The organism is Marivita sp. (genome assembly GCF_051859345.1).
Taxonomy (GTDB): domain Bacteria; phylum Pseudomonadota; class Alphaproteobacteria; order Rhodobacterales; family Rhodobacteraceae; genus Marivita.
Genome location: NZ_JBHYFV010000031.1, coordinates 1 through 47,979, shown reverse-complemented (window position 1 = coordinate 47,979; position 47,979 = coordinate 1). Strand labels below are relative to the sequence as shown.

Here is a 47,979-nt window from a genome sequence, read left to right as displayed (position 1 = left end):
ACACCGGCACTTCCATCGGGAAGCCACCAGCCTCCCAAATCCCGGCCTTCACCTTTTCGGCCAGTTCCCGCAGGTGGCCGTTGCACGGCGTCATGTCCGACCAGGTGTTCAGAATGCCGATAATGGGCCGCCCGTCGAACAGGTCATCCGGGTAGCCCTGGTTCTTCATCCAGCCCCGATGGTAAATGACATCCTTCGTGCTGCCCCCGTACCATTCAGCCGATCTCAGCTTGCGGGGCCATTCGGCAGGTTTGAAAATCATGCCTTTAGCCTTTCACACCGGCCGATATCATGACGGCCTCGGTCACGCGTTTCTGGAAGATGAGATACCCGATGATCACCGGGGCAGCGGCAAGCAGCGCCAGTGCCATCATTCGGGCATAGGCCACTCCGAAAGCGTCGTTGACCTGTGTGATGCCAACGGGAATCGTCATCATGTTTTCGCTTGTGACAATCAGGAACGGCCAGAAGAAATTGTTCCACGTGGTGATGAAGGTGATGATCGCCAGCGCCGCCGTGATCCCCCAGTTGAGGGGTAGGTAAAGCTTGAAGAGAAGTGTGAATTCCCCGCCGCCATCCAGCAGCACGGCCTCGCGCATTTCCTTGGGTATGGCGTCGAAGAACTGCTTGTAGACGATCACCACGACCGGCACGATCAACTGTGGCAGGATGATGCCCCACCATGTGTTGACCAGTCCCAGGTCGCTCATCAGGATGAATTGCGCGACGTAGAGCGCGGGAACGGGGACCATGAAGCTGGCCACGACCAGCAGATAGAGCGCCTTGCGCCCCGGAAAGCGCAGTTGTGACAGGGCATAGGCACACATCATTCCGGTCAAGAGCACGATCGCGGTGGTGATCACCGAGGTTGCGACGGAATTGAGGTACCAGATCGGAAGTTTGGAGGTCGACAGGACTTCGACATAAGCCGAGAAATTCAGCTCATCCATGAAAATACCCGCGTCCGAGACGATGCGGTTTTCACTGCGCAAGGAGGTGGTCAACGCCCAATAGAGCGGGAAGATCCAGATCATCGCAGCAATCAGGACGATACCGGAGAAAGCGAAGTTGCGTGCGCGCTTGGCGGTCATTTGCGTCCTCCGATGCGCAGCAGTTGAAATTGCAGGACCGATACGATGACGATGACCAGGAACAACACCATCGCGATGGCCGAAGCATACCCGCCGTTGTTCAACTGGAACGCCTCGCGGTACATCTGCATGAGCACGACATAGGACGAATTGAACGGCCCCCCGTTGGACAGCAGGTAGACTTGATCGAACAGCTTGAGTTGCAGGATGAGTTGCAGGGTCAGGACAAGCGCGGTCACCGGCCAAAGCAAGGGCCAGGTCACGCGCCAGAACCGTTGCCAGGGTGTTGCACCGTCAAGCGACGCGGCCTCGTAGAGATCCTCTGGAATATTGCGCAGACCCGCGATCAGCAAGAGCACGTTGAACCCGTTGGTCCACCAGATCGTGACAACCGCAATCATGGGCATGACCCAATAGGGGTTTCTGAAGACCGGCACCGGCTTTCCGGTCACCGCAGCGATCAGGGGTTGAAGAATACCGAACTGAAAATCCAGCATCCACGCCCAGATCAGCGTGACCACCGAGACCGGCAGGACATAAGGAAGAAAGAACAGCGTCAGCACCAGAGCCTGCATGCGACCTTTGAGTTTGCTCACCGCCAGCGCGATGAGCAGTGCGATCACCGTTGTCGGTACAACGGTCAGCAGCACGAAGTAGAGGTTGTTCCAGAGCGATGTAAAAAACAGCTTGTCGTTGAGGAGCTTGGCATAGTTGGCAAGGCCGATCCATTGCCCCTCGCCGATCAGCGGTGCGTCCGTGAAACTGAGCGCGATGACCTTGTAGGTCGGGTAAAGGAAAAAAATCGCGAAGACAAAAATAAAGGGAGCGATCAGAAGGCCTGCGGCCCGCAGCTCGCGGTGGCGGCGTTTCAATTTCGACATGATTGCCCCCTTACTCACGGGATTGGGTCGGGGGCACTCGTGGTGCCCCCGGTTTGATTGATCAGTTCAGAAGGCCTTGCAACTGATCCTTCATTTGCGCGGTGGCGTCCTCGGCGCTGAGGAAACCGTGCACTGCGGGCGCGATCAGATTATCGACCGCGTCATAGATCGGCGAGGCGACACCCGCGATCTTTGACCTCGGATCGAAGGCCGCGTTGTCAGCCAGTGATGCATAGGTCGCGTTGGGCTCAAGCGCGGCGTACTCTGCGCTCTCGACTGTCGGCTTGTAGGCCGGGATGTGACCCGCGCCTGCCCACGCCAGCGAATGCTCTTGCATCCAGCCGATGACGGTCAGGACCGCATTCCGCATCTCGTCGGTCATTTCGGGGTCGTTCGGGATGGCGAAGGCGTGGGAATCCGCCCATGTTGCAGGCTGGTCCATCATCTGCGGGACTTCGTTGGCGAACCATTCAAAGCCCAGCGTTCCCGCCTCGGTTTGATCCTTGAAAGTGGGGACTTCCCAAACACCATTGATATGCAACACGGCCTTATTTCCCGAGAAAAGTGCGACCCCTGCCTCGTAAGACGCCTGTTCCGGGATCAGCCCTTCCGATCGCCAGTCGGCGAGGGTCTGAATGGCAGTCACGGCTTTGTCGAAGTTGTCGCCGGCCAGCACTTCGCCATCGGTCAGGATTTCGCCGCCCTGCTGGCTGAGCAGGGTGTAGAACATGCGCCAGGTGCCACCGCCACCCGAGGTCTGATAGCTCAGCGGATCCGAGAAGCCATTTTCCTTGGCCCAGATCAGCATTTCGGTCATGGCTTCGATGGAGTTCAGGTTGGTCAGGTTGCCATCCTCGTCCAGCCACTCCGTTCCTTCCAATGCGGTGCGGTTGTAGTGCGCCACAATGGAATGGATGTCGAAGGGGATCGCCATAAGTTGACCGTCATTGGTGGATGCGGCAGTGATCGATGCTTCGAAGAAATCGCTGGTGGAAATACCTGCTGTTTCCAGATCCTCCGCCGAGATCGGTGAAAGGACGTCTTCTTCCAACGCCAATGGCAGGCGTGAGAGGTGATAGGTCATGATGTCCGGACCTTGACCGACCGCGACCGCAGTCCGCACCTTGGTGTAGAAAGGCAGACCCCATTCCAGCGTCGTGCCGCTGATTTCGATGTCAGGATGTTCGGCATTGAACTCGTCGATCAGCGCCTTCATGCGGACGCCATCACCGCCGGCAAGAAAATCCCACCATTCGACTTCGACCTGAGCCCAGGCCGGGCTGGACAAGCCCACGACAAGTGCCGTGGTTGCCGCGAGTTTGGAAATAACACGTTTCATTTTCAGTTTCTCCTCCATGTTGTCAGTCAGTTCACCGGATACGTTCGCCTTCAGTGTCGAAGACGAAGACGCGCCCCGGTTCGGGCGTGACGGTCTGTACTGTGCCATGCATGCCGTGCCGTACGCCGGCCTGTTGGAAAATCACCGCATCGCCGCCTTCCAACGTGCCGTGCTGATATGAGACACCACCCAGTTCCTCGGCCACATCGACGGTGACCCGCAGGCCCTCGGACTGAGTCACGATCAGATGCTCGGGCCGCACGCCCAGCTCTACCGATGTTCCCTTCGAGGGTGGCTGCGAGAGAGGGACGTTCAAAGTCAGGTCGGGCTGCCCAGTCAGTCGGACGACGACGCCATCTTCGCTTCGGTCGTCGACCGTTGCGCCGAAAAAGTTCATCGACGGTGATCCGATGAACCCGGCAACAAAGCGGTTTGACGGATCGTCATAAAGGTCCAGCGGCGCCCCCGATTGCTGGACGTGCCCGCCCTGTAGTACAAAAATCGTGTCTGCCAGCGTCATGGCTTCGACTTGATCGTGGGTGACATAGATCATCGTCGCGCCGAGCTTTTGATGCAGGCGCGCCAGTTCCAGACGCATCTGGACCCGCAGTTCTGCATCGAGGTTCGACAACGGTTCATCAAACAGAAAGACATCCGGCGCGCGCACGATAGCGCGACCAATGGCAACGCGCTGGCGCTGCCCTCCTGACAATTGCGCCGGCTTCTTTTCCAGATGATCCGCCAATTGCAGAATGCCGGCAGCCTCGCGGACTTTGCCGTCGATCTCGGCTTTGGGACGTTTGGCCAGTCGAAGGCTGAAGGCCATGTTTTCGTAGACTGACAAATGGGGGTAGAGCGCATAGGATTGGAACACCATCGCCACGCCACGATCCGCCGGGTCTTCGTTTGTCACGTCGCGATCACCGATGAAGATCCCGCCGTCGCTTGTCTCTTCCAGTCCCGCGATCATGCGCAGAAGCGTTGACTTGCCACAGCCCGATGGGCCCACAAATACGGCGAATTGGCCCCGGTCGACATCCATGTCGACACCGCGAATTACATCAACGACGCCAAAACTTTTCTTGACCCCCTTTAAGTGGACGCCGGTGGCTGTCATGGCTGTTTCTCCTCCGTAACCCCTTCTGAGCTTACCTGACCGAAAGCCGGATCAGGTTGTATGAGAAAGCGGGCAGTTCGCCTCTGATGCCGCCATCGCCGACGGCAAGTTTTTCGCCCTTGCGCGGTTTGATACTGTCGGGCGCAGCGCTGGTGTTGGCAACGCGTGCCTCGGCGCTGTTGCCGCCCATGACCTTGTGTTCGACCAGTTCAAGCCCATCGAACCCTTGCAGCGCCATGTCCAGTTCCATCGATTCTTCCAGGCTGCGGTTGATGGCAAAGATCGTGATTGACGTGCCATCCGGCGACAGGACCGCCGCCACATCCAGGTAGTTCACGTCATGCGCCGCGTCGGCGTCATAGCGCGGCCCGTTAACCGCGACATTCAGCGCGGTGCCGCGACCGTACAGGCTGGCGAACTGGTACGGATAGTAGATCGATGTGGCCCAAGCGGAGCCGCCCTTTTCGGCGCGGATCGGGGCGATGACATTCACCAGCTGTGCGATGCAGGCGATCTTGACGCGGTCAGACCGGCGAATGAACTCGTTCAGAAGACCGCCGACAAGAAGCGCATCTTCAAGATTGTAGTCTTCTTCTAACAGCTCTGGCGCTTCGGGCCAATCCCAGGATTTCCAGTTCTTGGCGTCCTGCTCGCGTTTGTGATACCAGACATTCCATTCGTCAAAGCAGATATAGACATCGTTCTTGGCGCGCTTCTTGGCCTTCACATAGTCGATGACGCCACCAATGGCCTGAATGTAGCGGCCGGTTTCGTCGATTTTGGCGAAGTAGTTCAGCGAGTTGTGGCTGCTGTTCCCAAAATACTTGTGTAGTGAGATGTAATCGACAGTCTCGTAACACTCTTCCAGCACCTGGCGTTCCCAGTCGGGATAGGTCGGCATCCCGTCGTTGGATGACCCGCAGACAACGGTTTCAATTCCGCTGCCAAAGGCCTTGACCGCCTTCGAGGTTTCGTCCGCAAGCCGCCCGTATTCCTTGGCCTCCTTGTGGCCGATCTGCCAGGGACCGTCCATTTCATTGCCAAGGCACCACATTTTTACGTCATATGGGTTCTCGACACCGTGGCTGCGGCGCAAATCGCTCCAGTAAGTGCCAGACTGGTGATTGCAGTATTCGACGAAATTGCGTGCCTCTTCAATTCCGCGCGTGCCAAGATTGACGGCCAGCATCATCTCGATATCGGCATCCTTGGCCCACTGGGCGAATTCGTTGATCCCGACCTGGTTCGTTTCCTTGGACCGCCACGCCAGGTCCAGCCGCACGGGCCGGTCCTCCTTGGGGCCGATGCCGTCTTCCCACTTGTAGGCCGATACGAAATTGCCGCCCGGATAGCGAATGGCCGGGATGTTCAGCGCCCGGACAAGATCCAGGACGTCGTTTCGGAAACCGTGCGCGTTGGCCGTCGGATGATCGGGCTCGTAAATGCCGCTGTAGATCGCCCGCCCCATATGCTCGATAAACGCAGAGTAGAGTCGGTCATCGATCTGCGCGAGTGCGAAATCCCGGTGAATCGTGGCACGAGCCTTCATATCCCCTCCCAGTGGCAGATATCCTTGTTACGGACACCATAGGGATAGTCTGTCTTGACAAACAATTTACATTTCAACTTATCGCGTTGACAGTATTGGTAACGCTTCAGGTGCTGACTTGATCCCGGACATGGTCCAGAAGCCGCTGCGCGGCTGCCGACAGCAATCGGTCGCACGGACAAAGAATGTAATAGGGTTCAATTGCTATCGGTCGGGCGGTGTTCAGCAACACAAGGTCCGCGTTGTAGGGGGGCGACAGCAAGAGGTCGGCCACTTCTTCAGTCACAACCGCAATCACGTCGGAATGGCGCAACATGGACATGATCGCCACCACTGACGCCGTTTTGATCAGACGGGCGGGAATGTCTGCGCCTTCCTCGTGGAAGGCGATTTCAAGTGCATGGCGAATCGGCGCACCACGATCCTGCATGGTCCATAGATAGTCCCGCAATTCACGTAGGCGCACCACCCCGCAACCGGCAACGGGATGTCCGCGCCGCACCATAAAGGCGACTGACTCGCTGCCAGCGGGATATATGTCCAAGCCTCGCGAATTGTCATTGGGTCCCAAGCGGCTCAGGGTGAAATCATACTCCCCCGCTTCAAGGCCACGCATGAGCTGCGCCGAGGACGCAACATCCAGCGAGACATCTACCAAAGGCGCATGGCGGTGAAGTTCCAGGATCGCGGGGATCAGAACGCCCAATGCCCCTCCAGTCACCGCGCCAACACGGACGCTGCCACCAGTGCCATCCAGATGGGCGGCGAAGTCCTTGGACATTTGATCGATGTCGTGGACCAGTTTTCTGGCCTGATTGGAGAGCACATCGCCAGCGGGCGTGGTGAGCATGCCTTTCGGTGTCCGCTCGAACAGAACCGCGCCAAGCTGCGTCTCGATCTCCGCCAGCATGCGCGATGCAGCTGGCGTTGTCATCGCGCAGGCATCCGCTGCGAGGCTTAACTTGCCCAAACGCGCCACAGCAGCGATCAGGCGGAATTGGTTCGGGCGAAGAGAGCGTAGAAATGTATTCATGAGCCCACCAGATGCTTGCAGACGTAGCGTTGGTCAATGCCACATGGTGGTACCATTGCTGATCTCAGGTTTCGAACGTGATCTGCCAGGCTCTGTATTCGCAGGGTTGGGGCGGCCAGCGCCCAGTTACCGTAATATCCGACGGGAAGCCCGCTCTCCCCAATTCTGGTACCACGCGCGGGGATTGGGCAAAACCTGGGGGTCGTCGTCTATGATGGTGGTCTACCGCAAGAGGGACTGCCATGGATGTGCGTAACATAGTCGAGATGACATTTGAGAAGGGAACCACGAAGACGCGTCGTCTTGGACGCTTTGATGTCAAGGCGCTGCGCATTCGCCCTTGCGCATGCAACGCCAGATCCAACATCGTCCAAATCGGTCAGATCGCGCCGCGCAGACAACAGGAAATCAAAGGTTTGACCATCCCGATCCACAGCGCGATAGAGGTAGGTCCAGCGGCCCTTCACCTTGACATAGGTCTCGTCCATCCGCCGGGATTTGGCGGTTGACCGCCTCCGGGCCTGTGCCCAGGCGGCAATTAGCGGGTAGAAATTCACCACGCATCGGTTCAACGCGGCGTGTCGATTATGATGCCGCGCTCCTCCAGGTTTTCCTCGAGGTCGCGATAGGAGACCGCGTAGCGCACAGAGAAGAACAAAGCGTGCAGGATCACCGATTTCGGATAGGGCACGCCCTTGAATTCGATCACGTTGCAAGTTTCTCACCAACCACATGACAACGCTGGCAGATCGCAGGCACGCAGGGAAATGGAAATTATTCGACAGTACCGTCGTGGGTCAGGTGGACAAACCAAACCTCAGCCGAAGGCGCTGATATCTGATTAAGCGAGTCGGGTTTCGCTGAGATTTTGAAGTTGGGGCATTGTTTGCAAGGCTGTGCAATTTCAACACCTTTACCTATCAAGTGAAAACGACATAAGGCTCCATACCAATGGCGGTATCCACTGCACAGAAGTGCAAAAAACCTTGACTCAATGCTTGATGCCGTAAAGGTTTGCTGCATGGACCGCGTTGCAGAGGAACCCCATCGACGTGTGCCGAACGATTTGCGATGTCGCAAGGAGGGCGAACATGTGGACAGGATATGACAGGAAGGTGCAGGTATTCCGCACCCCGTTTCTGAGCGACAGAATGGAATGAAATCCGAAACGGCCCGAACAATTCGGTCTACCGTACCGGAACTGTCCCTGGCGCAGCGAGTGCGTTATCGCGTCCGCGTCGCCTCGCGCGAACCGACGACACTGATCGGTATCATTGCCGCAATCTTGTTTCTCTATCTTATCGCCGTCCCGATCCTGTCGATCATGACGGATGCCGTGACCGTCCAGTTTGGCGACGAACGGCGGACAGACGCCGCCACCGGTAACGGCACGCTCTACTATCTGAGGCGAACCCTTCTGTCGCCAGTTGCGTTCGACCTGTTTTGGGAGCCGCTACGCAATACGCTTTACGTGGCATTCAGTGCCATCGCCGTGTCGCTTTTCGTTGGCAGCATCCTGGGTTGGTTGATCAGCCGGACTGACATGTTCGCCCGCCGCTGGTTCGCCACGGCGTTGATCGTGCCCTACATGCTGCCGGGCTGGACCTTTGCGTTGGCCTGGACCACGCTGTTCAAGAACCGGACCGTGGGTGGTCAACCCGGATGGTTCGAGGCGATGGGCCTGTCGCCGCCCGATTGGCTCGCCTATGGACAATTCCCGATTACCGTCATTCTGGCACTGCATTACACGCCTTTCGTAATCCTTTTATTCGGGTCCGCACTGAAACGCTTTGACAGCCAATTAGAGGACTCGGCGCGCATTCTGGGCGCCAGCCATCGCGACGTGGCAATGCAGATCGTGCTGCCTTTGATGCGTCCGGCGTTGATGTCGGCGGTGGTGTTGATCTTCGCCAAATGCCTCGGAGAATTCGGTGTGGCCTATGTGCTTGGGTTGCCGGTGAACTTCGACGTTCTGGCGACCTCGCTTTATCAGTCGATCGGATCGCGGCAAACTGGTGTGGCGGGCGTTCTGGCTGGGGCGATCATGCTGATCGGGGTGATGACGATCTTGATCGACGCCTACCTGGTGCGCGAGGCGCGCCGCTTTGTCACCGTGGGCAGCAAGGGCATGATGAACGTTGTGGATCGTGGGGCTGGCCTCGATCGGCTCTGGGGTCCTGGGCATCCTGGTGGGCTATGTCGTGGTGCGGACTCCGGTCAGGGCGCTGTCGGTCTTTCTGCGACAGGTGACGTTCTTGCCATATCTAGTGCCCGGCATCGCCTTTGGAGCGGCCTATCTGTCGCTGTTCGCGGTGCCCCGCGGACCGATCCCGGCGCTATACGGCACATATGCCATCCTGATACTCGCACTGATGGCCGACCAGATGCCCTATGCCTCGCGTGCCGGGATCTCGGCCATGATGCAGCTGGGCAAGGATCCGGAAGAAGCGGCGCAGATCATCGGTGCAGGGTGGTTCCAGCGGATGCGGCGCGTGGTGATCCCGATCCAGAAAGGGTCGCTTGTCACCGGGATCATGCTGCCCTTCATATCGGGCATCAAGGGGTTGAGTCTGTTCGTGATTCTTGCCGTGCCCAGTACCGATGTGCTGACGACTTTTTCGCTGCGGCTGGTCGATTACAACTATACGCAAGCGGCGAACGCCGTGGTCTTGATCATCGCGGCCATCGCCTATTTCGGAACACTGCTGGCCCAAAAGTTGGCCGGAGTAAATCTTGCAGAAGGGCTGGGAAGCTGATGCCAGAGATAATCCTGCGCCAGGCACACAAGAACTATGGTGGCGGATCACCCGATGCGGTGAAAGGGCTTGACCTGCATATCGGTGACGGCGAGTTCATGTGCTTGTTGGGACCATCAGGCTGCGGCAAGACCACGACCCTGCGCATGATCGCTGGGCTGGAAAACCTGTCGGGCGGCGAGATCCAGGTCGCCGAAGAGATCGTGGACTGCGTCGCCAAGGGTATCTTCATCGGCCCGGAAAAGCGCAAGATGGGACTGGTTTTCCAGAGTTATGCGCTATGGCCGCATCTGACCATCGAACGTAATACCGATTTCGGGCTGCGGCTGCGCAAACTGCCAAGAGCCGAACGGGAACAACGTGTGACAGAGGTCATGCAGGCGTTGGGGATCGAACAATACCGCGACCGTTATCCCTCGCAGTTGTCGGGCGGGCAGCAACAGCGGGTCGCGCTCGCGCGGATGTTGGCAGTCAATCCCGGCATTCTGTTGCTAGATGAGCCGCTGTCGAACCTTGACGCCCGGCTGAGGCTGGACATGCGCGCCGAACTCAAGAGAATCCATGCCAATTTCGGCACCACGATCCTGTTCGTCACCCATGACCAGTGGGAGGCGATGACACTGGCCACGACCATTGCCGTGATGAACGAGGGGAGGTTGCAGCAGATCGGCACACCCGACGATATCTACGGCAGACCGGCCAACCGTTTCGTCGCTGAATTCGTCGGCAGCCCACCGATCAACCTTTTCGACCTGGCGGATGGTCACGGAAATCCGGTCGAACGGCAGATCACCAATTATCTTGCGGCGTGTCTGGACGTTACCCCGGTGCCGGGGTCTGTCGGGTTGAGGCCAGAGGCCCTTCAGGTGGCACCGGACGAAGCCTCGATTCCAGCCGAGAATTTCCGCCACGCGGCGATTGTGACTGGCATTCTGCCCACTGGCGGGAGCTGGATTATTGAGACGGAATGCGGCGATCAAACCGTTTTCCTGACAACCACCGAAAGCCCCATCTTGTCCGGCGGAGATAGGATTTTCCTGCATGCGGCACCCACAGCCTTTCATCTCTTCGATGCTCAAGGCGAGCGATTGGCCAAAGCGGATGCACAACTGGCTGCGATGGCAGCAAACGCAACCTAAGACCGACTGAAACTGAAACGACAACAGGAGGAGACACTAGATGAAACGCATCACGACAAAGGCTTTTCTTTTGGCCACGGCAATAGCGACCTTCGCGTCAGGCGCCGCTCTGGCCGAGGAATTCAATCTCGATGCTCTGATCGAGGCCGCGCGCGCCGAACCGGCGATCAATGTCTATGACAGCACCGGCAAGATCGTTGAAATGGCCGAGAAATTCACCGCCAAATACGGGGTCGAGGCCATCGGCACAAAGATCAAGGCACCCGCCGCGCTGGAAATGATCATCCGGGAGGCGCAAGCCGGCAATGTTCAGGCCGACGTTTCAATTATCTCGGACGTGCCGGCAGCGATGGCGCAACTGATCCCGCAGGGCTTTGCCGAAAGCTGGGTTTCTCCGGCCTTGGCCGAACATATCCCTTCAGAGGCGCAGAACCCGTTGCTGGTGGTCAGCAGCGCGAATATCATCGCCTACAACACCACGCTCTACGATACCTGCCCGTTGACCAACATCTGGCAGTTGACAGAGGAAGAGTGGAGCGGTCGTTTTGCCATGCAGGATCCGCTGGGCAAACCGTCCTATACGGACTGGTTCAACCAGATGCGAACCTATGCCGATGACAAGGTTCGTGCGGCCTATGAGGCGCAATACGGCAAGCCTCTGGAAACGGAATACGACAGCGCGACCGAGGCCTTTGTCGCTGCGCTTGCCGCTAATGGCCCGCTGCTGACCGACAGTGATTCCGCCGCCGCAGAGGCCGTGGCCGCGCCTGGACAGACGGAACCGTTTCTGGGTCTGGTCGCCTCTGCCAAGTTTCGCGACAACGCGGGTGCCGGGTTTTCGCTGGGCTTGTGCAAAGGGGTCGATCCGATAATCGGCTTCATGAACTCTGGCGCTGGCCTGATGATGACCGGGAGCGACAGCCCCAACGCATCGAAGCTGTTTCTGCACTATGTCATGACAGCCGAAGGCATCGCGCCCCAATCGGCGGATGGCAAGATGTCCAGCAATCGCTCCGTTGCGCTACCGGACGATGAACCGTCGGGCATCGGCGAATATGTCGATCAGGTCTTGGCCTACAACCCAGCCAAGGGCGAGGATGACTGGGATACGCGTCAGGACTGGCAGGATTTCTGGCGCGTGAACTACGCACGCTGATACCGTGCAAACCGGCGGGCGGCCCAAGGTCTTCCCGCCGGTTACTTCTTTCCAGTTTTGAACACGAAGGGCGCAGGCTCATGCAACTTAGCACGACCGAACTTGATCGGCGCGAGGCGTTCTGCCGCGAACTGGCGTACGACGCGGCGCGGCTGGCCCTGGATGGTTTTCACCGGCAAATGGGACAGCCCGTCGGAATGAAGGGACCGCAGGACTATCTTACCGAAACCGATGGCGAGGTTGAACGCCACATCAGGGATCGTATTGCCGCGACCTTCCCGCACGATGCATTTCTCGGAGAGGAAACCGGCGCGGATGCCGCTGCAGGCGCCAAAGGCGCTGTTGTCTGGGTTGTCGATCCGATTGATGGCACCGCCAACTTTGCACGGGCCATCCCCCATTTCTGCGTGTCGATCAGCCTTGTCGCCAATGACGAGATACAGATTGGTGCCATTGTCAATCCGGCAACGGATGACCTTTTTTTTGCAAGAATGGGGCGTGGGGCCACCTTGAACGGTCACACCGTCCGTGTTGCCGCAACTGATGACATTCGTGCAGCTTCGTTTGAACTGGGCTGGTCGCCACGCATCCCCGCAGCACGGTATATCGGCGCGCTGTCGGCCCTGCTGGAGGCAGGCAGCAACGTGCGGCGCGGCGCATCTGGGGCGCTGGCTCTGGCCTATGTCGCCTGTGGGCGCAGCGACGGCTATGCAGAATTGCACATGAACTCATGGGATTGCCTTGCCGGGCTGCTTCTTGTGCAGGAGGCGGGCGGAATCGTTGGGCCATTTCTGTCCCGTGGCGGGTTGTTCGACGGTGCGCCGGTTCTGGCGGCTGTCCCCGCGCTGGCTGGAGTGCTATCGCAGTCTACCGGAATCCCGATCCTCTCGGGGCTCGGCCGCATTTCCAGCCCGGTCACGGTCAACATCTGAGGACGTCCATGCAAGATCGACCAACCAAGCACTACGAACGCCCCGCTATCAGCCTGATCTACGAAAACCTGCCCGTCCATGGGGTCGATCTGTATCTCGGGGGCCGTCAGGGTGCCGCCAATCTGGACCTCCTGCGCCGTCACGGCATCACGACGGTGCTGAACACTGCCGTCAATCTGGATTTCAACTATGCCGATCCGGTGCCGAAATCGGCGGGTGGCATCGGCTATGGCCCCGGTCCGGTGCGCTATTACAAACTGGGGATAGTCGATGGCCCCGGCAATCCGCAGACCATGATGCTGGCCGGGTACTATCAACTTCTGGGAGCATTGGACCAGATTTTGCCCGATCGAGCCAGCTATCCGATGCGGGAACGTGGCAATGTCCTGATCAATTGTCGCGCGGGCCGGTCGCGGTCCGTGGCGCTTGCCGCGCTGTTCTTGCACCTGCAGCTACCAAGCGAATTTCCGACGCTGGCCGATGCCATTGATCACACCCGCCGCAAACGCGCGTTGCAACCCGACGAATGGCACGAGACCCCCAAGCCGATGCTGATTGATGCAGCGGAGCGGGCAGCGCAATGGGTACGCATGGTAGAGGCCGATCTTGCAGCGCGTCCCGCACCAACCGTCGAGGACGTCGGCTGATGACCCGTATCGCCGTCATCGCCGACCCGCATTTTCATGACACGAGACTGAAGCCCGGCGGCACGGATTTGAACGGGGCGTTCCGCAGCTATGACGACACGGCATCCTCGACCCGCGTGTTTAACGAAAGCGCGCCTGCCTTTCGCGCCGCCCTCGATCGCGTCGTTGCCGAGGGGATCGAACTTGTCATCATAGTTGGCGATCTGACCGACGACGGACAGGTGCCGAACATCCTCGGGGCCATGTCGTTGCTCGACGAATATCGCGCGGCCCACGGCTTGCAGTATTACGCGACACTGGGCAATCACGACCTCTTTGCGCTGGCCGGTCGTCCGCAGACCAAGGAATTCCTACGTCCCGATGGAACCCGCGTCACCGTGACCAGCGACCCGGAAACGGCGCGACGGACCGGCGCGCTGTTGTCGTCGGAAATGGCAACAACGGGCACTTTGTCCGCACTGAACCTGATGGCACCGCTGGGCTTCGTGCCGCGCCCCGGTGAATTGTACTGGGAAACGCCGTTCGGTCCTGGCGCGGATTTCTCGGATCGGACCTATGTCGCCCGCAGCGCCGATGGCAGCGCGACTTGCCGGATGATCGACGCCTCATATCTGGCCGAGCCCGTGGAAGGTCTTTGGCTGATGTCCATCGACGCCAATATCTGCACGCCGAAGAATGGCGCGATCGATTTCGACGCGGTTGAGTCCTACTTCGATCCAACAGATGGCGGCTGGGGCGCTTTGCTGGATCAACGCGCCTATCTTTTGGACTGGATGACGGATGTGGCGGCGCGGGCGAAGGCGCAGGGAAAGCACTTGCTGGCCTTCTCGCATTATCCGGCGCTTGATCCCCTTGCTGGGTGTTCGGCCATTGAAACGACTATCTTCGGGGCAACCGGGCTGGCCCGCCGTGCGCCCGGTCCAGAGGTGGCGGAGGCCTTTGCCGCGACCGGAGTGCCAATCCACCTCTCCGGGCATCTACATGTCAACGACACCGCGATCCACCGGGACAGCGCGGGCGGCTTCGTCAACATTGCGGTGCCTTCCCCCATTGGATTCCCGCCCGCTTTCAAGATCCTTGAAACGGGTCCGAACAGTCTGACGGTGCGTACCCTGTCGCTGAACGATGTGCCGGACCACGACATTGCCTATGCGTTCTATCTCGCAGAGGCCGCGCACCTGGGCACTGACAGTCCCACCGCGGCGCAAAGCCCCGATCACGGGACCTTCATCGACCGGCATCTGGCCGATCTGGTGGTGCAGCGCTACACCGCGCGCGAATGGCCCGAGGATATGGCAGGGTTCGCGGCGGATCGAACCGTTTCCGATCTTGCCGACCTGCTGGGTCTGCGGGGCATCGGACTTGCCGATCTGCCCCTGACAACCCTGCGCGCCGATTGGTACCGGTTGCGCAAGGGGGCCGATGCGGCCTTTCGCTATATCCCGCGCGACCGGATGGCGACATACGACAGATTGCTATCCGCACTGCCGGAGGCCGCGCCGGAGACGTCGCTTGGACAAACATGGTTGATCTTTCTACAAATCATGCAGGCCTATCGGCGCCGCCCGCCCGCCGGTGATTTCACCGTTTCGCTGGACGATCTGACAGTAGAATATCTGGATGATTGACAGTCAGGGGCGGACCGTGTTGCGCCAGATCGGTTGCAGCGCCATCCGGGTCATGCGGATCGCCGGTGCTTCGGTCGCGAGCATGGTGGCGATTCGCTCTGCCATCTCTTCGATCGGTTGGCGAAAGGTCGTCAGCCGGTAGGAATTCCAGCTTGCCTCAGGGATGTCATCCAGTCCGATGATGCACAGATCCGCAGGGATGGACAGGTTGAATTCCTGCCGCGCGACATCCATGAAACCGGTGGCCAAAAGGTCGGTGACGCAAAATACCCCGTCGGGCCGAACGGACGCAGCCAACAGCGCGCGCGCACTGGCCGCCCCCGTGGCATAGCCAGTCGGTCCCTCGCGGCTGATGTGGATCTCCATTCCATCGGCACGGGCTTGGGCCTCGAACGCAGTTTCTCGCGCGGTCAAGCTGGGTGTGCCTGCTGTCGAACTGACAACGACGAGGCGGCGGCATCCGGCGCGTTTCAGCATCCGGTACGCCTCTTGTGCCGCTGCCTCGTTGTCGACCATAATGCTTTCCGGACCGTCCGTCATATCATCACGGTTGATCAGGATGACGCGCTGGCCGTTGTCGATACAGGTTTGGATCAGCGTGGCGGGCGGGCTGCCCGAAACCACCAATGTGGCATCTGCGCGGTAATTCAGGCTTTGCTTGAGTGCGTTTTCGACATTTTGCGGATCGCCCGCTGTGTTTAGAACCATCACCACCTTGCCGATCTCCTGCATCCGACGGATGCAAGCCTCGACAAAGGCGGAATGATAGGGTGCCCCCAGTTCAGCAACAAGGATGCACACGATACCCGACCGTTGGTGCATTAGGCCGCGCGCCAGATGGTTGACGTGATAACCCAGTTCCTCCGCTGCCCGCAGCACTTTGGTGCGGGTCGTGGCAGAGACGCTGGCACCTTCGGTGAAGGTGCGCGAAACGGCAGACCGCGACACGCCTGCGCGTTCTGCGACCTTCTGTGCGCTGACCGAATGGCGCGCGGGACGGGGATCGCGGCTGGACAATGAAGGTATCCCAATCGTTTCGGCTTCCCCGGGTTTGCACCAAAAAAACGATCAAGACCACTGGCAACCGACCATGCCATCCTTGTTTTCATGGCAGCTATTCCGACCCCGATGATCTTAAGGATGCGATCTACGACTACCTGCTGCAACACAACGCCAGGCCGAAGCCCCTTTTCTTGAGCAAGAGCGCCGACAACATCATCACCCGAGAGCGCCGCGCACTTGATGCCCAAGCGCGTATTCTGAGCGCCGTGCAAGACATTGTGGCACAACATCCTGGTGGGGAGACCTCGCCATTGTCACGCATGGTGCTGTGGGAACCCTGCTGTATTGCCACCTGCAAGGCGTGGCCATCGATCGGGTCCACGATCAGCCGGGACAGGGCCATTTCTGGACTGCCAACCTGGCATCTCTCCTCCCCGATCACGGCTGGAGACCGATCACCTGACCCGTCGCGTCATTTGTCTTGTACGTTGACTGCGTGAGGCCTCAGCCGCGCCAAGCCCTGTCGGCGACTTCAACAAGCGTGGCAACACCCGGCGGGGCACTGGAATGGAAGGGAACTTACTGACGCCAAGGGCCGCGTTGAAAGGGTCCGCAGGCAAAGACGCTTTCTTCAATGGTTATGACGCGGTGGTTTCATGGCTATACGGTGAAACCCCTTGGCTGATCGCAGGACGGCACCCTCGCTCAATTGCGTCGCCTCCTGCCGATAGATCTTTTGCCAAGGTGTCTGTGCAGGAGGCGCGGGGGGACGCGTTTCGAGCCGCCTCCGGTCGATCTCGTCCTCGTCGACCAACATGTCGCAGCGCCCGGAATTCAGGTCGATCAGGATCATGTCGCCGCTTCTGAGCCAGGCGAGGCCGCCGCCTTCCGCGCTTTCCGGAGAGGCGTGCACAATCGAAGGGCTGTCGGCCGTGCCCGATTGGCGCCCGTCGCCGATGGTCGGCAGGCTTGTGATGCCCGCCCGGATCAGCCGGTCGGGCGGTTGCATGTTCACCACTTCCGCAGATCCGGGCCAGCCGAGCGGGCCGGCCCCGCGGATCACCAGGATCGAGCGTTCGTCAATGTCGAGCGCCGGGTCGTTGATCCGGGCGTGGTAATCTTCGGACCCGTCGAAGACCACGGCGCGGCCTTCGAAGCAGTTCGCGTTGTCCGGGTTGGAAAGGAAGCGGCGGCGGAAGTCATCAGAGATCACGCTGGTCTTCATGATGGCGAAATCGAAGAGGTTGCCGGTGAGCACGCGAAAGCCTGCGCGTTCCATCAGGGGTGCTGCAAAGGGGCGGATGACCTCGCGGTCCTTCGCTTCGCAGCCTTCGAGGTTCTCGGCGATGGTCCGGCCCGTGACGGTCCTGCAACCGGTCTCGAGTACCCCGGCCTCGGCCAGTTCCCACATGATCGCGGGCACACCGCCGGCGCGGTGGAAGCGTTCCGACAGGAAGCGCCCGGCGGGCTGGATATCGGCGAGGAGGGGGATGTCGTAGCCGTGGATCTGCCAGTCATCCTTTGACAGCTCGACGCCCGCGGCCTCGGCAATGGCGGCGAGATGCGGCTGCGCGTTGGTCGATCCGCCGATGGCGGAATTCACCCGCACGGCATTGAGCATCGCCTCGCGGGTCAGGATGGTCGAGGGGCGCAGGTCCTCCGCGACCAGCTCGACCGCGCGCTTGCCGGTGCGATAGGCCATCTGCCCGCGCTCGCGGTAGGCGGCGGGAATCGAGGCGCAGCCGGTGAGCGAGAGGCCCATGGCCTCGGCCAGGGCATTCATGGTCGAGGCGGTGCCCATTGTGTTGCAATGTCCGATCGAAGGCGCGGACTCGAGCGCCATCTCTAGGAATTCCGCCCGATCGATCTCACCCGCAGCGTAGCGGCGGCGGGATTGCCAGATGACAGTGCCAGAGCCCGCCAGGCGGCCCTCGTGCACGGAATCGAGCATCGCGCCGCCGGAAAGCACGATGGCCGGGATGTCGACGGTCGCCGCGGCCATGATGGCTGCGGGGGTGGTCTTGTCGCAGCCGGTAGTCAGCACCACCCCGTCGAGGGGATAGCCGTGCAGCAGTTCCACCAGCCCGAGATAGGCGAGGTTGCGGTCAAGCGCCGCCGTGGGACGGCGGCAGTTCTCGAAGATCGGATGTGTGGGGAATTCGATGGGAATACCGCCGGCGTCGCGGATGCCGTCGCGTACCCGCTTGGCCAGGTCGATATGGTGGCGGTTGCAGGGCGAGAGATCGCTGCCCGACTGCGCGATGCCGATGATCGGGCGGCCCTCGGTCAGTTCCTCGGGGGTCATCCCGTAGTTCATGAAACGCTCGAGGTAGAGCGCGGTCAAGTCGGCATGGTTGGGATTGTCGAACCAGTCCTGGCTCCGGAGACGACGTTTCGTCATTGTAGGATCCCCCTTGCCGCAAGATTGCCCATCAGCGCGCGTGTTCCGAAGCTCCAGGGCGCGACCGCGTCGCAGGGGCGCACCCTATTGACCAGGCGGCCGAGCTGCGCCGAGGACACGGTGACCACATCGCCCGTCTTGTGGGTAAAGCCCATGCCCGCGCCGTCGCGGTCTTTGGTGGGCGCGAACATCGTACCGAGGTAGAGCATCGCGCCGTCCGGGTATTGGTGTGTCGCGTTCAGGAGCTGCGCCGCGAGTTCCGTGGGTTGGCGCGAGATCTGGGCCATGTCGGAATGGTCGGAAAGGGCGAAGCCGTCGTGGCCCGTGATTTCCAGGCCGACGCACAGGGTGCTCAGGTCTTCGATTGCGAAACCATCGTCCATGAGGCGGATGAAGGGGCCGATGGCGGCGGCGGCGTTGTTGTCCTTGGCCTTGCCGAGGAGCAGGGCGGAGCGGCCTTCGAAATCGCGCAGGTTCACGTCGTTGCCTAGGGTGGCGCCGCGGATCTCGCCGCGCGAGTTGATCGCGAGCACCACCTCAGGTTCCGGGTTGTTCCAACGCGAGCCGGGATGCACGCCGATCTCGGCGCCGCAGCCCACGGCCGACATCGGCTGGGCCTTGGTGAATATCTCGGCATCCGGTCCAATCCCCACCTCGAGGTATTGCGACCAGAGCCCCGCTTCCTGCAGATGCGTCTTCACCTCCGCTGCCTTTTCCGAACCCGGTACCAGCCCCCGCAGGTTGCCACCAAGAATTTCGGCCAGCTCGTTTCGGATCGCCTCCGCACGGGCCGGGTCGCCCTTTGCGCGTTCCTCGATCACCCGTTCGATCATCGATCCCGCAAATGTCACGCCCGCAGCCTTGATGGCCTGCAGGTCGCAGGGCGCAAGCAAGTGCCCGGCGCTTCCCCTGCCGTCGCCCTGGTCCAGGAAATTGTCGAGCGGACCCAGAGAGCGGCCTCCGTCATGCAGCGCCCCGAAAAGGTCGTCAATTTCCAAGAGGTCCGCCATGGTCGGGGCGATATGGGTGAGGTTCTGCACCTCACCGTCCCTGACCAGGACTGGGCAGGGGCCGCTTTCCGTCTTCGACCAGACCCGGCCCAAGAGCAGGGCCCCGTGGCCTTCCGGCAGGATGTCTTTCGCGCTCAAAGCCAGTGGCTTGTTCTGTGTCATTCTGAAACCCTTGTCCCGCGTCCGTAAATCAGGAGCATGCCGGCGATGACCGTGCCGTATATGATCTGCCGCAACGCCTCGGTCATCTGCATGATCGACAGCGCCGAATTCAGCAGGCCGACGCCGGTTCCGACCGCAAGGGTCGCGATCATGCCGAAGGCGATCTGGGTCGGGGTCCCGTCCAGCAGCCAGGAGGCCACGCAGGTCGTCAGGGTCATGATCGCCCCCACCGAAAGGGCGAGTCCGCCGAGCAGCACCGGCACTGTCTCGGCCATAGCGACAAGACCGATCGCCACCAGCTCGTTCGAGTTCTGCACCAGCACGGCGGTCGAGAAACCGCGCGGATGCATCAGGTGGTAGGAGAGGTAGAGCGCAAGGAAGAGCGCCAGAGCGGCGGCAAATCCCCGGTTCTGTCCGATCCAGCGGGTCATGCCATTTCTCCGTGTATGTTGAGCGATGCCGAGACGATGGCTTCCTCGGTGATCGCGTCTCCGGTCGGATCGCTGACCACGCGGCAGTCGTTGAGCACGATCACCCGGTCGGAGCAGCCGACCAGCTTGGCGTAGTCGGAGGAATAGAAGAGGATGGATTTCCCCTCGTCTTCCAGCGCCCGCATGATGCGGAAGGTCTCTTTCGTGGTGCCCACGTCGATGCCGCGCGTCGGGTCGTTCATCAGGATCACGTCGGGCGCGATCATCAGCCACTTGGCCAGCACGACCTGCTGCTGGTTGCCGCCAGAGAGCGTCTGGACCGTATCCTCGGTGGCGCCCGCCTTGAACTGCAGCCGCTCCATGCCCTCCTGGATGCCCGCATCCGCCGTCTCGGCGGGTCCGGAGAAGCTGACCTTCTCGCCGTTGACCACGGCGATCCTGTAGGGGCCTTCCTTGGCGGACCACTGCATGTACGTCATATCCTCGTCCCAAGGGGCGAAGCACTCGGGTTCGGCACCGGGATCCGAAACGACCTTAAGACCGCCGTGGAGCGCGCCCACGCCCAGAAACGTCGCTGTCACCAGTGTCGCAAACAATGTCTTCGGTTTCATTTTCTCTTCCCAGAGAGTTTGGAAATTCCTATGTCCGGCCGGCTGACCACCGGCTCTCGTTCGAGTTGCTCGTCAGGTCTTGCCTTCCGGAATGGCGGCCTGCTTGGAAAAGGCTGCGAGGCCTTGCCGCAGGTGCGTCCGCATGAGGTACTGGTAGGCTAGGTGGTCCGTCTCCTCGACTGCCCGCAAGACGCCTTCGTGTTCCTGGTAGGTTTCGCCCTCGATGATACGGCGAGTCTTGCCGTGCTGCATGATGCGCAGGATCACCGGCTTCATGATGCCGTAAACATCGAGGATCGATCCGTTTCCGGTCAGCGAAATCAGCTTGATGTGGAACTCGAAATCGAACTCCGACGCCTCGACGACGCTGCGTGTCTGCACCATCCGGCGGTTGAGGTCGCGCAGTTCGGCCATGTCCTTCGGCGTCGCCGCATCGAAGATGGCGAGCGCGGTGCCAGTCTCGATCAACTCGCGGAACCCCTGGATGTCGTCGAAGGTCCGACGCGAGATCTCGGCCACGTTGAACGAGAAGATGTCCAGCGCGCGGTTCATCCGTTCGTCGATGATCGTCGCGCCTACTTTGGGCCGCACGTCGACAATGCCATAGGCCTTCAACATCCGCATCGCCTCGCGCACCGTATTGCGGCTGATCGCGAAGCGCTCGCAGAGCTCACGCTCGGTCGGGAGCTTGTCGCCCACGGTCAGCCCGTCGGTGTCGATCAGCTGGCGGATCTGGGCCACCACCTGATCGACGGCCGATTGGCCCCCGGTATCTTCTGAGGTCTCGACCAGGTCCGATGCTTCTAATTTTTCGGTCAAGATGCCCCTCACACAAGCCAGGTGGCAATCGGCGGGAAGAACAGGATCGTCGCCAGGACCACCAGTTGCAGAGCGATGAAGGGCAGAAGCGCGACGTAGATGTGCTTCAGAGTGATCTCCTTTGGTGCCACGCTCTTGAGGTAGAAGGCGGCGGGGCCGAAGGGCGGCGTCAGGTAGGAGACCTGCATGTTCACCGCGAAAAGAATGCCGAACCAGATCGGGTCATAGCCAAGCTGCACCACGATGGGCACAAAGATCGGCAAGGTCAGCAAGGCGATGCCGATCCAGTCAAGGAACATGCCCAGCACCAGCAGGATCAGCATCATCACCATGATGATGACCACCGGCGCCGCATCGATTCCGAGGATCGCCTCGGCAACGAAGCGGTTGCCGCCCATCAGGTTATAGACGCCGACAAGCACGGCGGCGGCGATGCCGATCCAGATGATCATGCCGCAGGTCTGGAGCGTATGCACAAGGCTGTCCTCGACCATCTTCAGTGTCAGCTCGCGCCGCAACATGGAGATGATCAGCACGGCCGAGACCCCCATGGCCGCCGCTTCGGTGATCGAGGCGATGCCGCCGTAGATCGAGCCCAGCACGACGAAGACGATGAACAGGGGGCCGGCCAGAGCGCGGAGGGCAGAAAAGATGGATTCCTGCGCCACTTCCTCGCGCGACATTGGCGGGCCAAGCTGCGGATTGCGCCAGCAGAGGAAAAGGACATAGGCCACATAGAATCCCAGCAGCAATAGCGCTGGGGTAATCGCGGCGATGAAAAGATCGGCGATGGAGGTGTTTGCCACCAGGCCGTAGATGATAAGCACGATGGAGGGCGGCATCATCGTACCCAGCGACCCGCCCGCGCAGACCACACCGATGGAAAGGCTCCGGTCGTAGCCAAGCCGCAGCATCTGCGGCAGGGCGAGAATGCCCAGCAGGACGATCTCGCCCCCGATGACGCCAGACATGGCGGCCATTAGGATCGCGACGATCAGCGTCTGGACAGCCACGCCACCGGGCAGGCGCCCGGCGAGGATACGCATCCCGTTGAACAAAGACCGCGCGATGCCCGAGCGGTCGAGCAGCGCCGCCATCAGGATGAACATTGGAATGGCGACAAGGGAATATTCGGTGATGAAGCCAAAGATCCGAGAGGTCACCAGTGGCAGGGCCATTGGGCCGAACCAGCCAAAGGTGAAGATAAGCGCGACAAATCCGGTGACCCAGGCCAGCGGCTGACCGGTGAGAAGCAGCAGAAAGATCGCGCCAACAAGGAGATAGGACCCGTATTCGATACCGATAGCACTGAGGTCCATTGTCATTTGCCCCCTGCGGAGGCGGTCTTGTCGGAAGGATCGCGCCGGATTGCGGAGATCAGGTGGAAGACGGTCTGGGTGAACATCGTTACCACGCAGAGCAGCACCATCAGTTTCAGAAGCGCCGGGGTCGGCGGGTTCCAGGACGTGCCGGTGCCTTCCAGATGCAGCGCACCCGAAGGATTGAACCAGGATTTGCCCACCATGATCCAGCTTGCATAGGCGAGGCCGGCAAAGAACATGAGTGCGATCAAGGAATTGACGATATCGAGAATCCGCCGGCGGCGGCGGTTGACGGAATCATAGAACATCCGCACCCGGATGTGCTTGTCACGCGCCAGGGCGACCGGGCCGCCGATCAGGAAGATCGCGGCGATCAGGAAGGACGTCGTCTCATGGGCCCAGAAGGTTGGACTGTTGAAGGCGTAGCGCGCGAAGACTTCGATCACGGTAATGAGAAAGGCCACGAAGATCGCCCATGCCAGGACCCTCGTCGATCCCGCGATCGCCCGGTCCAATCCTGTGCGGATCTCGGTGTCGTCTTGCTCGATGGTGTCTGTGATGTCGCTCTGATCGGCCATTTGCGGCTCTCCTCCTGCCTGTCGGTTCCACGCCCGGCGGATGGCCTGCCGGGCGTGGTCGTTCCGTTTTCCCGAAGGATCAGAGCAGGTTGCGGCCCGTCAGATAGGATGTCACAGCGTCATAGTAGCGCTGCGTCATCTCTGTCCTGGATGCCCAGTTCTGCCATTCCTGCTGTGCGATGCGACGGAACTTGGCGCGCTCATCACCCGACCAGTTGATGATCTCGATCTCCGGATTCGCCTTGGCCTGTTCCACCGCGGCGGCATCAAGCTGACGCACCGAGTAGATGTGGTTGAAGCTGAACTGCTTGACCGAGACCGTCAGGATTTCCTGCAGGTCTTCGGGCAGGCCGTCCCAGATTTCCTTGTTCATCGAAATGTCGATCATCGGCAGCGAGTGAAAACCCGGGTAGAGGGGATAGGGCGCGATATCGTTCATCCCGAGCGACTGGTTGGTCGCGAAGACGGTGTTGTCCGCCGCATCCACCACACCCTTGTCGAGCGCCGAGAAGATCTCGGAGCCGGGCAGCGAAACCGGCGCTGCGCCTGCCTTCGAAAAGATTTCGTAGACCATTCCTTCGGGGGCGCGCAACTTGACACCTTTCAGGTCATCGACCGTGCGGATCGGTACCCGCGAGACGAAGGCTTCGGGCTCTGTCGCCGAGGCGCCGATGAACTGGACGCCATAGGGCGCGACCAGTTCGGCATACAGCTCATTGCCGCCGCCGCTCTCCATGAAGCCAAGGAACTCGAAAGGGTCGCTCCATGCGCCGACGAGGTTGCCCATCATCGCGAAGGCCGGATCCTTGCCCGAGAAGTAGCTGGGGTCGGTCAGGTGACCTTGCAGGATGCCAGCGCCGACCGCGTCAAGCGTATCGGTATGTGGCACGACGGAGCCGATCGGCAGGATCTCGATCTCGATCCGGTCGCCCGACAACGTGCCGACCTCTTCCGCCCATTTCTGCTTGTTGATGAAGCCCGGCTCGCCCGCAGTTTCCGAGGTCTGGAACGTCCAGTTGTAGTCCGCAGCCATGGCGGCACTGGAAAGGCTCAGCGCAGAAATCGTCAGCGCTGCCAGCCCGGAAAGCCTCTTGATGAAATTCATGTCTTTCTCCCTTTTATCCAATCCCGGACCATCTCCTCCAGAGAGCCGGGTGGGACTTTCAGCCCCTTTGGTTGGGCAAATAAGGCATAGATCAAACCGTATATCAACATTCACTTTTGGCCTGAGATGGCTCATTTTTGCTTTTTGTCGTACCAAAAGGGAGTCAGGTCATCTGAGCTCACCCCATTCTGGCGAGATTTCGGCGACTGGAGGCGGAATATGCGTGTGTTACTGCTTTATCTGGTCAAACAAATTGAGTCTGAGGTGTGTGGCGATTCCCTCAATGTCGCGCGGTATTTATCGCCCAGATTGATTGGGTAGCACCAAAGGGAGGACGCACTGTGACAGATGGATACCTACTCTGATGAACCTGGAGGGAAAGGTGGCACTGGTCACGGGAGGCAACGGCAACCGCGCCCAGTCTAGGTTATTGGTCCTACAAGGGGCTCAATAACCGCGCAGAAAACAGCCGCTTGCCTTTCCGAAAACGAGAGCGGGTGATGCAGGATTTCCGATCACCGGATGGATTGCAGCGCTTCGTCCCCATGCAGTCCGCGACCCGCAATCGTATTTCCGTACCAGCCCGCCGTCGTTCCGCACTCAACTTCGCCTGGAAGCATTCGAGGCGTGGAAATCCGCAGCAAATGTCGCTTGATAAACGACCGGCATGCCGACCTCCAAACTTGGCGAGTTAACGTGACAACACCGCTGGCACGCCTGCTTCCTAATCAAATGTCCAATTCTTCCGTCGTGGTACTCGAACGGCCAGCATCGGCTTGAGAAATCGTGAGCGAAACCTTTTTAGATCAAGCGCTTCGTGTACGCCAACGGTCTTCTCGCCATTTAGCCGAGTTTCGACCATGGACCGGGAATAAAATGGCGCATCCAGCATGTTCATCACCTGCTTTGGCTGAAACCCGCAATCGCCACGCGTTTCGCGCCGGATGGCCCAAAGCGACCGTTTGAATTCAAGCTGGGGCGGCGGGCTGATTTCCGATGCGGTTCCGTCGGGGTTGAAATGAAACCCCGCGCCAAGTTCTGAACCGTCCAGTCGCGTTGCATCATAAAAGCAGGTGCTGCCGCCCGCAGCTGGATACCTGCCCCATGTCCAGTACGAAAAATCCTCTTCCAGGGCTCGCGTGCCGAAATTGGCGTCGAAATATCCGTGCCCGTCCCATTGCCACCCTGTCGCATCAAGATCGACAGAAATGTCCGAGACCGGCCCGAATGGCCGCCAGATATGTGCGCCATCTTCCGTCAATGGCAGTTCGACCTGTGTGATCGCGCTGGGCGTGACGGTGATGGTGCCGCGCACCCGGCTGATTATGGGAGGTCCGGACAGTTCGTTGACGTCAATCACCAGTTTTCCATTGTTCCAGCTCATCGAGGACGGACCAACAGTGAACGTGTCGGTGCTTTGCCGGAGGGCCGGAGTGCCCCGGTCGGTCATGGTGAACCGCCCACCGGGGCCATAGGTGGCCACATTGATGCAGACGTGGTCTTCGGGGTTCTTGCGGCCCGACCACCGATACCATGGTGAAAAGACCGATCCTATGAACCCGATGACCGAGACAGCGCGCTTGCCGTCACTGCTGATGCCGTCGACGTACCACCAGGCGTAGCCGTTTTCCGGAACCTTGAGGTTAAAGTTTGGTCCGTCACAATCGCCGCGGCCGCGTGCCTGCCGGAGAGCGCCGCCATCGGGACGCCCGCCCCCGGATGCGTGCCGCCGCCCGCGAGGTACAATCCCTTGATCCTGGTTCGCGCTGTCGGTCGCTCCAGCGCCGCTGTCATTCCGTGCGGGGTCTGCCCGTAAAGCGAACCGGCGCTGCCGGGAAAAAGCGCATCGAAGGTCTTGGCCATTGTCAGAGCCTCCGGTCCCGGTTCCGGCCGGAACCTCAGCCCGAAGCGGCGAAGAGTCGGAAAAGTCCGAGTGTGACATATCTCATAATCCTCGGGCTGCGCCGCCCGTTGCGTTAGCGACGGCGTGTTCATGATGATTTCAAAGCGTTCCGTATCTGGCTGGGCGACGCCTTGCCCCCGATCTTCGGCACACACATAAAGTGTGGGGTCCGATGGGATATAGCCGCGCGCAATCTCGGCGAATTCATTTTTGGAAGGATCGCAGAAGAACACGTTGTGATGCACAAGTTCGATGTCGGATGGCGTCGCCGCAAAGCTCCAGACATTGGCGGAATGACTGCGGGCGCGTTTGGTTGTGATGGTGGCTGTCTGTGACGACGGTTCGCCAAGAAGCCCCAGTGCAAGGGCGCGGGGATCGCCGTTGAACACCACGTGATCCGCGTAGATCGTTTCTCCGGTCGTCAGCGTTACGCCTGAAACGCCGCCAAATGCAGTGTTGATCTTTTTCACCGATGCGTTGGTTCGGATTGCCCCGCCTTTGGTTTCGATCAGCGCCGCAATCGTTCTGGCCAAGGTGCTCATCCCACCTTTGACGCACCAGACGCCGCGCGCTTCTGCGTCCCAGATCAGGGACAAAAGAGCCGGCGATTGGTCTGGTGAGCCACCAACATAGGTGGCGTAGCGACCGAATAGCTGTCGCAGGCGCGGGTCGGTAAAGCTCTTTTCCAGAAGGCGCCTCATCGTCTGGCCCGGTGCCATATCCATGATCAGGCGCGGGTTCTTCAGAACATGCGCGGAAAGATTGGCAAGTCTTGGCTCTGCCTTGTGCATCATCGGCCCTTGGAACCCATCGTACAGGCGCGCGGCGCGATCTGCGAATGTGGTGAACTCGTCGCGTGCCGCTGGTCCGGCGAAGTCGCAAATGGCTTGGGCGCTTTGATCGCGGTTCTGGAACAGATCAAGCGGACCAGAGTCCGGCCACCAGTGCCGCGCCAGGATGTCCTGGGGGATCAGGGTGACGTGATCCGAAAGGGTTTCTCCCACATCATCGAACAACGCCTCGAACACATCCAGCATCGTCAAGACGGTTGGACCTGCATCGACGCCGTTCACCTGACGCATCTTGCCGCCGGGCACTGCATGCCGTTCCAGAACTGTCACGTCGAATCCGCGATGAACCAAGGGCAGGGCTGTCGCCAACCCTCCGATTCCCGCGCCAATCACAATGACGCGCCCAGAGCTGTGCCGCGGCTTTTTCATCATCGAATTGTTGACTCACATTCGCCAAGTGTCCAGTATGGTTTACACTAGTGTGTCAATTCAAGATGACAACACAATGTTTTAGGAGTGTTCGATGGGACTTCAGACCCGCATTAATTCCGCTGTTGAAGCGGCAATTCGCATCGGACAAGGCGGGACGCCCCCTGCCAAGCTGTCGGAGGCCTTGCATTACTCCTGCACACCGGGCGGGGCGCGCATTCGACCGACGATCCTGATGTCGGTCGCGATGGCCTGTGGCGACGATTCGCCCAAGACCGCGGACGCTGCCGCAGCGGCGCTTGAGCTTATTCATTGCGCGAGCCTCGTGCACGACGATCTGCCCTGTTTCGACAATGCGGATATCCGACGTGGCAAACCTTCGGTCCATCGCGCGTATTCAGAACCGCTTGCGGTCCTCGCCGGAGATTCCCTGATCATTCTCGCCTTCGAAGTGCTGGCCATGGCGGCGCAGCATTCGCCGGAACGCGCTGTGCGCCTGATCCGGACGCTGACGCGCCAGTCGGGCATGCCGCATGGCATCTGCGCCGGACAGGGATGGGAAAGTGAATCCAAGATTGATCTCTCAGCCTATCACAAATCGAAAACCGGGGCGTTGTTCATCGCCGCGACCCAGATGGGCGCGATTGCCGCGGGACAGGATGAAGAGCCTTGGTTCGAACTTGGCGCGCGGATTGGTGAGGCGTTTCAGGTGGCCGATGATCTGCGTGATGCGCTTTATGATAGCGAAACGCTGGGCAAACCCGTAGGGCAGGACGATCTGCACGGTCGCCCGAATGCTGTCGCGGTCCTCGGTGTGGACGGGGCACAATCGCGGCTGCGCGATATCCTGTCAGGTGCCATTTCGTCCATACCGTCCTGTCCGGGCGAGGCGCAGCTTGCGGAAATGGTGCGGATGCAGGCAGAACGTTTGACTCCTGTTCCGCAAACCCGCGCCGCCCGAGCCGGTTAAAATGGCGCTGGCCTCTGATATCCCTCCGATCCGCTACCGTCCAAAGCTTGGTTTGCGCACACGTTTGATGCGTCTGGTGGCCCGCCCGGGATTTCAGCGGTGGGCCTCTTCCTTTCCTCTGACGCGGGGTACCGCTGCAAAAGACGGGGCAGACCTGTTCGATATCGTTCAGGGCTTTGTAAAATCCCAGGTTCTTTTTGCGTTGGTTGAACTGCGTCTGCTGCATCGTCTGATGGAGGGTGCTCACACCGCCAGCGATCTGGCGGGCGGTTCCATGATGACAGTTGACCGGATGGACCGTTTGCTCAGGGCGGCAACTGCGATGAAGCTGACCAAGCGGGATCGAAAGGGGCGCTACAGCCTTGCGCGCAAGGGCGCAGCAATTGTGGGCGTGCCAGGTCTGGAAGACATGATCCGCCATCACGCCGCGTTCTACCGGGATCTGAATGACCCTGTCGCGCTCTTGCGAGGAGAGGTTGAAACCGAACTGGCCGCGTTTTGGCCCTATGTGTTTGGTGCTGACAACGCGACCGATGCAGAGACGTCGGACCGGTATTCCGATCTTATGGCCCGGTCACAGGAAATCGTTGCGGCGGACACTTTGGCAGCAGTCAATCTGGGTCAGTCGCGCAGGCTTTTGGACATCGGTGGGGGGTATGGGGTGTTCGCCGAGGCGGCCGCTCTCAAGTATCCAGAATTGCATGCGACGGTTCTGGATCTTCCGGCTGTTGAGCCAAACGCCCAGGCGAGGTTGCGCGCGTCAAGGGCGCAGGATCGGTTGCGCTTTGTCCCCGGTTCTTTCAGGGACGATCCTTTGCCCGAAGGCGCTGACACGATTTCTCTGATCCGTGTGCTTTACGATCACGAAGACCACACGGTCTCCGATTTGCTGGCCAAGGTGTTTGGCGCGCTGCCGAAAGGTGGGCGGCTTTTAATCTCGGAGCCGATGTCTGGTGGCGATACGCCAGAGATCGCAGGTGATGTCTATTTCAGCTTTTACTGCCTCGCCATGCAAACCGGAACGGTGCGCAGCGCCAAACGGATCGGCGCTTTGTGCACGGACGCAGGATTCGGAACGATCAAGGTATGTCCGTCGCGCCGTCCTTTTGTGACGACCACGATGATGGCTGTGAAGTCCTGAAACTGGAACTGCATCAGCAGTTTATCCGCCAAAGTGTCTAATATAGTTGACAGATAAGTGTGTAAGAATAAACTGACACTCAACAAACAAAGACGCCGCGATGGATTCGTCCCCTCGAATCGATAGTTGCCGCGCCGCAGGAGGTTAGGATGCAAACAAACGCTGTCGTGCTGAATGCACCGAAGACCCTTGCGTTGGAGACTGTCCAGCTGAGCGATCCCGGGCCGGATGATCTTGTTGTGGACATCGCGCATTCCGGTATCTCGACCGGCACCGAAAAGCTGTTCTGGTCCGGTGACATGCCTCCGTTTCCAGGAATGGGATACCCTCTGATTCCGGGATACGAAGCTTCGGGAGAAGTTGTCGAGGCAGGGTCGAACACAGGCTACAAGCCCGGCGATCATGTTTTTGTGCCCGGCGCGAATTGTTATGATGGCGTGTTTGGCCTGTTCGGTGGGGCGACGCGTCGTCTTGTGACGGCGCAGGACCGTGTCACCCTCATTGATCGTCAGCTTGGGGCGCAGGGCGCTTTGTTGGCTTTAGCCGCAACAGCACGCCACGCGATGGCTGGTCTGGACAAGGCTGTGCCCGACCTGATCGTAGGCCACGGCGTTTTGGGCCGACTGTTGGCGCGCCTGACCATCGCCGCCGGAGCGCCCGCGCCCACGGTTTGGGAAATTGACGCGGATCGCACCACAGGCGCCGACGGATATGAGGTTGTTCATCCCGACAAGGACGAACGCCGCAATTACAAGTCCATCTATGACGCCAGCGGCAATGGCGGCCTTCTCAACGATTTGATCGGTCGGATCAGCAAGGGAGGCGAGATTGTTCTTGCAGGGTTTTACACCCAGCCTCTGCAATTCTCGTTCCCGCCTGCCTTCATGAAAGAGGCACGCTTTCGTGTAGCCGCCGAATGGGCGCGCGATGACCTCGTGGCGACACGCACGCTGGTCGAAAGTGGCGCGCTGAGTCTTGACGGACTGATCACACACCAAGCGGCAGCACAGGACGCTCCGGGCGCGTATCGTACAGCGTTCGAAGATCCGTCCTGCCTGAAAATGATACTTAACTGGGAGACGCCTTCGTGAAAGATGAAGTTCCAAATCTGAAAGACTTCGACCAGCGCCTGCGCGACGAGGCCAATGAAGACCTGGCAGACGTCATCCCTGCCGAAGCCACCAAAAAAACTCAGATCATTGCGATTTACGGCAAAGGTGGGATCGGCAAATCCTTCACGCTGGCCAATCTCAGCCACATGATGGCAGAGCAGGGCAAACGCGTTCTGCTGATCGGGTGCGATCCGAAATCCGACACCACCAGCCTCCTGTTCGGTGGCAAGGCCTGCCCGACGATCATCGAGACCTCGACCAAGAAGAAACTGGCCGGGGAAGAGGTGAAGATCGGCGATGTCTGCTTCAAGCGTGGCGGTGTCTTCGCGATGGAACTGGGCGGCCCCGAAGTGGGTCGCGGATGTGGCGGACGTGGTATCATTCACGGGTTCGAGCTACTTGAAAAACTGGGCTTTCATGATTGGGACTTCGACTACGTCTTGCTCGACTTCCTCGGCGACGTTGTTTGCGGCGGCTTCGGCCTGCCGATTGCCCGAGACATGGCGCAAAAGGTGATCCTGGTCGCGTCGAACGATCTTCAGTCGCTGTATGTGGCAAACAACGTGTGCTCGGCCGTGGAATATTTCCGCCGTCTTGGCGGGAACGTCGGTGTCGCTGGTCTGGTCATCAACAAGGATGATGGATCGGGCGAAGCGCAAGCCTTTGCCGAAGCGGTCAAGATCCCAGTGTTGGCGTCGATCCCGCAAGATGACGACCTGCGGAAGAAATCCGCAAATTACCAAATCGTCGGAACAAACCAATCCCAGTGGGGCGCGCTGTTTGCCGAACTGGGTTTGAACGTTGGTGAAGCGCCGCCCGTGCGCCCTGCACCGCTAAGCCAGGATGAACTTCTTGAGCTGTTCGACGGGTCCGAGACCGGAGCGGGTTACACGCTTGTTCCGGCAACAGACACCGACATGCGCGGCAAGAACGCAGCGCCAGCAGAGTCGCTGGAAGTGATTTACGACGAAGCGTGACGGTTAGCCCCCGGAGCGACCTTGGGAACGAAAGAAGAAGAAAACGTGACGAACGAAGCAAAATACGACGAGACGGCAGAGGTAGAGGTCATCCGTGGGGAACCACGGGTCGACGTCCCCGATGCGCCTGTGCTGGCGGATGGGCTTGGGTGTCACTCTGGCTCTGAAATGGAAAAAGCCGCGCGTCTGGCCGGCAATTCCGAAATGCTGGACCAATTCGCAAAGGACTATCCGAAAGGTCCACACGATCAGCCACAAAGCATGTGTCCCGCCTTCGGGTCACTGCGCGTGGGTCTTCGGATGAAGCGGACAGCGACCATTTTGTCCGGCTCTGCCTGCTGCGTCTATGGTCTTACATTTGTGTCCCACTTCTATGGCGCGCGTCGCTCCGTCGGTTATGTGCCCTTCAACTCCGAAACACTGGTCACGGGCAAACTCTACGAAGACATTCGCGACTCCGTACACGAAATGGCCGATCCTGACCGGTTTGACGCCATCGTCGTGACGAACCTTTGCGTTCCAACCGCGTCCGGCGTCCCTCTTCGATTGCTCCCGAAAGAGATCAACGGCGTTCGGATCGTCGGTATCGACGTGCCGGGGTTCGGGATACCGACCCACGCCGAGGCGAAAGACGTCCTTGCGGGGGCAATGCTGAATTATGCGCGGGAAGAGGTTGAGGCCGGGCCGGTTCAGGCCCCGGATGGGGGCAAAGCGGATCGTCCAACCGTCGCCTTGCTGGGTGAAATGTTCCCGGCTGACCCGATGATGATCGGGGCGATGCTAGCTCCGATGGGACTGGCTGCTGGTCCGGTAGTTCCCTGTCGCGAATGGCGCGAGCTTTATGCCGCGCTGGATTGCGGTGTGGTCGCGGCGATCCATCCTTTCTACACGGCGGCGATCCGCGAATTCGAGGCGGCGGGTCGTCCAATCGTCGGCTCTGCGCCGGTAGGGCATGACGGTACTGCGGCATGGCTTGCTGGCATCGGCGATGCGTTCAACATACCCGCCGACCAGATTGCCGCTGCACAAAACGCATTCCTGCCCGCCATCAAAGGCGCGCTTGCTGCGACTCCGATCAAGGGCACGATCACGCTGTCCGGTTACGAAGGGTCCGAGTTGCTGGTTGCACGGCTGTTGGTCGAAAGTGGTGCAGACCTGCGTTATGTCGGCACCGCCTGCCCGCGCACCAAATGGTCAGAACCCGACCGCGAATGGCTGGAAAGCAAGGGCATCAAGGTCACATATCGCGCTTCACTCGAAGACGATTGCGCGGCAATGGAAGCGGTCAAGCCCGACCTTGCCATCGGCACGACTCCGGTTGTGCAAAAGGCAAAGGAAATGGGCATTCCGGGCCTGTACTACACCAACCTGATTTCGGCCCGTCCGCTGATGGGTCCAGCCGGAGCGGGAAGCCTTGCCGAAGTGATCAATGCTGCCATCGCGGGCAAGTCGCGGATGGACGACATGAAGGCCTTCTTTAAAGGCGTTGGCACTGGAGACACGGCCGGTGTCTGGGAGGGGTCGCCGAACTTGCGGCCTGATTTCCGCGCCGCGCATCAAAAGAAGCTCGACAAACAGGCGCGCGCCGCGAAAGCGGAGCAGATGATATGACGCTGATCCAGGACCATGATCGCGCCGGTGGCTATTGGGGGGCGGTTTACGCCTTTACTGCGGTCAAAGGATTGCAAGTGGTCATCGACGGACCTGTTGGTTGCGAAAACCTGCCCGTGACGTCTGTTCTTCACTATACAGATGCGCTCCCTCCACATGAGCTTCCCATTGTTGTCACCGGTCTTGGCGAAGGCGAGATGGGCAAAGGCACGGAAGAAGCGATGGAGCGGGCATGGAAGGTGCTTGATCCCGCGCTGCCCGCCGTTGTTGTGACAGGGTCCATCGCCGAGATGATTGGCGGCGGCGTAACTCCGCAAGGCACCAACATCCAGCGCTTCCTGCCGCGCACCATTGATGAGGATCAGTGGGAAAGCGCGGACCGCGCGATGACATGGATCTTCACGGAATTCGGCATGACCAAAGGCCGGATGCCGCCGGAAAAGAAGCGCGAAGAAGGCGCAAAGCCGCGCGTGAACATTCTGGGTCCGATGTATGGCACGTTCAACATGCCGTCAGATCTCGCCGAAATCCGGCGTCTGGTCGAAGGTATGGGTGCCGAGGTCAACATGGTGATGCCCCTGGGTGCGCATCTTGCCGAGATGCGGAATCTCGTGAACGCCGATGTGAACATCTGCATGTATCGCGAATTCGGCCGCGGCCTGTGCGAATGCCTTGGCAAGCCCTACCTGCAAGCGCCGATCGGCATGGATTCAACCACCAAGTTCCTGCGCAAGCTGGGTGATATGCTGGGCCTCGACCCGGAACCGTTTATCGAACAGGAAAAGCACTCGACGCTGAAACCGGTCTGGGATCTCTGGCGGTCGGTCACACAGGATTTCTTTGCAACCGCACAGTTCGGGATTGTCGCGAACGAGACCTATGCGCGCGGTATCCGCAAATATCTGGAAGGTGATCTGGGTCTGCCATGTGCTTTCGCTGTGGCCCGAGTTGCCGGATCCAAGACCAACAACAACGAAGTGCGCTCCATGATCCACACCAAGCGGCCGCTGGTCGTGATGGGGTCGATCAACGAAAAGATGTACCTTGCCGAAATGCAGGCCGGGCATGGCCCGCAACCGACATTCATCCCGGCAAGCTTTCCAGGTGCAGCGATCCGCCGTCATACCGGCACGCCGATGATGGGCTATGCCGGTGCGACCTATCTGCTTCAGGAGGTGTGCAACGGGTTGTTCGATGCGCTGTTCCACATCCTGCCGCTGGGCACGGAAATGGACAAGGCGGATTCGACCCTGACACCGCTGCGCCGTGACTTCCCTTGGGATGCAGACGCCCAGTCCGAACTGGACCGGATCGTGTCGCAGCATCCTGTGCTCACCCGAATTTCTGCCGCCAAGAACCTGCGCGATGCCGCAGAGGCAGCAGCCCTGAAACAAGGTGCTGAACGTGTCGTCTTCGAGACGGTTCAGGCCCTGTCCAAAACCCAAGGAGGACCGACCACATGACGGATTTCACCTCTTCTGACACGCGCCCTCACAAGCACGGTCATACAAAACGCGGAACCGAGTTCCTGGTTTATTTCAGCATCATCTTCATCGTCGCGATCCCCTTCGCGACCGTGATCTGGATGCTCGACGTGTTCCAGAAACAGACGCTCAACATGCGGGGCCCACTGGCGCGCGCATGGTGTGAAGCGGACCGGATCACGCCTCTCATTTTCTCGGCTTAAACCGCCGGGAATCCAAGACTGGCCACCCGGCGGGGTGGACAGGACCTGCAGGGTGTAATGCCCTAACGGACCCGGCCGCAGGGAGTGCGGCGTCAGCATAACGTTCCGGAGGAATAGTTCATGGCTGATAATACCGACCTGTCATTCACAGGTTTAACTGACGAGCAGGCCCAGGAACTGCATTCCGTCTACATGAGCGGCCTTTGGCTGTTCTCGGCGGTTGCAGTGGTTGCACACTTGGCAACCTTCATCTGGCGCCCGTGGTTCTAAGGAAGGATTGAAACATGGCAAAGTTCTACAAGATCTGGCTCATCTTTGATCCCCGTCGCGTGTTTGTCGCGCAGGGCGTCTTCCTGTTCCTGCTTGCTGCAATGATTCACCTGGTGGTGCTGTCCAACGGCATCAACTGGTTCGAGACCGCAGCCGCGGCTGGAATGTGAACCAACAGCTTGCTCGAAAGAGCGCATGAAATCGCTGCGGGCGGCATCGACGATCACCCCGCCCGCGGCAAAACCAATATGAAACATGACGGCTACGCCTCGATTTGGTCATGCCGGCAAACGCGGAGATAAAGAAGATGGCGCTGCTCAGCTTCGAAAAAAAGTACCGCGTCCGCGGAGGGACGCTGATCGGCGGCGATCTGTTCGACTTCTGGGTTGGGCCTTTCTATGTAGGCTTCTTCGGAGTCACGACCGCCTTTTTCGCTCTGCTTGGCACGATCCTCATCCTTTGGGGCGCGGCTGATCAAGGCACATTCAATCCATGGCTCATCAACATCGCGCCGCCTGACCTGAGTTATGGTCTGGGCATGGCACCGCTGATGGAAGGCGGCCTCTGGCAGATCATCACGATCTGCGCGGTTGGCGCATTCTGTAGCTGGGCGCTGCGCGAAGTTGAGATATGTCGCAAGCTTGGGATCGGCTATCATGTCCCGTTCGCCTTCAGCTTTGCGATCTTCGCATATGTGACCTTGGTGATCTTCCGCCCGCTTCTGATGGGCGCTTGGGGCTACGGCTTTCCCTACGGTATCTTCAGCCACCTCGATTGGGTGTCGAACACCGGATATGCCTACCTGCATTTCCATTACAACCCGGCTCATATGCTTGCTGTGACGTTCTTCTTCACGACAACTTTTGCGCTGGCTTTGCATGGCGGTCTGATCCTGTCGGCAGCGAACCCTGAAAAGGGCGAGGAAATGAAGACACCGGATCACGAAGACACGTTCTTCCGCGACTTCATCGGTTATTCGGTCGGCACTTTGGGCATCCACCGCGTTGGTTTGCTTCTCGCGCTGAACGCCGGTTTCTGGTCCGCGATCTGTATCATCATCTCTGGCCCGGTCTGGACCAAAGGCTGGCCCGAGTGGTGGAACTGGTGGCTCGAAATGCCCATCTGGGGCTCCAATGTGGTGGGAATGTAATCATGGCTGAATATCAGAACATTTTCACACAGGTCCAGGTGCAGGGCACCCCGGAATGGGGTCTTGAAACCGAAAGCTCTGGTCGCGAGAGGATGGGCAAACCCGGCTTCTCGACCCTGGTCGGATGGATCGGCAACGCGCAGCTTGGCCCGATCTGGCTGGGTTGGACCGGGATGGTGTCACTTGCGACAGGTATCCTTGCGCTTAACATCATTGGACTCAACATGCTGGCGCAGGTCGGCTGGTCGATCCCCGAATTCATCCGACAGCTTTTCTGGCTTGCTCTTGAGCCGCCCAGCCCGGAATACGGGCTCAAAATTCCGCCGTTGAATGATGGCGGATGGTACATCATTGCAAGCTTCTTCTTGCTGGTCTCGGTGATGAGTTGGTGGGCGCGAACCTACCTGCTGGCCATGGAACACAAGATGGGCAAACACATCTTCTGGGCTTTTGGTTCGGCGATCTGGTTGTTCCTCGTGCTGGGGCTGTTCCGTCCGATCCTCATGGGGTCATGGTCAGAAGCGGTGCCTTACGGCATCTTCCCGCACCTTGACTGGACCACGGCTTTCTCGATCCGATACGGCAACCTCTACTACAACCCGTTTCACTGCCTGAGCATCGTGTTCCTTTATGGCTCCGTCCTGCTTTTTGCGATGCACGGAGCGACCATTCTGGCGGTGACCCGCTACGGCGGCGACCGCGAACTGGAACAGATCGTCGACCGTGGTACGGCCACCGAACGGGCCGCCTTGTTCTGGCGCTGGACCATGGGCTTCAACGCCACGATGGAAGGTATTCACCGCTGGGCCTGGTGGTTTGCGGTTCTGACACCGATCACCGGTGGTATCGGCATCCTTCTGACCGGAACCGTGGTGGACAACTGGTTCATCTGGGCACAGGAGCACCACTTCGCTCCGATGTATGACGGTTCATACGGGTACGAAGCCTACGGTTCCTATCAAACCTTTATTGGACAGGAGAACTGATCATGTTTCCCAAGTGGTTCAATAAATGGAACAGGGAAAACCCGACCAATATCTACGGTCCGTCGATCCTTGTAGGTGCCGCTGGTGTGGCCGTAACAGTCGCCGCGTTCCTTGTGGTGGTCGGCCAGCCCTTCAAGACCGAGAGCCTTCAGACCGGCCCACGCGGCACGGGCATGTCGGTGCCGGAATTCGTCAACCAGGTTCGCGAGGCAGATCCGTCCATCGCGGGCTATCTAGGCCGGGGCGACATCACCGAAGAGGATGTCGCGGCCGTCAGTGCGGAAGCGTTGCAGAACGTACCGCCTGCGCTGGGCGACATTTCGGAAGAAGACTACGCTCAGCTGATCGTCGCGATGCGGTCCTGGACGGGTATTCCCGATCTGATGGAAGATCCGGAGAACTACCAGACCCAGGTCGCCTACACGATGGTGGGCATGGTTCAGGCGATCAACGAAGGCTGGATCGGCCACGTTCAATCCAACGCCGTTGTGGGTGTGACCTGCTATACCTGCCACCGCGGCGAAGCCGTTCCAAGCGAGATCTGGTTTCGCCTGGGAGACGTGAACGAGTCTGCGGGCGGCTGGGCAGCAGTACAGAACCGGGTGACTGTGCAAAGTCAGTACACGTCACTTCCGTCTGATGCGCTTGAAACCTTTCTGTTGGATTATGGCCGCATCGGGGTTCACAACCTTGAACCGCATGTCGCCGAATATCCCGACGAGGAAGGTGTGCCGACCTGGCAGGACACGGAACGGACGTTCAGCCTGATGAACTATGTCTCCAACTCTCTTGGTGTGAATTGCGTGTTCTGCCACAACTCCCGCGCCTTCTATGATCCCGAGCAGGTGACACCCCAGTGGTCCACCGAACAGCTTGGCATCGGCATGGTGCAAGAGATCAACAACGACTGGCTGGTGCCTCTTGAAGGGCTATTGCCTGCCGAACGTCTTGGCCCGGTCTTTGCCGACGCTCCGAAGGCGGCATGCAAGACATGTCACAAGGGGTATCAGCAGCCGATGCAAGGTCTCAATGTGATCGACGATTGGCCTGAATTGGCGCTCACGGCTGAGTAGGTCTTACCAATTTCCCAAGCGGTAGAACATATCGCTTGGGTCGCCAGATCCGGTTTTGAAAGGTTCCCAAATCGCAAAACCGGATACGGGGGCTCAACACCCCGGTTCCCTTCCTGTTGGCTACAGGAACTGGCGTCACGTTTCGATATATCCCTTGTAAACGTGACGCCTATCTTCCCTCTGTCCCCGAGGAGACTGTCAGATGACACACCCCAATACCCCCAATCTAGACCGGGTCGCTGGACCTGCGGATCTGCGGAACATGGATGATGCGACACTGACCAAAGTTGCGGAAGAGGTCAGGTCGGAAGTCATATCGGCGGTGTCGCAAACAGGTGGTCATCTTGGCTCCAGCCTTGGGGTTGTCGAGCTCGCGGTAGCGATCCACGCGGTGTTCAACACGCCGATGGACAAGTTGATCTGGGATGTCGGGCACCAGTGCTATCCGCATAAAATTCTGACAGGTCGCCGCGATCGTATGTCGACACTGCGCCAAAAGGACGGATTGTCCGGCTTCACCAAGCGCAGCGAGTCCGAATACGACCCGTTTGGTGCGGCGCATTCCTCGACCTCGATCTCGGCGGCGCTTGGCTTTGCCGTTGGTCGCGACATGGGTCGTCCGACGGGTGACGCGATTGCTGTCATCGGCGACGGCGCCATCAGCGCTGGTATGGCTTATGAAGCGATGAACAATGCCGGCCACGAAGGTCGCCGCCTGTTCGTGATCCTGAATGACAACGAAATGAGCATTGCCCCCCCGGTTGGTGCAATGTCGTCGTATCTCAGCCGCATGTATGCAAACGATCCGCTTGCCAAAGTGAAGTCGCTCGCCGAAGGATTCGAGGCGGCTTTGCCCGCCCCGATGCGTGAAAGCGCAAAGCGAGCACGCCAGTTGGTGACGGGAAACCTTCAGGGGTCAGGCACCCTGTTCGAAGAACTTGGGTTTGAATATATCGGCCCGATCAACGGACATGACATGGGCCAACTGCTTCCGGTCTTGCGGGCAGCACGCGCCCGGGCGACCGGACCTGTTCTGATCCATTGCTGTACGGTCAAGGGCAAGGGCTATGCCCACGCCGAGAACAGCGCCGACAAATACCACGGCGTGTCCAAATTCGACGTCGAATCCGGCGCGCAGGCGAAATCCAAGCCCAACGCGCCGAGCTATACAAAAGTGTTCGGAGACACGCTTACCGAAGAAGCGGCGCGCGATCCGAACATCGTAGGTGTCACGGCTGCGATGCCCGGAGGCACCGGTATCGACATTCTGGCAGACCGCTTTCCGGCGCGGGTGTTCGATGTCGGCATCGCCGAACAGCATGCCGTGACCTTCGCCGCCGCAATGGCCGCATCCGGACTCAAGCCGTTCTGTGCGATTTATTCGACCTTCCTGCAACGTGGCTTTGACCAGGTTGTGCATGATGTGGCTTTACAAAATCTTCCTGTCCGTTTCGCGATCGACCGGGCCGGTTTGGTTGGTGCTGATGGCGCAACCCATGCCGGTGCGTTCGATGTTGGATATCTCACAGCGTTGCCCAACATGACTGTCATGGCGGCCGCAGACGAGGCAGAGCTAAAGCACATGGTTGCAACAGCTGTTGCGCATGACAGCGGCCCAATCGCGTTCCGCTATCCGCGCGGGTCCGGCAACGGTGTCGAAATGCCGGAACGGGGTGAGGTTCTTGAAATTGGCAAGGGCCGTGTCCTGCAAGAGGGCAGCGATGTTGCCTTCCTCAGTTTTGGTGCCCATCTGGCCGAGGTCGAAGCGGCCGCGCGTCTGCTTGAAAAAGACGGTGTCAGCGTGACGATAGCGGATGCCCGATTTGCCAAGCCGCTGGATATCGACCTGATCCTGAAGCTTGCGAGAACCCATGATGCATTGATCACTGTCGAACAAGGCGCGCGCGGTGGCTTTGGCGCGATGGTTCTGCACGAACTTGCGGATCACGGCGCACTGGACCGTGGGATCAAGGTTCGGACAGTAACACTGCCGGACCGCTTTATTGATCAGGCGTCGCCAGACGAAATGTACGCAGATGCCGGGATGACGCGCTTTGATCTTTACAAGATGGCCGTGTCCCTCACATGCAGCGATGGCAAGGTGGTTCCCCTCACCAAAGGTGCGTGAGGGTTAAACCCAGTCAAGAGCGTCCTGAAGAAGGCCGGTTACACTGATCGTGAATTCCGACCCTTGTGCGGTGTCGGTCAGTGCAGCGAAATCGTCGATAATGTCTTTTGCCTCGATGACAGACGCGATGCTTCCATCAAAAGCCTGCATCGCGTTGCTTGCCACAGCACCGTTGTTCAGCCCGTTGACCACCGCATAATATGCACCGATTTCCGCCTTCGTCTCGAGGTATTGCGCGTCTATCGCGCTGCCAGTGGCGGCTTTGGCCCCGTCGAGCATCGCAAGAATGAACTCGGCCCGGCCCACAGCGCCACTTTCCAGAACATTGACCCAATATCCAAATCCGGCCGCATCCGGATTGCGACCAAGGATATTTGAATAGACCGCAGTGACAAAACCCGACGCATCGTCGGTTGCGCCATAAAGTGCCTGTGTCTCTGGTTGGTCAAAGAACAGACGCGCGATCTGGTTCATGGACATGCCATCGGCAAGCGCAGAGCCCCAGAACAGCAGCCCTGTCGCGTCCGGCGCGCGGTTGAAATAGGCCACATACAATTCGCAAAACGCCAGCATGTCCGCATCTGTCAGCGTGCTGACATTGGTGAACTTGCTCAGCTCGAAAATGGTCCCGTCGAAGTCCAGATTCTCGATGCTGTTGAGCGTGTCTGTTCCATCGCCACCACTGCGGTCTTCAATGACAATTGACCCATTGTTGATCGTCAGCGCGTAGTTGGACATGTCATTCATGTAGACTGCGGTATCAATGCCTTGCCCGCCTGAAAGAATGTCATTGCCGCCTGATCCGGTGATCGTATCGTTTTGATCGGTTCCAACCAGATTTTCGGCAGTCGACGTTCCCACCAGAACGTTTGACACATCGGGTTGCGTGTTGGTGTTGTCCGGGTTGGTGTTTGCGTGGCTCAGGATGTCTGGCGTTGTCTGTCCACCCGTCATCGCAAAGTTCTGCGTGACCATGACCGAATAATAGGTGCCACTATCGTAGGAATAGGCTCCGGTCTGGATACCGATCCCGACAACTTCCAGATCCGGCATGAGGATGTTTTCACGGTGGCCGGGGCTATTCATCAACGCGAGGTGCAGATCGTACACGTCGTCGAACAGCCCTTCTTCACCACGCTCGCTTTGAGCGGCGATGTTCTCGGCGGTGCGCCATGACCCCGACAGGTCAAAGCCCTGCGCGGTCATACGTTCGGTAGGCGTAGATCCACCGATCCCGGTATGGCTGAACACGTTGTTGTTCAGCATCCAATCGGAATGCGCATCGGCAGACGCGTTCAAGACCTTATCGAGCACAAGTGCGTCCAAGCCACGGCTTGTGCGCTCCTCGTTCACGAGATCCAACATGTACCGTTCCAGATCACTGGCGGTGGCAGCAGACATCCCAAACTCCCCAGTTCGAGCCCCAAATAAAGGTCTAAGGACGAATTCGGGCAAGAAACAGGAACTGATGTGTTTAAAATTAGCTGCTTTATGCCGGGTTTACGCAGGAAACCGCCATATCTCCGAAGATTTGTGGCGCGTATGTGTCAAGGTAAATGCGTAACCAGGGGGTAAAGCGGTTTGGCTCTTTAACCACGTCTTGCATCAAATCGCCGTAGCGTACCCACCGAGTCGCCATCACTTCGTCAGGATTGAGCGACAGGGTCGGGGCGGTTTCGACGTTCGCCACAAAGATATCCACGACTTCATGTTCAATCAGGCCGCCACCCACATCGGCGCGGTATTCCACGCGGTCCCGGTATTCAAGCGACAGACCGCTGATCCCAAGTTCTTCTTTCAGGCGTCGGTTGGCGCAATCCAGGCTGCTTTCCTTCCAGTTGGGATGGGTGCAGCAGGTGTTCGCCCATAGGCCAGGGGTATGGTATTTGCCCATCGCACGTCGCTGGATCAGGATTTCATCCCCGCGCAGAACGAAAACCGATATCGCCTTGTGCTTGAGCCCACGGATATGCGCATCAAGCTTTTCGACAGGTTTGAGGGTGTCACCACACCATGCAGGGATAAGAGTCTGGGTCATACATGCGTCTCCCGCACAAGACCCAAAAGATGGCGCGCGTTCTTGAAGCCGATCTTCAGATGCGCCATGGGCCGTGCTTTCACGAGCTTTTTGTTCATATACGCTTCAAATGTCAGCTTTTGAACATCGACATCATGACACAGGGACACGAACCGTTCCCGGCGCGAGTCGCTTTTGTAATAGGCGTCCTGCATTTGGCCAAGCACGCGGAACACTGTCTTGTGCTCTTTCATGAACAGGCGACGTGCCAAAGCCAGGTCTGTGATCCGACCCGATTTCAATGTTGCCGCGCAGGCCGTTGCGGCAACGCGTCCACAGACCATGGCATAGTAAATGCCTTCACCACTTGAGGGCGCAACCACACCTGCGGCATCGCCAGCCAGGACAACGTCACGCGCGTTATCCCAGAAACGTAACGGTTTCAGGGGAATTGGCGCGCCTTCTTTCCGAAGGGTTTCGCAATCGGCAAGTCCAGAAGCCTGACGCAACGCGGCGGTGGCCTCTTTCAGGTTCACACTTTGGATATAGGTGCCCATGCCGACCGATGTGGTGCCGCCATGCGGGAACACCCAGCCGTAGAAATCCGGGCTGATCGCACCATCGTAGATCACATCACAGCGCATCGGGTCATAAATGTCGTTCTTCTCGGGCGCGGCGATGATCTCGTGATATGCAAAGACCAAAGGGACCTTGTCACCACCGGGGATCTCATCGCGAGCGACGCGCGAATTGGCACCGTCCGCACCGATGATCAGTCGCGTCTCGAGTCTGCTCTCTTCGCCGGTTTCCTTGTCGCGGTAGACCACCCAGCGTTTCTTGGCGGCCTTGTCCCGGTCGATCCGTACGAATGTCCCCGTGAACCGTACGGCACCTGCAGCTTCGGCACGGGCGCGCAGGAAGGGGTCGAAATCCTTGCGATCGACCATCCCGACGAAACCGTTCTCGATGGGAATGTCGACGTGGCGCCCGGTTGGTGAAATCATCCGCGCCGTGTTCACCTTGGCGACAAGCTGTTCTTCACCGATGTCGAAATCCTGCATCAGTCGGGGCGGAATGGCCCCACCACAAGGTTTGATGCGGCCTTCACGATCCAAGAGCGCAACTGTGTGCCCGGATCGGGCAAGGTCTTCGGCTGCAGTTGCACCCGAAGGGCCGCCGCCCACAACTACGACATCATACATGGTCACTCTCCTGCGATCAGTTCGGCTTGTGCGGGGCGGCCCTCCATGATGCGCAGGGCCATGAAGGCGGCGCACAGGAACAACCCGGCTTCAAATACAAAAACGGCCCCGAAGGCCGGTGCATCAGCGGTCACTGTCCGCATCACGTCTGCGGCAGCAGCCCCGGTCAGGCCACCGAAACCGGCTGCGATCGCTTGCGCCGCGCCCCATAGGCCCATTCGCGTGCCTTCGCGTTTTTCCCGGCCTTCACCGGCCAGTGCCATCATCGACCCGATGGCAGCCACCGCAAACGCGCCGTTGAAGAACCCAAGGGCAAACACGGCAGGCAGCAAAGTCTGGGGCAGGGCGTAGCTGCCCAGTATGGCAATCACACACAGACTGGCCGCGGATCCTAGGCATCCGCCAATGACCCAATTGCGCAGGCAGCCAAAGCGCAGCGCCGTGGCGGCGATGCCGACGGTCAGCATTCCAAGGAAGACCCCGCCGTTCTGGATGCCGGACAAAGTTGTGCTTTCTCCGGGAGAAAATCCAAAGACGAGACCCGCGTAGGGTTCAAGGATGAGTTCCTGCATGAAGTAGGCGGTCATCGACAGAAACACGAAAATGGTGAACAGGCGTGCCTTGGGTTCGGCCCAAACTTCGGCCAGCCCCTCGCGGAAAGGCACCGGGTCTGGTTCCGGTGCAGCTTCGACACCACGTTCGATGCGCCAGGTGGCCAGAACGGTGATTGCAAAGGCCGCAAGTGCGACACCGGATACAACGCGGATCAAGACGGCGGGCGTGTAGGGATCAAGCAATTGACCTACCACACCTGCGGTCATCGCGATGCCGAATATCATCATCAGCCAGGTGATCGTCGCAGCAGCCGCCCGACGATGGGGTGCTGTGGCTGTTGCCAGCAGCGCCAGAACGGATGTCCCCGCCGCCCCGGCTCCGAGGCCGATCAGGGCGTATGCGAGAATCGAAATGGACAATCCGTACCAATAGTGCGCTTCCATCTCGACGACGCCCACTGCAGCAAGGATGCCGCCAGCAGCCAAGATCACCATGCCCCGCAGAATCCAGCGAGTGCGATTGCCGCCCTTGTCCGAGATGAAGCCCCAGTTCGGTCGCGTGATCTGAATTCCGTAGTGCAAGCCGACCAGCATCCCGGGCAGTACGGCGGGAAGCGCAAGTTCGACGACCATCAAGCGGTTCAACGTAGAGGTTGTCAGGACAACGATGGCCCCAAGAGCCATCTGCACCAGACCCAACCGCACGATGGCAAGCCAACCCAAGGTCATCAGAAGACTCCTACCGCGCGCAGGGCAAAGGCCGACACCATCATTCCCGACACATACATCAGGACGCCGGTTGCATTGTACCAAGGCGCCTTGGCCTTGGGATCCTTGAGCATGACGGACATCGCCCAAAGCTGACCAAGCAGTAGCAGCAAGACGAGGGCGGCATGTGTGGATTGCCCCCATTTCGCCAGCGCAAGGATCACGAAGATCTGCGGAACAATCATGACGACGCACGCAACCTTGGCCGCTTTTTCCGGTCCAAGCGTGACGGGAAGGGAGTTCACACCCATCTGGGCATCGCCCTCTAATGCTTTGAAATCGTTTAACGTCATGATGCCATGCGCGCCGATCCCGTAGAGCAGCGCAATCAGTATGATCGGGCCGGAAGGCAACGTCTGGCTTAGAACTGCTGCACCCGTGAACCAGGGCAGGGATTCATAGGATAACCCCACCAACCCCGGACCGAACCATCCCGATCTTTTGAGCCGGATAGGTTCAACGGAATAGGCCCATGCGGCGATCACGCCGACCACGGTCGCAATGAAACCCCATGTGCCCAGCAAGGCACCCAAGGCAAGCGACAGCACTGACATTGCCAGTGCGATCCACAGACCCCAGCGTCCCGGAATACGCCCAGAAGGAATCGGACGATTGGGTTCGTTGATGGCATCGACATGCCGGTCACACCAGTCGTTGGCGGCCTGGCTCATGCCACAGACCACCGGCCCGGCAAGGATCACCCCGACGAAAAGGAGGCCGAGATTCTCTGTAATGGCCACACCCGAGGCCACGGCTCCACATGCATAGGCCCACATCGGTGGGAACCATGTCACAGGTTTGATCAGCTCCAGCATGGCCGAAGGAGCAGGGTAGCGATCTTGGTGTAAACTTATGCTGACAGTCATGTGTAAACTAAACACGACAAATCGATTCACATCAAGCGAAACAGACAGGACGAATTGTCATTCGAAAGTGCGCTCTGCCATGGAGCAAAGCATCACTCGCCGTCAGCATCCTTGCTGAGAAGCCCGTACTTTCGAAGCTTCACATAAAGACTCTGGCGCGACAGGCCGAGCATCTCGGCAGCAGCGACACGGTTGTTCCGTGTCAGGCTGACCGCCGTTTCGATACACATCTTTTCGACCACGTCGGTGGTTTCCGAAACGATTTCTTTTAACGTGGCAGACCCAACAAGCTCCATCACGTTGCGGCTGGATTCCTCGCTTGTCTGAAGCGGGGCTTTGCGCATCGCATCGACGCGACTGATATCGCGGATGATGAAGCCCAGTGTGGGTTCGTTGCGATCCTCGAAAAACGTGACCGCCATTTCAACCGGTGTTTTCGCGCCGAATTCGTTCAGAAGTTTGGTGGAATACATCCGCATCTGACCTGTGCGGCGCGCGTTTTCAACCAGAACGCTCATGTCGATCTGACCGCGCCCCAGAAAGTCAGCAAAGCTACGGCCGCGAATATCGGCGGCATGGGCGGCATCGACGAGATCAAGGAAGGCATCGTTGCATGACTCGATGATGCCGGCCGCTGACGTGAAGATGATTGCGTCTGACCCTTTTTCAAAGACCGACGCCAAATTGTTGCTGAGGTTGTCGAACCGGGCCGTGCTGTCTTCGGCTGTAGTCAGTCGACAGATCAGGATACGCTCTCCGGCGGCACGGAACACCTGAGGCGAAATCATCACCCGCTGACGGCCGCGACGGGATTGAACCTCGAGTCCGGCACCGTTTTCCGACATTGAGGCATTGATCAACGCTTCAGTGAATTCCTCGGGACGTTTGTCACGGAATTCCTTCGCGAAAGACGATCCGATCAGATCTTCGCGGGTCGATTGCAAAAGCGTCGCAGCCGGATCGTTCAGATCCTTGATCTTTCCATCTTTGACAGAGATGAACACGATGCAGTCTCGGACCGAGCGCAGCAAAAGGCGATAACGCGCGTCAAATTCGCGGCGCGCCTCGTAACCTTGTTCCAGGGACATCTGTGCCTGAACAAGTTGCTGCTGCGTTTCGGCAATAGGCCGCAAATCGCGCCCCAGCATCAGGAATGATCCGTCTGACCCAAACGGGTGAAAGCTGTAGCGGATCGGAAATTCCCAGACGGCATTGTCGGAATGGTTCAGTTCCAGAGAGCGCGACGGGATCTCGCCGTTTTTCATGATCTGCATCACCGCCTCGACCTTGGGGCAGCTTTCGCGAGTCAGGAAGTCTGTTAGGGGCCGACCCTCCCAGTGGTTCAGTTTTCCAAAAGACGTTTCGTTCGGATTGATCATGACGGACAGAACTTCTCCGTCGCTTGACACAACCAACGCGATGTCCGACGCAACCGTAATGATACTCGACAGAACTTCAGCATCGATCAGGGGAACGGAACCACTGCTCCAGAAACTGGACCCACTACTGTTCATCACCGCATCAAAAACCTGCTTCTGGACTTGTTCTTTTCGCACAGTGACCTGCTCCCCATCGAGTCCGCGTTCATTAGTTAGCTCTGTTCAGGGTTTGGTCCTCTCTCGACCGCTGGTGATA

General features: G+C 59.3%; 43 protein-coding genes and 3 pseudogenes. 21 read left to right on the top strand and 25 right to left on the bottom strand.

Annotation, left to right across the window (positions count from 1 at the left end):
• The 8 genes and pseudogenes from ACTIEN_RS16885 to ACTIEN_RS16850 all read right to left on the bottom strand — a co-directional run.
• Window positions 1-262, bottom strand: a 262-nt coding sequence (locus tag ACTIEN_RS16885; protein ID WP_439524315.1) for a dihydroxy-acid dehydratase domain-containing protein, incomplete at its 3' end; no start/stop codon positions are given.
• Window positions 263-266: 4 nt separating this feature from the next.
• Window positions 267-1,091, bottom strand: coding sequence for a carbohydrate ABC transporter permease (locus tag ACTIEN_RS16880; RefSeq protein ID WP_439524314.1), 825 nt, complete (start codon window positions 1,089-1,091; stop codon window positions 267-269).
• On the bottom strand, window positions 1,088-1,972 hold the full coding sequence (locus ACTIEN_RS16875; RefSeq protein ID WP_439524313.1) for a carbohydrate ABC transporter permease: 885 nt from the start codon (window positions 1,970-1,972) through the stop codon (window positions 1,088-1,090). Before ACTIEN_RS16875 ends, ACTIEN_RS16880 begins: the two co-directional genes overlap by 4 nt.
• A gap of 61 nt (window positions 1,973-2,033) precedes the next feature.
• Window positions 2,034-3,311, bottom strand: coding sequence for an extracellular solute-binding protein (locus ACTIEN_RS16870; protein ID WP_439524312.1), 1,278 nt, complete (start codon window positions 3,309-3,311; stop codon window positions 2,034-2,036).
• A 31-nt stretch (window positions 3,312-3,342) separates the two neighbouring features.
• Window positions 3,343-4,428 (bottom strand): ABC transporter ATP-binding protein, encoded by a 1,086-nt coding sequence (locus ACTIEN_RS16865; RefSeq protein ID WP_439524311.1) that lies wholly within the window; start codon window positions 4,426-4,428, stop codon window positions 3,343-3,345.
• 31 nt (window positions 4,429-4,459) lie between these two features.
• Window positions 4,460-5,977, bottom strand: a complete 1,518-nt coding sequence (gene arfA / locus ACTIEN_RS16860; RefSeq protein ID WP_439524310.1) for an arabinosylfuranosidase ArfA — start codon at window positions 5,975-5,977, stop codon at window positions 4,460-4,462.
• A gap of 106 nt (window positions 5,978-6,083) precedes the next feature.
• Entirely contained in the window at window positions 6,084-7,010 is a 927-nt protein-coding gene (locus tag ACTIEN_RS16855; protein ID WP_439524309.1) for a LysR family transcriptional regulator, read from the bottom strand.
• A gap of 380 nt (window positions 7,011-7,390) precedes the next feature.
• Window positions 7,391-7,719: pseudogene (locus tag ACTIEN_RS16850) on the bottom strand (IS6 family transposase); the annotation flags it as partial.
• Between the two features lie 447 nt (window positions 7,720-8,166).
• On the opposite strand from ACTIEN_RS16850, the pseudogene ACTIEN_RS16845 reads away from it, so the two are divergent.
• From ACTIEN_RS16845 to ACTIEN_RS16815, 7 genes and pseudogenes are all read left to right on the top strand, one after another.
• Window positions 8,167-9,072: pseudogene (locus tag ACTIEN_RS16845) on the top strand (ABC transporter permease); the annotation flags it as partial.
• A gap of 85 nt (window positions 9,073-9,157) precedes the next feature.
• A complete protein-coding gene (locus tag ACTIEN_RS16840) occupies window positions 9,158-9,766 on the top strand; it encodes an ABC transporter permease (protein ID WP_439524318.1) in 609 nt (202 codons plus the stop codon).
• Window positions 9,766-10,905 (top strand): ABC transporter ATP-binding protein, encoded by a 1,140-nt coding sequence (locus tag ACTIEN_RS16835; RefSeq protein WP_439524317.1) that lies wholly within the window; start codon window positions 9,766-9,768, stop codon window positions 10,903-10,905. Before ACTIEN_RS16840 ends, ACTIEN_RS16835 begins: the two co-directional genes overlap by 1 nt.
• Window positions 10,906-10,945: 40 nt before the next feature.
• Window positions 10,946-12,061 (top strand): ABC transporter substrate-binding protein, encoded by a 1,116-nt coding sequence (locus ACTIEN_RS16830; RefSeq protein ID WP_439524308.1) that lies wholly within the window; start codon window positions 10,946-10,948, stop codon window positions 12,059-12,061.
• Window positions 12,062-12,141: 80 nt separating this feature from the next.
• Window positions 12,142-12,993 (top strand): inositol monophosphatase family protein, encoded by an 852-nt coding sequence (locus tag ACTIEN_RS16825; RefSeq protein WP_439524307.1) that lies wholly within the window; start codon window positions 12,142-12,144, stop codon window positions 12,991-12,993.
• A gap of 8 nt (window positions 12,994-13,001) precedes the next feature.
• Complete coding sequence (locus ACTIEN_RS16820) at window positions 13,002-13,640, top strand: dual specificity protein phosphatase family protein (RefSeq protein ID WP_439524306.1); 639 nt, start codon at window positions 13,002-13,004, stop codon at window positions 13,638-13,640.
• Window positions 13,640-15,268, top strand: coding sequence for a metallophosphoesterase family protein (locus tag ACTIEN_RS16815; protein ID WP_439524305.1), 1,629 nt, complete (start codon window positions 13,640-13,642; stop codon window positions 15,266-15,268). The genes ACTIEN_RS16820 and ACTIEN_RS16815 overlap by 1 nt, the downstream gene beginning before the upstream one ends.
• Before the next feature lie 3 nt (window positions 15,269-15,271).
• On the opposite strand, the gene ACTIEN_RS16810 is transcribed toward ACTIEN_RS16815, so the two are convergent.
• From ACTIEN_RS16810 to ACTIEN_RS16770, 9 genes are all read right to left on the bottom strand, one after another.
• Window positions 15,272-16,285 carry a LacI family DNA-binding transcriptional regulator gene (locus ACTIEN_RS16810; RefSeq protein ID WP_439524304.1) on the bottom strand — a complete coding sequence of 338 codons (1,014 nt, stop codon included), beginning with the start codon at window positions 16,283-16,285 and terminating at the stop codon, window positions 15,272-15,274.
• 616 nt (window positions 16,286-16,901) lie between these two features.
• The gene (locus tag ACTIEN_RS16805; protein WP_439524303.1) at window positions 16,902-18,671 is read right to left on the bottom strand and encodes an IlvD/Edd family dehydratase; all 1,770 of its coding nucleotides are present in this window, start codon (window positions 18,669-18,671) and stop codon (window positions 16,902-16,904) included.
• The gene (locus tag ACTIEN_RS16800; RefSeq protein ID WP_439524302.1) at window positions 18,668-19,843 is read right to left on the bottom strand and encodes a fumarylacetoacetate hydrolase family protein; all 1,176 of its coding nucleotides are present in this window, start codon (window positions 19,841-19,843) and stop codon (window positions 18,668-18,670) included. Before ACTIEN_RS16800 ends, ACTIEN_RS16805 begins: the two co-directional genes overlap by 4 nt.
• Window positions 19,840-20,274 carry a hypothetical protein gene (locus tag ACTIEN_RS16795; protein WP_439524301.1) on the bottom strand — a complete coding sequence of 145 codons (435 nt, stop codon included), beginning with the start codon at window positions 20,272-20,274 and terminating at the stop codon, window positions 19,840-19,842. Before ACTIEN_RS16795 ends, ACTIEN_RS16800 begins: the two co-directional genes overlap by 4 nt.
• Window positions 20,271-20,885 carry an ATP-binding cassette domain-containing protein gene (locus ACTIEN_RS16790; protein ID WP_439524300.1) on the bottom strand — a complete coding sequence of 205 codons (615 nt, stop codon included), beginning with the start codon at window positions 20,883-20,885 and terminating at the stop codon, window positions 20,271-20,273. The genes ACTIEN_RS16795 and ACTIEN_RS16790 overlap by 4 nt, the downstream gene beginning before the upstream one ends.
• 72 nt (window positions 20,886-20,957) lie before the next feature.
• Window positions 20,958-21,704, bottom strand: coding sequence for a FadR/GntR family transcriptional regulator (locus ACTIEN_RS16785; protein WP_439524299.1), 747 nt, complete (start codon window positions 21,702-21,704; stop codon window positions 20,958-20,960).
• Between the two features lie 8 nt (window positions 21,705-21,712).
• Window positions 21,713-23,023 (bottom strand): TRAP transporter large permease, encoded by a 1,311-nt coding sequence (locus tag ACTIEN_RS16780; RefSeq protein ID WP_439524298.1) that lies wholly within the window; start codon window positions 23,021-23,023, stop codon window positions 21,713-21,715.
• A gap of 2 nt (window positions 23,024-23,025) precedes the next feature.
• Window positions 23,026-23,604, bottom strand: coding sequence for a TRAP transporter small permease subunit (locus ACTIEN_RS16775; protein ID WP_439524297.1), 579 nt, complete (start codon window positions 23,602-23,604; stop codon window positions 23,026-23,028).
• A 79-nt stretch (window positions 23,605-23,683) separates the two neighbouring features.
• A complete protein-coding gene (locus ACTIEN_RS16770; protein WP_439524296.1) occupies window positions 23,684-24,709 on the bottom strand; it encodes a TRAP transporter substrate-binding protein in 1,026 nt (341 codons plus the stop codon).
• Between the two features lie 413 nt (window positions 24,710-25,122).
• On the opposite strand from ACTIEN_RS16770, the pseudogene ACTIEN_RS16765 reads away from it, so the two are divergent.
• Window positions 25,123-25,364, top strand: a pseudogene (locus ACTIEN_RS16765) (IS6 family transposase); the annotation flags it as partial.
• Window positions 25,365-25,433: 69 nt separating this feature from the next.
• Here ACTIEN_RS16765 and crtC read toward each other — a convergent pair.
• Both crtC and crtD read right to left on the bottom strand, forming a co-directional pair.
• Window positions 25,434-26,306: a carotenoid 1,2-hydratase gene (gene crtC, locus ACTIEN_RS16760; RefSeq protein WP_439524316.1), complete on the bottom strand. Its 873-nt coding sequence runs from the start codon at window positions 26,304-26,306 to the stop codon at window positions 25,434-25,436.
• Window positions 26,261-27,835 (bottom strand): 1-hydroxycarotenoid 3,4-desaturase CrtD, encoded by a 1,575-nt coding sequence (gene crtD / locus ACTIEN_RS16755; RefSeq protein WP_439524295.1) that lies wholly within the window; start codon window positions 27,833-27,835, stop codon window positions 26,261-26,263. Before crtD ends, crtC begins: the two co-directional genes overlap by 46 nt.
• A gap of 91 nt (window positions 27,836-27,926) precedes the next feature.
• Between crtD and ACTIEN_RS16750 the strand changes: the two genes are divergently transcribed.
• The 13 genes from ACTIEN_RS16750 (at window position 27,927) to dxs (ending at window position 40,937) form a co-directional block, all read left to right on the top strand.
• Entirely contained in the window at window positions 27,927-28,802 is an 876-nt protein-coding gene (locus ACTIEN_RS16750) for a polyprenyl synthetase family protein (protein ID WP_439524294.1), read from the top strand.
• Between the two features lies 1 nt (window position 28,803).
• On the top strand, window positions 28,804-29,943 hold the full coding sequence (locus tag ACTIEN_RS16745; protein WP_439524293.1) for a methyltransferase: 1,140 nt from the start codon (window positions 28,804-28,806) through the stop codon (window positions 29,941-29,943).
• Between the two features lie 149 nt (window positions 29,944-30,092).
• Window positions 30,093-31,034: a chlorophyll synthesis pathway protein BchC gene (gene bchC, locus ACTIEN_RS16740; RefSeq protein ID WP_439524292.1), complete on the top strand. Its 942-nt coding sequence runs from the start codon at window positions 30,093-30,095 to the stop codon at window positions 31,032-31,034.
• The gene (locus ACTIEN_RS16735) at window positions 31,031-32,032 is read left to right on the top strand and encodes a chlorophyllide a reductase iron protein subunit X (RefSeq protein ID WP_439524291.1); all 1,002 of its coding nucleotides are present in this window, start codon (window positions 31,031-31,033) and stop codon (window positions 32,030-32,032) included. Before bchC ends, ACTIEN_RS16735 begins: the two co-directional genes overlap by 4 nt.
• A gap of 45 nt (window positions 32,033-32,077) precedes the next feature.
• Window positions 32,078-33,643: a chlorophyllide a reductase subunit Y gene (bchY, locus tag ACTIEN_RS16730; RefSeq protein ID WP_439524290.1), complete on the top strand. Its 1,566-nt coding sequence runs from the start codon at window positions 32,078-32,080 to the stop codon at window positions 33,641-33,643.
• Window positions 33,640-35,106 (top strand): chlorophyllide a reductase subunit Z, encoded by a 1,467-nt coding sequence (bchZ, locus tag ACTIEN_RS16725; protein WP_439524289.1) that lies wholly within the window; start codon window positions 33,640-33,642, stop codon window positions 35,104-35,106. The genes bchY and bchZ overlap by 4 nt, the downstream gene beginning before the upstream one ends.
• Window positions 35,103-35,330 carry a cytochrome PufQ gene (gene pufQ / locus ACTIEN_RS16720; protein WP_439524288.1) on the top strand — a complete coding sequence of 76 codons (228 nt, stop codon included), beginning with the start codon at window positions 35,103-35,105 and terminating at the stop codon, window positions 35,328-35,330. Before bchZ ends, pufQ begins: the two co-directional genes overlap by 4 nt.
• A gap of 120 nt (window positions 35,331-35,450) precedes the next feature.
• Entirely contained in the window at window positions 35,451-35,600 is a 150-nt protein-coding gene (gene pufB / locus ACTIEN_RS16715; RefSeq protein WP_072778079.1) for a light-harvesting antenna LH1, beta subunit, read from the top strand.
• Window positions 35,601-35,614: 14 nt separating this feature from the next.
• Window positions 35,615-35,770: a light-harvesting antenna LH1, alpha subunit gene (gene pufA / locus ACTIEN_RS16710; protein ID WP_085627475.1), complete on the top strand. Its 156-nt coding sequence runs from the start codon at window positions 35,615-35,617 to the stop codon at window positions 35,768-35,770.
• A gap of 137 nt (window positions 35,771-35,907) precedes the next feature.
• Window positions 35,908-36,750, top strand: a complete 843-nt coding sequence (gene pufL / locus ACTIEN_RS16705) for a photosynthetic reaction center subunit L (protein WP_439524287.1) — start codon at window positions 35,908-35,910, stop codon at window positions 36,748-36,750.
• 2 nt (window positions 36,751-36,752) lie between these two features.
• Window positions 36,753-37,736, top strand: coding sequence for a photosynthetic reaction center subunit M (gene pufM, locus ACTIEN_RS16700; RefSeq protein WP_439524286.1), 984 nt, complete (start codon window positions 36,753-36,755; stop codon window positions 37,734-37,736).
• Window positions 37,737-37,738: 2 nt separating this feature from the next.
• Window positions 37,739-38,809: a photosynthetic reaction center cytochrome PufC gene (pufC, locus tag ACTIEN_RS16695; RefSeq protein ID WP_439524285.1), complete on the top strand. Its 1,071-nt coding sequence runs from the start codon at window positions 37,739-37,741 to the stop codon at window positions 38,807-38,809.
• A 202-nt stretch (window positions 38,810-39,011) separates the two neighbouring features.
• Window positions 39,012-40,937 carry a 1-deoxy-D-xylulose-5-phosphate synthase gene (dxs, locus tag ACTIEN_RS16690; RefSeq protein WP_439524284.1) on the top strand — a complete coding sequence of 642 codons (1,926 nt, stop codon included), beginning with the start codon at window positions 39,012-39,014 and terminating at the stop codon, window positions 40,935-40,937.
• A 3-nt stretch (window positions 40,938-40,940) separates the two neighbouring features.
• Here the strand turns inward: dxs and ACTIEN_RS16685 are convergent, their stop codons facing one another.
• The 6 genes from ACTIEN_RS16685 to ppsR form a co-directional block, all read right to left on the bottom strand.
• Window positions 40,941-42,338: a DUF4214 domain-containing protein gene (locus ACTIEN_RS16685; RefSeq protein ID WP_439524283.1), complete on the bottom strand. Its 1,398-nt coding sequence runs from the start codon at window positions 42,336-42,338 to the stop codon at window positions 40,941-40,943.
• A gap of 88 nt (window positions 42,339-42,426) precedes the next feature.
• A complete protein-coding gene (gene idi / locus ACTIEN_RS16680; RefSeq protein ID WP_439524282.1) occupies window positions 42,427-42,975 on the bottom strand; it encodes an isopentenyl-diphosphate Delta-isomerase in 549 nt (182 codons plus the stop codon).
• On the bottom strand, window positions 42,972-44,156 hold the full coding sequence (locus ACTIEN_RS16675; protein WP_439524281.1) for a geranylgeranyl diphosphate reductase: 1,185 nt from the start codon (window positions 44,154-44,156) through the stop codon (window positions 42,972-42,974). The genes idi and ACTIEN_RS16675 overlap by 4 nt, the downstream gene beginning before the upstream one ends.
• 2 nt (window positions 44,157-44,158) lie before the next feature.
• The gene (locus tag ACTIEN_RS16670) at window positions 44,159-45,439 is read right to left on the bottom strand and encodes a BCD family MFS transporter (protein ID WP_439524280.1); all 1,281 of its coding nucleotides are present in this window, start codon (window positions 45,437-45,439) and stop codon (window positions 44,159-44,161) included.
• Window positions 45,439-46,344 (bottom strand): chlorophyll synthase ChlG, encoded by a 906-nt coding sequence (chlG, locus tag ACTIEN_RS16665; RefSeq protein ID WP_439524279.1) that lies wholly within the window; start codon window positions 46,342-46,344, stop codon window positions 45,439-45,441. Before chlG ends, ACTIEN_RS16670 begins: the two co-directional genes overlap by 1 nt.
• A 92-nt stretch (window positions 46,345-46,436) precedes the next feature.
• Window positions 46,437-47,858: a transcriptional regulator PpsR gene (gene ppsR, locus ACTIEN_RS16660; protein WP_439524278.1), complete on the bottom strand. Its 1,422-nt coding sequence runs from the start codon at window positions 47,856-47,858 to the stop codon at window positions 46,437-46,439.
• Between the last annotated feature and the right edge of the window lie 121 nt (window positions 47,859-47,979).

Bases quoted from the DNA above. Each gene is read 5' to 3' on its own strand.
- ACTIEN_RS16880 (WP_439524314.1), bottom strand. From the start codon at position 1,091: ATGACCGCCAAGCGCGCACGCAACTTCGCTTTCTCCGGTATCGTCCTG.
- ACTIEN_RS16875 (WP_439524313.1), bottom strand. From the start codon at position 1,972: ATGTCGAAATTGAAACGCCGCCACCGCGAGCTGCGGGCCGCAGGCCTT.
- ACTIEN_RS16870 (WP_439524312.1), bottom strand. From the start codon at position 3,311: ATGAAACGTGTTATTTCCAAACTCGCGGCAACCACGGCACTTGTCGTG.
- ACTIEN_RS16865 (WP_439524311.1), bottom strand. From the start codon at position 4,428: ATGACAGCCACCGGCGTCCACTTAAAGGGGGTCAAGAAAAGTTTTGGC.
- arfA (WP_439524310.1), bottom strand. From the start codon at position 5,977: ATGAAGGCTCGTGCCACGATTCACCGGGATTTCGCACTCGCGCAGATC.
- ACTIEN_RS16855 (WP_439524309.1), bottom strand. From the start codon at position 7,010: ATGAATACATTTCTACGCTCTCTTCGCCCGAACCAATTCCGCCTGATC.
- ACTIEN_RS16835 (WP_439524317.1), top strand. From the start codon at position 9,766: ATGCCAGAGATAATCCTGCGCCAGGCACACAAGAACTATGGTGGCGGA.
- ACTIEN_RS16830 (WP_439524308.1), top strand. From the start codon at position 10,946: ATGAAACGCATCACGACAAAGGCTTTTCTTTTGGCCACGGCAATAGCG.
- ACTIEN_RS16825 (WP_439524307.1), top strand. From the start codon at position 12,142: ATGCAACTTAGCACGACCGAACTTGATCGGCGCGAGGCGTTCTGCCGC.
- ACTIEN_RS16820 (WP_439524306.1), top strand. From the start codon at position 13,002: ATGCAAGATCGACCAACCAAGCACTACGAACGCCCCGCTATCAGCCTG.
- ACTIEN_RS16815 (WP_439524305.1), top strand. From the start codon at position 13,640: ATGACCCGTATCGCCGTCATCGCCGACCCGCATTTTCATGACACGAGA.
- ACTIEN_RS16805 (WP_439524303.1), bottom strand. From the start codon at position 18,671: ATGACGAAACGTCGTCTCCGGAGCCAGGACTGGTTCGACAATCCCAAC.
- ACTIEN_RS16800 (WP_439524302.1), bottom strand. From the start codon at position 19,843: ATGACACAGAACAAGCCACTGGCTTTGAGCGCGAAAGACATCCTGCCG.
- ACTIEN_RS16795 (WP_439524301.1), bottom strand. From the start codon at position 20,274: ATGACCCGCTGGATCGGACAGAACCGGGGATTTGCCGCCGCTCTGGCG.
- ACTIEN_RS16790 (WP_439524300.1), bottom strand. From the start codon at position 20,885: ATGAAACCGAAGACATTGTTTGCGACACTGGTGACAGCGACGTTTCTG.
- ACTIEN_RS16780 (WP_439524298.1), bottom strand. From the start codon at position 23,023: ATGGACCTCAGTGCTATCGGTATCGAATACGGGTCCTATCTCCTTGTT.
- ACTIEN_RS16775 (WP_439524297.1), bottom strand. From the start codon at position 23,604: ATGGCCGATCAGAGCGACATCACAGACACCATCGAGCAAGACGACACC.
- ACTIEN_RS16770 (WP_439524296.1), bottom strand. From the start codon at position 24,709: ATGAATTTCATCAAGAGGCTTTCCGGGCTGGCAGCGCTGACGATTTCT.
- crtD (WP_439524295.1), bottom strand. From the start codon at position 27,835: ATGATGAAAAAGCCGCGGCACAGCTCTGGGCGCGTCATTGTGATTGGC.
- ACTIEN_RS16750 (WP_439524294.1), top strand. From the start codon at position 27,927: ATGGGACTTCAGACCCGCATTAATTCCGCTGTTGAAGCGGCAATTCGC.
- ACTIEN_RS16745 (WP_439524293.1), top strand. From the start codon at position 28,804: ATGGCGCTGGCCTCTGATATCCCTCCGATCCGCTACCGTCCAAAGCTT.
- bchC (WP_439524292.1), top strand. From the start codon at position 30,093: ATGCAAACAAACGCTGTCGTGCTGAATGCACCGAAGACCCTTGCGTTG.
- bchZ (WP_439524289.1), top strand. From the start codon at position 33,640: ATGACGCTGATCCAGGACCATGATCGCGCCGGTGGCTATTGGGGGGCG.
- pufQ (WP_439524288.1), top strand. From the start codon at position 35,103: ATGACGGATTTCACCTCTTCTGACACGCGCCCTCACAAGCACGGTCAT.
- pufB (WP_072778079.1), top strand. From the start codon at position 35,451: ATGGCTGATAATACCGACCTGTCATTCACAGGTTTAACTGACGAGCAG.
- pufA (WP_085627475.1), top strand. From the start codon at position 35,615: ATGGCAAAGTTCTACAAGATCTGGCTCATCTTTGATCCCCGTCGCGTG.
- pufL (WP_439524287.1), top strand. From the start codon at position 35,908: ATGGCGCTGCTCAGCTTCGAAAAAAAGTACCGCGTCCGCGGAGGGACG.
- pufM (WP_439524286.1), top strand. From the start codon at position 36,753: ATGGCTGAATATCAGAACATTTTCACACAGGTCCAGGTGCAGGGCACC.
- pufC (WP_439524285.1), top strand. From the start codon at position 37,739: ATGTTTCCCAAGTGGTTCAATAAATGGAACAGGGAAAACCCGACCAAT.
- dxs (WP_439524284.1), top strand. From the start codon at position 39,012: ATGACACACCCCAATACCCCCAATCTAGACCGGGTCGCTGGACCTGCG.
- ACTIEN_RS16685 (WP_439524283.1), bottom strand. From the start codon at position 42,338: ATGTCTGCTGCCACCGCCAGTGATCTGGAACGGTACATGTTGGATCTC.
- idi (WP_439524282.1), bottom strand. From the start codon at position 42,975: ATGACCCAGACTCTTATCCCTGCATGGTGTGGTGACACCCTCAAACCT.
- ACTIEN_RS16675 (WP_439524281.1), bottom strand. From the start codon at position 44,156: ATGTATGATGTCGTAGTTGTGGGCGGCGGCCCTTCGGGTGCAACTGCA.
- ACTIEN_RS16670 (WP_439524280.1), bottom strand. From the start codon at position 45,439: ATGACCTTGGGTTGGCTTGCCATCGTGCGGTTGGGTCTGGTGCAGATG.
- chlG (WP_439524279.1), bottom strand. From the start codon at position 46,344: ATGACTGTCAGCATAAGTTTACACCAAGATCGCTACCCTGCTCCTTCG.
- ppsR (WP_439524278.1), bottom strand. From the start codon at position 47,858: ATGAACAGTAGTGGGTCCAGTTTCTGGAGCAGTGGTTCCGTTCCCCTG.